Source organism: Stenotrophomonas sp. PA-6-5C, assembly GCF_021605635.1.
Lineage (GTDB): Bacteria > Pseudomonadota > Gammaproteobacteria > Xanthomonadales > Xanthomonadaceae > Stenotrophomonas > Stenotrophomonas lactitubi.
Genome location: NZ_WKEE01000003.1, coordinates 56,779 through 113,343 on the forward strand (window position 1 = coordinate 56,779; position 56,565 = coordinate 113,343).

The following is a 56,565-nucleotide window of genomic DNA, read 5'->3' on the forward strand; positions in this document are numbered from 1 at the left end:
TGGCTCGACTGAAAGTTTTGACGTTGGCGTGGTAGATGGCCATGCGGCTCCAAAGCAGTGGATGTGGCTTTGTTTATGCCGTGGTATTGGATTTTCGCAAGCGCTGAAAGCGATTGGGGTCCAAGGGGCGAAGCCCTTTGCGCACGCGTTCCCCAGGAACGCCTAGGTGCGCTCTTGCTCTTCTGCTTCTAGACAATTTTTTATGCCCCTCAGCGCTTTGAACGCGCAGTCGACCAAGCACGTCTGAAACCCTTGACGTCACCTATTTATTTGCTTCACTCAAAAATCCCACGTAAGGAGTTCGATGATGCGGACCAATCACTTCCATGACAGGATCCAGCGCGCTACGCAGCAGCTCGCACAGCTCCAAGCGCGCGAGCTGTTAGCAACCCAGCGCCGCGAATCAAAAGCCAAAGAACAAGCCAAACGCGATGAAGCCAGACGGCGCGCTCGCATCGGCGAGCTGGCGTTCCTGGCGAGGGCAGAAGCGCTTGAAGATGCAGAGCTGGTGGGGGCACTTCGGATGCATCTTCAGAATCGAAACAAACTCCGGGAACAAGCATCTGACTTGGGGGCAGCCTGGCTGCTAGCCATCTCATTGGGCACTGAAGCTTCCACTTGAGCCGGAGGGCCGCAGCGCTTCCGCTACCGGGGGTCAGCGCGTCCCACTACCTGAGAAGCTACAAGTGAACAGCCAGAAAATTCCGCCGCCATCCCCGAAGGACAACTGAGCGCTTTCGCCGCAAATCGATCGCCCACTTGCCCCTTGCTGTGATGGGGATCACTATTGAGCCATGGGGGACGGTCGCCTTCCTGGCCACCGTCAAGCACAGGGGATGTGATCGATGGCAAAGAGCAATTCATCAGTGCCCACAAGTTTGGAAAGCTGGCTGAACTCCCGCCCCAGCTGGTTACGCATGGCAGCAGATGGGCTGGTAAGTAATCGGCGTATGCCGACAGATCAAGAGATGGACGCCCTCGCCTCTCACTGTTTGAAGGAGGCAGCTAAAACATTGGAAACCCCGTACCCGGCGCTGGCGCCCGGCGTGATTTTGGGAACTCCAAGCGTAGGCGCGCTGCGCATCGACGCTTTGTCCGCCATCCGCGGTGTAAACGCCATCGGCACCAATGCCATCTTGGATCTATCCCAAGGGCACATGACCGTCGTTTACGGGGCCAACGGCTCGGGAAAGTCTGGCTATGCCCGTCTTATGAAACACATCTGCGGAGCCAGAGCAAAAGGAGCGATCCACGGCAACGTATTTGGGAACGCCACTGAAGCCGCTTCCGCGCAGGTGACGGTCACCACAACGAGTGCGACCGACGGAACGCTGGCAACGAACACCCTAGACTGGCACGCAGCATCTGGCCCACACCCAAAGCTTGCCGCCGTGCCAGTATTCGACTCAGCCACTGCACTGGAACTTGGAGATACGGCAAGCACCGCCACACATCTCCCCCGCGCCATGCGATTTGTCGGCGCGCTCATCACTATCTCCGATCGCGTCAGCGAACGCTTAGAGGCACGCGCTTCACAGCTTATCTCCCAACTTCCCGTAATTCCGGTGGAGTTGGTCCAGACTTCGGCTTCGGTTTTTTTTCAAAAACTGAAGCCCACGCTCAACGATGAGGCAATTGCAGAAGCTTGCGCCTTTCCGGACGCGTTGCTTCAGGAGCGGCTTGCGCTCGAAACAGCACTTGCCCAGGCCAATCCCGCCGTCGCACATGCGAAAGCAATCACCGATCTTGAGCGGCTAACCAAGCTGGAAGAAAGCGCGTCTCAACTGGCAGAAAGTTTGAGTGATGAGAAGTCAAAGGCCATTGTCTCCGCTCGAACGAACGCGACCCTCAAGCGACAAGCTGCTACCGCCTACGCGACTACCTTCATCAATGGCATGCCTTTGAAGGGGGTTGGAGGTCCGGTTTGGGAGACATTGTGGGAAGCAGCCAAGGCCTATTCAACGGGGGCGGCCTACCCCGACCACATCTACCCCCATGTGGAGGAGGGGGCACGCTGCGTCCTTTGCCAGCAATCGCTCAACTCCGATGGAAGGGAGCGGCTAGTCAGCTTTGAAGACTATCTCAATGCCACCTTACAGACCGAAGCAAAAGCTGCAGAGGACACACTCACCACGTTGATGGCTGCACTTCCCAAGGAGGTGGTGGAGACAAGCGCCGCCTGGCAATCCCAGTGCGCCGCAGCTGGACTCGACGGCGCACAAGCCGCGACGTTTGCCCAAGAGGTCAATGCCAGGCTTAGGGCGCTGGGTGTTGCCACTGACATGGCCAGCATCCCGTCGATCAAGTGGTCGATATGGACAGAGGCGCTGGACCATACAAAAGTCGCTACCACTGCCCAGCGCGATGCACTGGCCACTCTCCTGGATCCAAGCGGGCGTGCCCAGAAGGAGGCGCGCCTCCGAGAGCTCAAAGCCAAGGAATGGCTCTGCGGCCAAGTTGAAGCCGTGCGAGCGGAAGTGGTGCGTCTCAAAAAGTTGACAGTTGTTAAAGCCGCCATTCAGCTCACCCTTACCAGGTCACTCACCATAAAAAGCAATGAGATCGGTGAAGCAGAGCTAGCGAAGGGGTATTGCGATCGGTTCAACGCGGAGTTGCAGGCACTTGGCGGCAGCAACCTGCCGGTGCGCATGAACCACAAGGCCTCGGGAAAAGGCATCTACAGCTTCTACATCGAGTTGAAAGACGCCAAGTCCCACATAAAGAACCGAGAAATCCTGAGCGAAGGAGAGCAGAGGATCGTGGCACTTGCCGCATTCCTGGCCGATGCAACCGGTGCAGATAGAGGCCTTCCTGCAATATTCGATGATCCAATTTCATCGTTGGACCAACGTTACGAGGAGGCGGTTGCAAAGCGGTTGGTGGATCTAGCAGAACACCGCCAAGTCGTGGTTCTTACCCACCGACTATCGCTGATGGTGCTACTGAGGAGTGCCGCCGAACAACGACCCTCTTTTGGTCTTTCGCCTGTGGAAGCTCATGTAGCTTCAATTGGACGCGATGGCGCAGATACGGGCATGCCAGCAACGATCGACTCGTTTTCACTCAAACCCAAGTCAGGCTTCAACAAGATGGTCAGCGAAATAGGAGCTATCAAGAAATACGATAGCCAGATAAAGGCCATCGCGCTCAAAGCTGCTTGCAGCAACTTCCGCATCCTCGTTGAACGCTCAGTCGAGGACGATCTTTGCTCGGGCATCATCAACCGCTATCGCCGTGAGATTAAAACTCTCAATAAGCTCAAGCGATTAAACGCGATCACGCCCGAGGATTGCGCACTGATCGAGGCCATGATGACAAAATACTCTGCATTCGAACATTCCCAGCCAATCGAGACTCCCGCGTGGCTCCCTGATCCCGATGAACTGTTGAAGGACGTCCAAACCATGATCGAGTGGATCAAAGGTTTTGATGAGCGGGCACACAAGGCTGCAGCTGCGTGACTGCTTCAGTCTCAAGCTGACCGATCAAGCGGCCACGCACGATGGAAGGCTGATTTCATAGCCGGGCGCAGCTGCTCCACCTTCGATAACCTGAAGGACACCCCCGCAACATGACCGACGAACTGCCACCCTCGACCGTCCCTCAAAACACTAAGTTGGCCCTCATGAATTTTCCCGAGGACCAAGAGTTCATTCAGAGATTTAGCGACGAAATGAGCGGCGCCATCATCGCCTGTGGGCGCTTCCTCGACCTCGAACGCTTGGCGGGTGTCACGGTGGGATACGACTTCGACGCCGCCCTTTCCTCTGTTGACCTGGGCTATGAATCAGCGATCGCTAGGCAATACACGAACAATGGCGATGTTATTGCCGTAGCTAAAGCAATGAACGTGCGGCGGGATGGCAAAGTGATGTCGCACGTGGTCTACAACGCTAATACCATCGATGCATTGGTAGATCCGACCCACGAGCATCACCTGGATGCGCTCCACATTATTGCCCACGAGTTTGGCCATGTGGCCGAGCTGAAGTGGCGCGACGAGGCCATGCCGGGCTTGATGCTGACTAGGCCGAAGGGCGAATGGGTGGACTTTGCCCTCTTGCAGACCATCCTCACGGCCTGGGAAGAATACGCGGCCTGTCGGATGACGGGGATGATCGGTGACTCTGAAGCGTTAAAACATCGCTACGCCCAAGAATTCAACCGGGCGGCGGAATACTCATTGGCGCGTGCCCAAGAGCAGATAAAGCAATATCGCATCCACGGAGATGTTGACCGACTCCTGATCGAGGCGGGCGAGCCCATCGCCATGCCGCTCAAGATGGCCGGCTACCTGCTGGGGCACTTGGACGCCATTGAGGCAACGGACTCATTAGAAGAGCTGTGCCCCGCCTACGCCAAGTCCCACCTAGTCACTTTGATACCCGCCCTTAGAGCGGCACTGCGAACGGTTTGGGAAGAACGCGAGGCTGGCAAGGGCCTGGCGATCTTCGATCCGCTGAAGGCACTTATGATTCAAACCTACTCTGCGGCTGGAATCGAACTCAAATCCCTTGAGGAGGGTGAAGGCTACTACGTCCACGTGCCCTTCACTGCCGAGACCATGCCAAATGGGGAGGCCGACATGATCGTGGCCCGTCTCAGACAGCAACTTGGGTTCGACTAAGATCCGAACTTGACCTCGGCAGAACTGCGATTCATCCTTATTCTAGGAGCGATCTATGATCACACCGGCCTCCTCATTGAGCCCGTTTCAGGCCCACGTCGCCCAGGCCGAACTTGAGCGTGGACTCCTCGCCCAGAGCGCGACAAACAAGTGCCTGCTCATGGGCGAAGAAGTGGGAGGTCTGTTCAAGGCCATGCGGAAAAGTTCGAGAGTGTCACCTGCTTAGTAGCCGATCGTTCCCCAGCAAGACGTATCAATGGCTGTGGTGAAGCAAGCGCGCCAGAAGCGTTAGGCGGCACGCTCGTTAAGTAATACGTCCTTCTTTAGCTGCCTTTCTTGTGCTTGTGAGGCTTGAGAGAGGGTGTGTTGCCGGGTGTCTCCTTGTTATCCCGGCGCCGCTGATCAGGCTTCCCCGTGGACTTTGCAATCGGCTTCGGACCAGGCTTGATGGGCATACTTGAACTCCTAGTTAGAAATAATAAGAAGATTGACTTGCCGTGCCGCCTAACGTCTGCATCGGGCCACGCAGCAACAGCCGCATCGGCCCCAGATCCTTTTCTAACTTCCCCAAGCTGTCGCGCTATTCCCGACTTGGGAGGCCCCTCATTTGAGCTTAAAGCCCGCCTTCTTGAAGGCGTCCTTGAGCTGCTTCTCCACTGCGGCTTTTGCCTGGCTCCCGGCGGTACGCATGACGTCCCCATACCTTCCGGTAGCCCCGCACCTGGCACAGGAGATCGTGTCAGAAGGGCGCCGGGTGCTAGGAATACTGAACTTGTCGCTACCACAACGGCACTTGACGGAAATGGAGCTTGTGGTCATCGGATGCTCTCCAGACTAGATGGATGTTCCGAACGTCACGCTATAGCCCTCCCGTCGCAAATCCTGAGAATTAAAGGACTCCGATGATGGGCACGCGCCATAATTTATCTACCGTACAGATCCTTTCTAACTTAGTCGCGCAGCTCGTTAGCTTATTGCAGTTAAACAGCACATCATTCATCAAGCATTCATAAAGCAGAGAGGATCGCCGCGTCAATTTGTTAGTTAATATTCTGCAAACAGTACGGAATTGACTGCGATGAATCGAAGAGAATTTAGAGGGAAACCCTTATTTTAAAGGGTTTGGCACGGATAACGGATCCAATCATTTCCCTGAGCCAACCTCGTCAGCAACGCAACGCCTAGGGTGGTTACGCGGCGTGCAAATTTTTGTATCAACCCGGTTGACGAATTTGCGGCCTGTTTTATCCGTACTTCCATCCCCCAGATGGAAGTGAACCAATGACCGCTCTACCCTCCGCAGCACTCACCGACTACATCGCATCGCCCTTCGGCACCCTGCATTTGGAAGGCATCCACATCGGTCGCTTCCGCATCGACCGAGCCACCATCCAAGGCCGCGAGGCGGCTATCAATCTCCAGGAATGCATCTTGGCTGCCTTGGACGAGACCGGCCGCAGGAACACCCTAAAAAGCGGCACCCGCTATCCCCAGCAACTGCCGATGGGGACACCAGCGCGCCCCTTGGCCAAGGAGATCGATGATCACTTGGCGGACATGCGCCGCCGGCAGCTGGATCCCAAGACCGTGCTCGCCACCGAGCGCACCCTGAAGCTTCTCCTGCTGACCTGCGGCAACATTTCGGCCTGCCGCGTGGATTACAAGCACATCCAAGCACTGTGGCAGCTGTTGCGCTGGACCCCGAAGAACCTGCTGTCTGATCCCCGATTGAAGCGCCTCAGCTACAAGGACGCGATCGCCTTGGGCCAAGAGCAGGATGTGGCGCCCTTGGCCCCGGCCACCGAAGAGCGCCACCGCCGCTTCTTGGTCGCCTTCTTCAACCACCTGGTCAACGGGCAAGCCATCGCGTCCTCGCCCATGAAGGCCTTCCGCAAACCAAAAGAAGATCACGCCATCGATCCCGACAAGGCCATCCGCCTGTTCGAGGACGGAGACCTGCAGGCCATCTTCGACCCGGCAGCCTTCATCCCTTGGGCGAGAAAGCCGCAGCACTGGTGGGCACCGATGATTGGCCTCTACACGGGCGCTCGCGTCAACGAAGTGTGCCAGCTGAAGCTGACCGACATCCTCCAGGAGCGCGGCATCTGGTGCATCGCCTTCCAAAAGACCATCGATGAAGACCTCGCCGCGGATCCGAAGCGCCAACGGCGTAGCCGGCAAAGCATGAAGGGAGCCGGGTGCATGCGCATCGTCCCCATCGCCAAGCCCCTATTGGATGCCGGTTTCCTCGAGTTCGTCGAAGACATGAAGGCCACTGGCCACCCGCGGCTGTTCCCCCTCCTCTCTGCCGGCGTGAACCGGAAGACCGGAGAGACCAACGCCCGCTACAGCCAGCAATTCGTGGTGGATTTCGGCCGCTATTTGAAGAGCCTTGGGTTCGCCAAAGGGATCGGGTTCCATGCCTTCCGCCACACCCTGGCGACCGAGCTTGATGTGAACGATGTTCCGGAGAGGGAGATTGCACTGGTCACCGGCCACAGCACCGATCCACGGGATCGGGTCCAGGTGTTGCGCAAGCACTACCTCCACAAGAAACCGCAGGTGACCCGGAGCAAGCAGATCAGCGCCTTGGAGCTGTATCGGCCCAACGTGGAATTGCCACGTTACCAGCGTGAGCAGTTCGCGGAACAATTGGGTGATCCGAGCAAGTTCTATCCATGAGGCCTGAAGGTGTTGCCCAGGCCCCAACCAAGTTGTGAAGGCCGGCCTGGGCTCGTCAGGGAGCGTTCGCATCGAATTCCATTTGGAATTACGCTAAAGACCTCAACGCTCGGATCAAAAAAGATGACCATCGATGTCAGCGGCTTGTCGGCCAAAGAACTTAAGACCCTGATCGCTCAGGCAGAAAAGCAGCAAACCAAGGTGCTAACCCGACCCAAGGCTGCGGCTATGCGAGCCAAGATCAACCAATACGTCAAAGACCACGGTTACACGATTGAGGAGCTCTATGGAGCGGTTTCAACGGCCTCTTCCGATACCTCCAAGAAGCGGACCGGCCGCAAGCCCGCGAAGACGGCCGGCAGTAAGGTGGCTCCTAAATACCGCAATCCGGCCAACCCTAGCGAAACCTGGTCCGGCCGTGGCCGCCAACCGAGGTGGCTTGCTGCGCTGATCCAGAAGGGCAAGTCGCCCAGCGATTTTCTCATCGAATGAGCCCTTGCTCGATAGACTAGAGTTACGTGACCGCGCGAACCCGATTGAGCACCAGTGCCAGGGAAGGCGACGAGCTAGTGCTCAGGCATTCTCCGGAGCCCAGGGAGGCCATGCGCATTAGCGCTTATACCTATCAACTTTTTGAACGAAGGAGCGAAGGTAGGTCATCGCTTGCCTGAGTTCCGCATCAAGCAACGTCATTGGGCGCTTGGAGGGAACACCCCGCTCGATGCAGATCATGAGCTGCTGGGCGTAGTCCCTGTCCCCACCCACGTAATCAGGCGAATTGATGACACTGAGCCGCTTCCGGAGAGCTTTAGTCAAGCGGATGACAGCCGCTATGCCGCTTCCTCGAAGCTTTGCCAGGAAGTCCTCCGGTGGCGGCGCGGAACTGAACACAGGCGTGGTGTCTGTATCGGGCGCCACGCCTTTCCCGCTGAGAATCCAGGAAAGTGCACCTGTGCTCGCCACTTCCTTTGCATGTTGTCGGGCGACCTCTACGATCTCGTCACACTTAGCGATAACTTCCTTTTCTTCGGCATTGTAGTCGGCCGGCCAAACTTCATAACCATCGCAATCGATGAGGTCAGGTGCGTTCAGATAGTAATCCAGGCGCCGCAGCACCGCTCGGGTCCACTCTTCTTGCGTCTCGACGAACACCCCTTTGAAGCTGAGGAAATAGAGGCTTCGATAGATGCTGAAGATCCGAGACAGCTTGACCATCTGTCCATTCTGACCACCCGTTACCAGTTCGGCCTGGGCGCAACTGATGGCCGCCTGGACTTCTCCATCCGTAGCAGAGGCGTAGTCTCCGATGATCGCGAGGGGATCATAAGGCCGAACTTCCGGGAGCAGCCCAAACTGAGCTGCGAGAATTTGGTAGTCGACGGCCGCCGATCCACGCATGTGATCGATGAACTCTTGCGACGCTGGCCAACTGTGGACAGCCGCGCTTAGTCCAAGTTGCTCCAACGTGGATGAGAGGGAGGATGTCTCATCTTCTGCGGCCTGCCCCTTCTCCTTCATCACGTCGTGAAGGGCAAGCATGATGCCCACCTGATCGGTCGAGAAGACCTTCCGGACCAACTCGCGGTCATTGGCATCACGGGCGAGGGCAACCGTCCAGAAGAACACTGCGCTGGGCAGGGAACTCTTGAAAAATTGATCTAGTGCGTCCTGCGGAAGCGCTTCGGCCAATCTTTTCATCTCGCCGATTACTGTCCTGACTGTTCGCAAGTTGGTGACGCGAGCATTCCCGATGAGGCTAGTGATGTGCTCGACTCCGCCTCCAAGAACCTGACGCAACCTCCCCTCCGAATAGCCATTAATGGTCAGCTGACAGAACTCCGCCAGATCAGGCTCCATATGGATGGTGGCGCCAACAATTCGCTCCTTATATTTCCCGAAATCATCGAACCTCTCTCCGGCGCGAACTTCGTCAGCAATGAGGACACAATGAACACCGCTGCGGTCAATGAGATTGACGATAAAGCCGAAGATGATGCTGAAGGGACCTGCAAAACGTTCGATATCGTCGATGCAGACCACAGTCTTTTCACGGGTTAGCTCCGCGCGCCAAGTAATGTCTTTTGGCTCAATTTTTGCCACGCGAAGCAATGCTTTTCCTAGCACAGATCCCACTTCTGCAACGACACCGGGGACTGCCAGGTTGATTGATGCCTGAAGCAAAGTCCTCTCGAGATCCTCCAGCGTCTCGAGCCCCGCCGCAGAAATAGTGATCGGCGAACGGTCTGACAGTCGCAAGGCGTAGCGTTCCCATTGGTAGGACTTTCCAACCCCCCAGTCCCCGGAGATCAGGACAGCGTAGCCCGGCTGAGGCGCTCGCAGGTAGGTGTCCAGTTGCTGCATAAGAAAGTCCCTTTTATCGAAAAGTGCCCTAATGCAATGCTGCTGACCGACCAAGGCTTCTGGCAAGGCCAAAACTACAACCAGTGTTTCACCCCGGCGTCAGGCCCACTCTGTGAAATCCAACACGTTAGCCAAGCGAAGAACGGTGGCATTCTTGCCCAAGGACTTCCCCCAGAATAGCTCGCGCTCAGCCTGCTCCCCTGCACCCTGCCACTCAACAACGCGAATTCTTTCAGGGGAGCGCCGCTCAAGCAGTTCGTTGAGGTGAGTGTCCAGCCCTGAATAGCCGAACAAGATGACCTCCTCAGATTCAGCCAGGGCCAGCTCCAAGTGGTTCCAATAGCTCTGCAACAAGGGAGAGGCCGCAATCACGGTGGGTTTATGCTTGACGTGCGTAAGCACGATATGCGACCCCACAACATCCCCAGCCTCTCTCAACTCTGCCTGCGCCAGCTTTCGGGTAACGCCATCCTGGTCTACGAAAAGCGGCGAGCCGTGGAGATGAAGGTAGTATCCGAAGGTTCTCCCCTGCCTGCGCTCCAAGTTCTCACATGCGAAGCCAGCGGTCAGCATGCCATCCACCAACGCGCCGCCGTAGCCCTTCAATACGTAGGCTTCGATCATCCGCTGATACAGCAGGTTGTCGTAGTTGAGGGTGGCGACATGCGAGTGGGTATCGTGAAGGAAGGCGGCCAGCGGCTGCGCGAACTCCAATGGAAGAACGACTTCACGTTGATGGAACTGGAGGGCTGTCTGGTAAAGAAACTTACGCACAGCGGCAGGGAACTGCTGTCCGTGCAAACTAAGCCAATGCGCTCCGCCTTGGCTCATCCTATCCAGAAAATCACACGACGACACCACCAACTGAAGCGCGTCCAAGTCGTCCTCCCCATGGGGCCGCTCCGTGTCGCCATCGTCTACTAGACAACAGCGCACCAGCGCCCGGGTCTCCGGATCAAAGATGCCCTCACCTTCCCATGCCCGTCCAATCGCGCCATCAAGCGAGAACAGATTGGGATCGAGCGCCATTCCCAGCCCGTTTCCAAAAATCAGTGTCTTCCTCACGTCCTTGTCCTCGCGTAGCAGCAGGTCATGCCCCTATCGGCCTGGGAGTTGGGTTCTTAAGCCATGCGCCCACGCGGCACTGCCCAAAGTTGAAGAACAGCGCTGACTATCCCCCAGGCAGCCAAGGAGAATTCCTAAAACTGGCACGGACAAAATAGCGGGTAACCTCGCTCTATCCTTCTGGCCGGACAAGAAATACGCCTGAAAGATCAACCCCTGGCGCAGCGAACAGCTCAGGCGTCCGCGCTTCATTGATCCCCTCCAGCATGAGGGCCGCCTTGGCTTGGTTAAAGGCCATCGCTACAGAAAGCCCAAATCCTACTGCGGAATAGAACTGCGCGGCAAAGACACGAGCCGCCTGATCGCCGATGGCTGTGTTCATTCCAATCGCGCAGGGCACGTGCTCTACGATTGCGGCCGCTTGGCTGTGGGAAAAACAGGTATTGAAGAACACGAGCTGAATGTCGCCGGATGCAGCCATCATGGTCTGCACGATGGCTTCTTTACTAATCAGCTTCGTTCGGCCGGCGCTGTCTTGGAACAAAATTTCATCATCTTCAGACCCGTGACCACTGAAGTGCACAACACCCGGCTTGCATTCATTGATGGCCTGAAGCACATCCAGCGGTTGAACCGCCCACCTAGATTCCAGCCTCACCACGTCGCGGTGCTCAGACTTCCGCACCATCTCGTGGATGGACCTAGCCTCCTCGTCTAGCCGGAGCGGCTGTTGATCGATGGGATTGGAGGCAAGGAAAAGCACCGTAAGACGCTCGGGAAGCTCCTGCAAACGCCTTAACTTGTCCGCCGTGGTTCGATGGAGCTGGTCGTGCTGAGTTAGACGACCTTGAACTCGCGAGAGCTCTGCGACTTGGGACGCACGTTCACGCTTTTGCATAGCCGCCCGCCTTCTCTCGTCCTGCTGTAGCGCGGTCGTGAGCTGCTTATTAGCATCACTAAGCTTCACTTGTTCCCGCGCAAGTTTGGATTCTAGATCTGCGACTTTCTTTTCAAGGGCTACCGCGCTCGCCTCATAGCGCTGGGCGTCTTTAAGCTTAGCCATCTTCGTAGGCAACGACTTCGTCCGTGCCGCCGCTGCCGAGGCATCCAAAGCCTTCTTTCGCTCAGCCGCCGCTTTGCCTACTTCGCGCGACTTGTCAGTTTGTAGCCGCGCAATGATCTTCTGCACCGCCTCCACTGCGCGCCGCCGTTGATCGACCGACATCGCCTACTCCTGTTTGAATTGAGTCTAGAGACGGGTTGGGGTCTTCAAGCCATCGCCTGGGGCTGACTATGCCAGCCGCGTGTATCACGCCTTGAGACGAAGCCCGCCTGGACTATCTGTCGCTCGAATCGGCGATCTCACGCAGGCGCCTAAGAGCTTCCTTCTGCTTGGACACAGGTAGCTTTGATACCAACAGGATCACCTCAGCAAGAGTGTCGGAGGTGGCGTGAAAGTAGGCCACTGGAAGACCGAGCGCTTTCGCCAGAGCCTCTGAAGTGGCTGGGTCAGGATCGTGCTGTCCTGTTTCGTAGCGGCTCACCCTCGTCGCTCCCGAGACGGAGTCGACCATCCCGATGCGCTCGGCGAGCTGGGCTTGCGTCCAGCCCTTCGCGACCCGCGCACTGCGCAGGCGCTTGCCATAGACCGTCGCGGGCGTCTTGGGTTGGGGCATCCGGAATCTTGCACCACAGCTGAACTCCCTCCAAGTCTGACGGTTGGAACCGGATTGCACATCTGCGATTATCGTAAATGCCACCGCGTCGGTGGTCTACTGGGGCTTACCCATGCAGCACGCACGACAGGGAGCCGTCGCGCTCCTCGCACTGGCCGTCGCCAGCTTCCCCGCCCTTGCCCAAGAACTCGCTGAAACGAAGCCCGGCTTCTTCCGGCAGTTGGGGAAGAGCTTGAAGGACGCCGGCCAGCAAGCACTCGGGGCCAAGCCGGCGGCCGGAACCGCCACGGCCGCCGCTGGCCCCCTCTACACCCCGATCAGCGGTGCGGGCCGCATCAACGGGCTGTTCAAGAACGAGAACCACCAGGCCGCCCAGCAGGGCCGGCTGGACTGGCCGCGGGTCGCCCTGACCTTCCGCGAATGGGGCGCAAGCCTGCCCTGCTGGACGGTTGAAGCACGGATCTGGACTAGCGCTACGGCATCCACCACCGAGACCTTCCGAGCGTGCGCCGACGCCCCGTTGACCATCCGGGACGACCTGGGGGAAGAAGCGGAGCTCAACAGCAACGCTCGAGCCAAGGCAACCACCGACCTGATGGTGGGCCTGAGGGTTCGCGCCGGGAAGCCGAACACCGGCGACGACCGGACCACTGGCCCTACCCCGCCCCGCGAGCCCTTCAACGTGCGCACGACCCGCGACGGTGTGGCGTGGCAAGCCCGAAAAGTGGCCTTGAGCGCCGCTTGGGTGTCCGGCTTCTTGCGAGCTGATGACCTGTATCCCGGCCCCTCGGGAATGCTCACGCCCTTCCGCGATACCCGCATGTGGATTGCCGGCTTTGATCCGACCGGCAACCGCGACAAGTAAGACACCACCTCAACCAGGAAGAGAACTCGATGAACTCGATCAAGACCATCGCTTTCAGCTTGACCGCCGTTTTGGCGCTGGCGGCTTGCGGCAGCAAACCCTCCGACGAGCAGGCGCAAAAGGCTATCACCGCCGAGTTTGAGCGCGTGCTCGGCAGCCAGGTCTGGGTGAAGGAATACCGAGACTTCAGCCTGAGCGGCTGCAAGAAATCGGAAACGGCCGACGGGGTGATCTGCGACGTGGGCGGCTCTGTCGTCCTCGACATGGGCAGCGTCGTCCAAGCCCGGCCGTTCGTTCAGCCGGTTCGCTTTTCGAAAGCCTCCGGCGAGTGGACCGCCCACAAGCTCTGAGGCCACCATGACCACGCGTTCTTACGCTCATGTCGGTTGCGCGACGGTCCTGCTGGGAGGCGCCGGCCTGTTGTTCGTGGCCGGCGGCCTTGAGGCCCTGCAGCAGCGAGCCCCGCTGGGCTGGCTCGCTATCGCGGGCGGCTTGGTCACCTGGGCCGTGTTGGGGTTTCTCTACTGGATCAACGCCCGGGCCTACCGGCGCCAGGAAGAAACCGAGCGGCAATCGTACGCCCCCTCCGCGCACCAGCGCGGCGGGTTCTGGAAAGGGTTCTTCGTCACCTGGGCAATCGTGGTGGCCGCCCACCTGGCCGCTTTCCTCGGGATGGGCTTTGCTGACCTGCTGCCCCGTCCTGAGCAAAGCCGAGCAATCTTCAGCCTGCTCGTCCTGGCGCTTGTGCCGGCGCACGTGGTGGCTCCGGTGTTGGGCGGGGTTGTTTACAGCCTGGTCCGCTCAACGGAGTTGAGGTAGGCGCCTCTTGACCATCCTTTCAAGAGGCCCCGCTTCGGCGGGGCCTTTGCGTTGCGTCCGCTCATTAAATCTGGCACAACGATTCTAGGGCGTATATCAGCGAGGCAAGGGAATGGCGGACAGTGGAGCGGACGGGGAGCAGACGAAGAAGGAAGCCGGCTACGCCGGCGCCAAATCGCCCTCGCACATCGCTTCTGCGCTAACAACGATGGCGGGCGGCATCTTGGCCATGGCTACCCTGATCGGGTTCTTCCTCCATTTGTCCGGTGATGTCGCGCATTCGACCTACTTGACAGAGATGGGGGTTCCTGCGGCCCTCTTCCCCCAAGCCACCGATGCAAAAATCATCCACGGCTACTACGTGGTCATCATCCAAGGCATTCGGCTGATCAGCGATATTCCTTGGGGCATTGTGTTCACCATGATCGGAATGTCCACGCTATCCATTGTCATCGCGCGTGCGCCTGTCAAAGAGAACACAGCGATGCGAGGGTGGCTCGAACGGCGATCCTATTGGATCAGACAACCCATCGTCGCCCTTCTGGGATCAGCGGTGTTCCTCTCTGCCGCAGCGAGCGTCGGTTGCTTTGTCCTGTTACTGGCCATTGTGCCGGGCCTTGTAGGGGAGAAGTTTGGCAAGAGCAAAGCCGACGAAACAAAGGAGCTGTTTCTTACGGAAGCCTCGGCAAAGACCTCAGAACTCTGGAAGGATTCAGAGCGCCTCACTGAAGGCCGCATTGTCGAGACCAGTGACAACTGGATCGCGATCTACGACAGCGAGCTAAAGATGGTGCGAATTCTTAAGAATGATGGCGTTGAAATAAGAACTCACCTATCGACCGCAGAGGCGTCTGATAAGGCAGGTTCGTCCACACAGTCGCAGTAAATCCAACTAATCGAGTGAATGTTGTTCCAACATGCAGCTTCCCCAATACCACGCTGACGAGGATACGCGATCACTCGTAGAGGTATTTGGTCATTTCCGAGCATCAGCCCAATTAATTGCCAACTTTCCCCGAAATGAAGAAGGAACGACTTGGGCAGGCTAAGTAATAGCTATGGGGAATTCGTCGGCGCAAAGAGCAAAGCTGGTGAGCGGTGTGCAATAGCATCTACTATCGTGATGCCTCCCCGCGACCGCCCGTCCTCCTGATACCGGTAAGAAAGCGCTCGCATTTTTGAAAGGTAACGATCATAGATCAACTTATCCTCCACGCGGACATGCACGCTTGTAACATGGCCCGTGCAGTAAATATGCGTAGCCATAGGCGTCAACAGGCTTGAGGTGAGAAAATCTGTAATTTGGATGGGGACGTGATTTTCACTGTGCCCAAAAGTTGGCATTTCCAAGATCTTATCGTAAGCATCCCCATTCATCTTGAACTTTTGAGTGAAAATAGAGTGCGAAACGGTCGAATTCAAAGCAGCAGTACGACTGTCTGCGATGACCATACCTTGCCCTCCCTTATGGGAGAGGTAACTCTGAAAGCACGCGCAAATTTGCTGAATTGAAGACGTGTAAACAGCCTGCCCCTTGAAGTTCAGGCCTGGCTTCTTGATGTATATCCGCGACACGCACTTGGCTTCGCACTCATCAAGAAGCGCCAATGTCTTATCTAAAAACCTGAACACCGCGCGACGACGATTTCTGCCGCCGTTGCGGATGGATGAGCGCAAATCCGCGCCCTTGATTTCTTTGAGAGAGATGTCGAGCCAGTGACTTTGCGCAGGCGCAAGGCCAGGGTTGAACTGCCTCTTAAGTACGAGAAACTCCCTTGTAAGCTTCGCTAGCTTGTCATGAGGCACAAAAAGGCCTGCTATGACGAGAACGGGCTGGACTTGGGAATTGGGGCCAGGAAGCATGCCTGGGCACCCCGCCTCATCTACATAGCAGAAATGCATGAACTTTCCTTGTCACTCCCATGCACAACTAAGGCCGCTTGCGCGGCCTTAGGATTTGTCGCCAAGACCTAACCTACCAGTCTTGTTCGACACATAGATGCAAGCATCTGGGTTGAATTATACATAGATTACTGCCCTCGTCAAGCGTGGCGATAACAAAACTTGCCACGTTAGTCGATTCGCAGAGCCGGGACAGGAATCTCGTAAAATCACCTTTAAAATCAACTACTTAAAAAATCCTCTCACGCCTCGGACGAGGCAGCCACAGATCTCGGTTGCCAGAGATTAATTTTAATGATGAGTAGAACTTGCGTATTGCAGGCTGGCAATGACGGACGCAGGCCGTTACGATCATAGGCCACAACATAGGACACATGTCCGGTTTGCGATCTGTTGCAGGGTCAAGGGGTTAGGTTCGAGTCGATCCGATCCCCCTCTCTCCGCCAAGTTGCGAACTAAGCCCCTGATTTCAGGGGCTTTTTTCTTGGGTTCGTATGTGGCCCCATACCGCGACCCATACTTCGTCAATCCGTTGATTCCTGGCCTATCAGCAGCGCGCCCTGCGCGTTTGGACGGCACTCCAGATAGTCAGCAAGAGCGCTGCACTTGGAGAAGCGAGAGTGCACGCAAGCAGTTTCAGATGACCGACCTGCGTGCATCGCGAAGCACGCCGCTCCCTCGCCACCGCCTCTGACAGCCGTAACGAAATGAGGTGCCGCATGCGCAAGGTCCTGAGCGCGCGTAGCAGCATGAGCGCCCAGGCAGGCGACCAACACCAAGAGCTGCTGCGCGCTGCGCCTCAGCGGCCCGTAGAAGCGGTTGAGAGGCAGTGGAGCAGATGGGAGGGCGCAGGGGCCCAACGCCGTGCGTACCCCGGCGTGCGCACTCGTCTCCCCGCCACGCCTGCGCACTTCATAGGGTGCTTTTTCTGCACTACCTGCACACAGGCCAGGAATAGGCCCAGCAAGGCTGTAGGGGACACTGAGAGGTCATGCCAATACCTGCGAATCCCTGCATCAAAGGGGGTTTCTGGTGGGGCATTGAGCGGCCAGATGGACGCCAGACGTGCAATGGCCAGGTAGGGGAGAAAGGAAGGCATCCAATAGCGTCCAAGAAGAAAACACCCACTACTTACAGTGTTTCAGGAAGGCTATGAATTGAGGGTCTGAAACAGAACCTGCCATCTGATTGACACCCCCAATCCAGCAACAGTTTCCGACATTGATGTTTTTCGGTGTTGCAAGTGTGGCAGGTGTTACGGCAGTCAAATATGCAACTATAATCAAATGGTTACGCTATTCGCACCGAACGCGGCCACGGTGTAACACAGGTGTTACCGGTGTTACAGCCTACCCACCGCGACGCCAGCTCGAAGACTTGCCCGCCCGCCCCTGGCGCCGACTTCGGTCGTCACGCCGACGGGGACTGTGATATGAAGGCAATGCCTTGCTGGAAGGTTCTTTCAGGGATTGGAAGGATGGAATGGCTTGAGAGAATTGCGTGCCGCGCGTCGGCCCGCCGAAAGGGCATGAGAACGTATTTCGGCAAGCTGAGCGTCGTCGGCGCCTGGCTCTGCTGGCTGATGTTGGTTGGCTTGGCACTGCCGCTAATCGCAACTGCTCAGACGGTCACTTACATCCACACCGACGCCCTTGGCTCGGTCGTTGCCGAAACCGATGAAAGCGGCAACGTGATCAAACGGTACGACTATGAGCCCTACGGGGGTGTCGTGGACGGACCGGTTACGGATGGGCCTGGCTACACGGGGCACGTGAGCGATGCTGCCACGGGGCTGAGCTACATGCAGCAGCGCTACTACGATCCCCAACTAGGGCTCTTTCTCTCTGTAGATCCCGTCTCACCAAACGACAAACCGGGCTCCGCCTTCAACCGCTATCGATACGCTGCGGGCAATCCCTACAAATTCGTCGATCCTGATGGCCGCCAGGAACGGGCGGCGGAGAGACATGCCGACTCGGCAGCGAGCTCACCCTCTGCATATGATACGTTCGGCCCCGCAGCACTTGCGGTAACAACAGCGATTGTGCGCGCGACGCCAGTTGTTGGGCCTGCTGCTGCATCGGCAATGTCTGGCTCCATTAATTCGGCGCAACCACTGGCCCTGCCAGCACCAGCACCTGCACCTGCAGCGCCCTCTGCGCCAACTCCTGCCGCTGCCCCGGCGACACCTTCTGGCCCGAGCTATGTCGTCTCGTCGAACGGAACAGCATTTCCGGTACCCACAGGGGCGAGCGGACCAACTCCGGTCATCAACCCCGCAGGAAAACAGACCGGTGTCGCATTTACTGGGGGTGCCGGAGGCAGTAATGGGCAAGTCGCCACCATGCGGATGATGGACCCAACCCCTCCCAGGGGAAACAGTCCTGGATATCCAGCTGGCTATATCAAGTACGAGAATGCTGGAAAGCAAGGCGTAGATCCGCTCTCCGGGAAAACGCTACCTAATTCGAAGTCTCACTTCCCAGTCAGATAGGCCTGAACATGATCGAGCACCAGGCGGAAGCCCTCCGGCCATTGATCGGAAAAAATGTGACACTGGGGATTGAAGATGGCATGGCCACGATAGGTACGCACGATGGCTGGGAGCTGCATATCTACAACTCTTTCAGCCTCCTTAGCGATGGCATTGCGGAGAATCCTCCGCGCTCAACGCTGAGCTTGGTGCTGGAGGATTGCCGGTTCGATCACGAGACAATGGTTGCGCAGTTTTCTAGAGGGGTCACACTCACAGTCGACTTAAGTGAAGATGGCTACTCTGGCCCAGAGGCGATGCAGTTGAATAGTCCAGATGGAACTATCGTGATCTGGAACTAAGTTCGATGCAGCCGCCGCTACTCGCACTGGGATCCCCCCCCCAAGGGCGACAGGTATGGACCTTCTCCCTGTCGCCCCTGTTTCGAATGAAGCAGTAGCTTGACCTCGCCCCTGCAGGGGTAGGCATTTAGTTCGTTGAACGTTCTATTTCGAAGGGGGCAAAAGTGATGACCTCCTCACCGATCCATTCGTTGACCATGGCCATGCGCGATTGCAGGGGAGCCAGTTCCATCGACGCCCACACGGTGGCCGCATCCCGAATTGAGCCGAATCCGCCCGCATTCTGCGGGACGATACCCAGCAGCTGCGGGGGGATGCGCAGCGCGGCCAGGATGTCATCACGGGTCACACGCTTGATGCCGGTGAACTCATCCTTGGCCGCCACTTCGCTGATCGGGATCAGCTGCAACCCGTCCTTCTTGCCGTTGGGCGAATGCACGAACAAGTTGCGGAAATTGCCCGGCCCACGCGAGTGTCGCAGCGCCTGCCGCAGGGCGTCCACATCCATGCCCTCCGGCTGCGGATCGGTCATGTAGAGGATGAACCCGGCGTGCGAACCGTTGGTGTAGTATCTGCGGCGGAACAACGTGGCCGATTCGTTCAGCAGAGCCGACTGCTGCATGGTGTTTGGGCTTGCTGACCTTGCTTGGCTTGGGAAGCAGGCTCTCCAGGTGACCACGCCAACGGGCGGGATTTTCACCATCGCGCATGCCGTGCACCTTGGCCCAATCCAGGACTCGTTCGATGCGCCCACGCACACGGGTGGCCGTCACGGTCTTGGTCGTCCAGATGGGCGAGAGGCAGGCCATGACCGTGCTCGTGGTCACGGCTGAAACCGCCATCTCCCTGGCCGGGCCGTAGTCGCGCAGAGACTGATGCCATTGGTCTGCCTGAGCTTGGTTCTTCCAGCCCTTTCGGTGGGATTGAATGTAGGCGTCCACCGCTTCGCCAAACGTGGCACCAACTACGCGGGTGCAACGTCGCTCATCAATGGGGTCCTTTCCTTGGGCTAAGAGTTTCTGCTGCTCCAATGCAGCTGCACGAGCCTCCTGCAAGCCCAAAAGACGGACGGCCCCAAGACCCATCTCACGAAGTCGCCACTGTCGCCGATAGCGAAGAACCCAGGACTTGGTGCCCGAGTGCTTGACCAGCAAGTAAAGGCCACCACCATCGGCGTGATAGCCGGTAGTGGTGAGTGTTTGAACTGCCCGTGCGGTGAGTCGGTTTAGCGGGCGAGCCATCGAATATGTCCCATACTTTTTCCCATACAAATAAGTCCGATTGGACTGGATTTCATAGTACGGCATAGGACTGAAAAAATGTTCAATATCAATGAGATAGGAAAACATGGGACTTAATTGGATCGTAAAATTGCCCCCTCTCTCCGCCAGATAAATAAAAAAGGCTGCCCTTCGGGTGGCCTTTTTTATTTATCTGGCTGGGGACGCGAAGTGCGCTGCGCGCGCTTCGCCCCAGACGTTGCTGCGCAACGTCCGGGCCCCTCCCTTTGCCTGCCTCTCCCCGCCCCTGTCGGAGCAGCCCCTCAACAGAGGGGCTTGCTCCTCCAGATATGGCAGTAGATCCACGCCATGCGTGGATGCGTCGACCCGGTCGAGTCGACTACCCGCCCGCGGCCCAGCCTGTCGGCGCGCCGCCTTGGCGCCCTCACCTTTCGCTGAACAGCTGGTTCAAGGCCGCATACCCCGGTGCCCCCTCCGGCATCGCCATCGCGTCGCCGAGAAAATCCGTGGTCGCCGCAGCCATCGCCGTCCAGGCGTGCATGAACAACGCGGGACCTGCGCTCAGCCGCCGCACGCCGACCTGCGACAGCGCAGCAAACGACGCCATCCCCGGCAGCCACATCAGGTTGAGAGGCAGCGGCACGGCGCCGGCAAGCGCAGCAGCCTCGTCCAGCGCGCGCAGTCCCGGCACAAAGCCGCCGTCGGCACCGGCACGTGCATAGGCCCGCAGCCGATCGATGCTCATCCTGACTGCCTCATCACCTTCGGCCAGGCTGCGCAGATACACATCGGTGCGCGCATTGATGAACAGCGATCGCCCGCCAAGCGCCGAGCGGATGGCGGTGATCTTGGCCACCAGTGCCGCAGGGTTGCCTGCGCCGTCTTCGATGTTGATCCCGACCACACCGGCATCGGCCAGGCACAGCACCCTCGCGGCGACCACGTCGGGGGCATCGCTGTAGCCGTCCTCGATATCGACAGTGACCGGCAACGAGGTCACACCAACGATTTCGGAAACCCGCTGCAGCAGCGCGGTATCAGGCAGCGCACCGCCATCGGCATGACCGCAGGACCACGCCATCGCAGCACTCGAAGTTCCCACCGCGAGCGCCCCCTGCTGCTGGACCAGGCGGGCGCCACCGGCATCCCATACGTTGGGCAGCACGTAAAGATCGGCGCCTTGATGGAGTTTTACGAAACTGGCATGAGCATTCGACATGTAACCTCCTGATGACGGGGACCTGCAGTCTGCGCCCGAACCGGTTTCCGGGCTCGCCATGTTCGGACATCAATGATGCGGACGTCGCGCACAATGAGTGCGCCACCACGATGACGTTCCTTCATGACACCCCGCCCCTACGACTGCAGCGATATCACCGCCTGCCTGTCAATCTTCGACAGCAACGTGCCCACCTATTTCGCCTCCGAGGAGCGAGGTGACTTCGAGCGCTTCCTGCATGAACACGCCGCGCAGTGCGCATTCCAGGTGATCGAGGTCGAGGGCCAGGTGGTGGCCTGTGGCGGCCTCTGGAACTGTGGCGAAGGCAGCGCCAGCTTCTGCTGGGGCATGGTTGAAAGAGGTCGCCACAGACAGGGGCTGGGACGCGCGCTGGCAGTGGCCCGCCTGCACCAGGCTGCAGCAGACCCGTCGATCCGGCGCATCACGCTCAGCACCAGCCAGCACACGCAGGGCTTCTATGCCGGCCTCGGCTTCCAGGTGGTACGCGTGGTGGCCGACGGCCACGGCGCCGGGATCGACGCCGTGGAGATGGAGCGGGTGCTGTAGCCTCCCGCCGCAGCCATGCCCGGCCTCAGCTGCTGGAGAGTTTCATCAGCACCAGGCCGGCGACGATCAGTACCGCCGCGCCAATCCGCATCGGGCTGACCTGCTCGCCCAGGAACACGATGCCGACCACGAAGGCACCGACCGCGCCGATACCGGTCCAGATCGTATAGGCAGTGCCCAGCGGCAGACTGCGCATGGCGACGGCCAGCAGCCAGAAGCTGGCGATCATGCCGACGATGGTGATGACGGTGGGGGTGAGTTTGGTGAAGCCTTCAGACTGCTTCATCGACACGGCCCAGACGATTTCCAGCAGGCCGGCAAACAACAGATAGATCCAGGCCATGACAGCCCTCCTTTGGTAGGGCCAGGCCGTCCTGGTCATTGAATCCCGATGTGGGGGAGGTCGTTCCTCCTGCGGCCGGATTCTAGCAACGGCAGCAGCCCCGGGCCGATGCCGCAGGCAACGGGTTACATCGGATTCAGCGCGTGAAGCTGGCATCAGCACCCATGCCTGCGCTAGAATGCGCGTCTGCCATCGGTCAACTGATGCGCAGTCCGGCTGTGGTCTCCGGCGCACGACGCGCTGCTTCCCCTGATCCGTGAATCGGCCGCCTCCGGGCGGCCAACGTCTCTATGGTGGCCCCGTCGGCCCCTCGCGACGCTAGGTCGAAAACTCCGCCAGGGCCGGAAGGCAGCAACGGTATCGATCGACGCGGGCGCCGAGGTCAGCCGGCGGGGCCACCGCCTTTTCGGCGAAGCCCCGCTCCGGTAGATGCCAACCTTGGTTGGCGCCCTTCGCCGGGCATGCCCCGGCGCTACCGCGCCTCAGGCGTACCCTGATGGAACACCATCCGCCAACCCGTTGAATGCAGACGCCACAGCGAGCTGCGCAGCACCCAGCGCTGTGGTTGGCCATCGACGTGATAGCGACTGCGGTAACGCACCTGGGCCAGGCCCTCTGCCAGCATCCACACGGTGTACTGGTCCGACTCGATCACCACCTGCGCACGCTCCAGCGGGATCTCTTCCAACGCGGCCTCACGGCCGTAGCACTGGCCGGAGCTGCCGATTTCGCTGAAATCCTCATCCAGCAATGCCACCAGGCGCTGATGATCTGCGCGCACCTGCGGGCAATGCAGTGCACGTTCCAGCCGCTCCAGCTCGGCAGCCAACGCCGGCATTGCGGCGTGGCCAGCGCTGCTCACGGCGGATCCTGCGCCAGTACGTGCGGGGCAGTCGGCGTGGCCAGCACTACGCACTGGCCCGGCTGTGCCACCCGGTGCCCGCGTTCGGCCAAGGCCTGGCCATCGGCCACGCTGGCGTAGTGGTACAGCATCATCCGTGCCTGCACCTCGGCGCTGTACTCACGCTCCAGGTCATCCACCCCGGTATGCGAAGGATTGCCGTGCAACCCGCAGTCGTGGGCGATCAGCTCATTGTCGTTAGCAAAGCGCGCCAGCATTTCCGGAATCGGCCGGGTATCGCCGCTCCAGGTCAGCGCGCCCTGCAGGCGCAGGCCATAGGCCGTCTCCGGCCAGTGGTGGCGAACCGGGAACACTTCCAGGCGCACGCCCTCGTGCCAGAACGCATCGCCCACCACGATCAGCCGGAAGGCATCCCAGAAGTTGGCGCCGCCCTCGGCCAGCACGTTCGGGTAATCGCCGATGCGCTTGTGCAGCAGCGGCACCACCGTGGCCGGCACGTACAGGCGCACCTTGCCGCGCCGCTGCGCGCTGAAGAAGGTGTCCACGAACAGGCGCTCGAAACCGGCCACATGGTCCAGGTGCACATGGGTGACGAACAACGCCTGCGGCATATGCCCGTAGTGCGCCTTGAACGCGGTCAGGCCTTCACCACCACAGTCGATGGTCAGCCACGGCCGGCCATCGCGCTCGATCACCGACATCGGCGAACCCAGCTCGACCGCCGACGCATTGCCGACGCCGAGGAAACGCAACGACCAGTCCATCAGGTGCCCCGGTTCCAGGCCATGTCATAGGCGCGACGCAGGCGCGCGTAGTCTTTTTCCACGTCTTCCACGCTGCGCTCGCCGCGCAGCTTGATCAGCGAGCGCAGCAGGCGCTTGAGATTGCGCTCGCGCCAGGCCGTGGCCGGGATGCGGATCACCCCGCGATCGAAGTCGATCAGCCAGCCATGGCCGTTGCCGTCGAACAGGATGTTGTGCGCGTTGAGATCGGCATGGTCCAGGCCGGCACGGTGGAAGCGCGCGATCATCCGCCCGGTTTCCTCCCACGGCGCACCGCGCCCGGCCACCAGTGCGCGGTCGGCCAGCGAGCGCACCCCTTCGATCCGCTCCATCAGGATCGCGGCGCGGTAGCGCAGGCCCTCACGCATGTAGAAGGCGGCAATCGGCCTGGGCACCGGCAGCTTTTTCTCGCGCAGTGCGCGCATCAGCCGGAATTCGGCAAAACTGCGGGTCCGGTCCGCCCCCCGCCAGATGTACTGGTCGTGGCTGATCCGGGCCGCCAGCCCCCCGCGCAGGTAGTGCCGCAGCACGCTGGGACCGAACGGCGCATCCACGAACCAGGCGCTGCCGCGGCCGCCCTCACCCACCGGCCGGGCCTTGCCGGCCCAGTGCTGTGGCGAGAACAGACCGATGTCGGCTTGCCGCAGCCGCTCGCGGTCGAACAGAATGGCCCCGATGCCGCGACCCTCGCGGCATGGCGTCAGCGCTTCATTGGCGTCGAATGCGACCATTCCTTTGAGTCTAACAACACATGGCATCAGCGTCCTCCTCCTTGTGTCTTCTGCGCCTGTCCGCTCTTGGCGATGTGACCCACGTAGTGCCGCTGGTGCGCACCCTGCAGGCCGCGCGCCCGGACACGCCGATCCACTGGATCATCGACAAGGTCGGGCAGAAGCTGCTTGATGGCCTGCCGGGCGTCACCTTCCATGCCTACGACAAGAAGACCGGCATGGCCGGGGTGAAGGAACTGCGCAAGCAGCTGCCGCCCGGACGTTTCGAGGCGCTGTTGCAGATGCAGGTGGCGTTCCGCGCGAACGTGCTGTCGGCCTTCATTCCCGCCGAGCGCCGCATCGGTTACGACCGCAGCCGCTCCAAGGACCTGCACGGCCTCTTCATCAACGAACGCATCGCTGATCGCCCGGGCATCCATGTGCTCGATGCCATCGGCAGCTTCTGCGAGCCGCTGGGCCTGCGCCAGACCGACGTCAGCTGGGATCTGGCCGTGCCGCAGGCAGCGTATGACTGGGCCGCTGCGCAATGGCAGGACGATGGCCGGCCGGTGCTGATGATCTCGCCCTGCTCCAGCCACGTGCGCCGCAACTGGTACGCCGACCGCTATGCCGAGGTCGCCAACCATGCCGTCGCGCGCGGCTGGCGGATCGTGCTGTGCGGCGGCCGCAGCGAACTGGAGCGCAGCATGGCCGATGCCATCCTGGCCCAGCTGGATGTTCCGGCGCTGGACCTGGTCGGCAAGGACACGCTCAAGCAGTTGCCGGCATTGCTGGCCCGCGCCAACCTGGTGATGACGCCGGACTCGGGCCCGATGCACATCGCCAACGCGATGGGCACCAAAGTGCTGGGCCTGCATGCGGCCAGCAACCCGAACCGCAGCGGCCCGTACTCGGACCGCCGCTACTGCGCGGACCGCTACGACGACGCAGCGCGCAAGTACCTGGGCAAGCAGGCAGCCGACCTCAAGTGGGGCACCAAGATCGAATTCGACGACGTGATGGAACTGATCACCGTCGAGGACGGCATTGCCGCGTTCGAGCGCTACGTGGCCGACCATCTGGGGTAAGTGGCGGACCGAGCGGTTGAGCGGTGTCTGATGGGCGCGGACCTTGGTCCGCACCGTCCCGCATCCCGGTGGCTGCACCCACGCATGGCGTGGATCCATTGCATCGGGCTGCCTGGGATTACGCGCGCTGCGTGTAGTCCTGGTAGGACTTTTCTTCCACGTAGGCCGAGCCCAGCGCCAGGTTGATCGCCTTCTTGATCCGCGCGCGTTCGTCGTTGCGCAGGTACACGCTGCGGGCCAGGTCGATGAACCCTTGATCGAAGGCCTGCGCCTTGTCCTTCAGGCGGATGTCGTCCTCGATCTCCCACAGCTGCTCGTTGACCGTCTTCAGCTCAGCACGCAGCTTGGCGATGTCCTTCACTGCCGCCGGGTGTGCCATCCACGTGGTCTCCAGCGCGGACAGCTCCTTGCGTACGTTGGCCAGCTTGCCTTCGTCACTGATGCGTTCGGACTTGATCTGCAGGATCGAGATCTTGTCCAGCAGCTCGCCAAAGGAAACAGGCACAAGGATTTCAGCGGTCATGGGGGGCGTTCCAGCAAGTGATGGCACATGGTAACCCGCCGCATGCGAACGGCATCCACGCATGGCGTGGATCTACAGGAGCATCCGCGGGGAGAGGCCGGCAAAGGGAGGGGCCCATTCGTTGCGCAGCAACGTATGGGGCGAAGCGCGCGAAGCGCACTTCGCATCCCCGCGCCAGATAAAAAGAAAAAGGGCCGCCTTTCGGCAGCCCTTTTTCTTTTTATCTGGCGGAGAGGGGGGGATTGCGGGGTGCATCCATGCACCCCGCCCTTGCGCGCTGCGCGCTCCAGGGCCAGCCTGCGGCTGTCCGGTTCTGCTCCTGCAGAACCGTCGAACCCCGTCGGGGCTTCTCATCCCCCCGCAGGGTCGGCGCAGATCGTTGCTGCATGCGCGTGCACTGCTCGAACGCGGGCCATGAAAAAAGCCGCCCCATGGGACGGCTTTTTTCTTTATCTGGCGGAGAGGGGGGGATTGCGGGGTGCATCCATGCACCCCGCCCTTGCGCGCTGCGCGCTCCAGGGCCAGCCTGCGGCTGTCCGGTTCTGCTCCTGCAGAACCGTCGAACCCCGTCGGGGCTTCTCATCCCCCCGCAGGGTCGGCGCAGATCGTTGCTGCATGCGCGTGCACTGCTCGAACGCGGGCCATGAAAAAAGCCGCCCCATGGGACGGCTTTTTTCTTTATCTGGCGGAGAGGGGGACTGCCATAGATCCGTCCAAGGAAATCCAGTGGCATCGCAAATAACATATATTTGCCATTTAGTTTCAATGGCTTACAAGTGACATCATCCAGCACCGTCCAGCAACACCCATCACCACCCAACGCGAAATGGCATACCAGATGGCATACTGGATGGCATACCAGATGGCATACCAGACACCCATGGCACTGCTTACCGACATCAAAGCCAGAAGCACCACTCCCGGGAGCACAGCACTGCCACACGGCGGAGTCCCCGGCCTAAGCCTGCATCCTTCACGCACAAAGAAGGGGCAAGGTAAGTGGGTCCTACGCTACGTGAGCCCTACCACTGGCAAACGCCGCAATGCAGGCCTCGGCAGCTACCCGCATGTGAGCATCGCCCTTGCCGGCAAGCTGGCTCGCGAAATGCGCGAAGAGATTGCACTTGGGCAAGATCCCCTGGCGACCAAGGCGCCCGCAGTTGCTGCACCCGTGATGCCAACCTTCCAAGAGGCGGCAGAACAGGTACATGCCGAACTCAAGCCAGGGTGGAAGAATGCCAAGCACGCCCAGCAGTGGATCAACACGCTTACCGAGTACGCCTTCCCCAAGATCGGCTCCTTGCCGATGGACCAACTTCAGCCCCGCCATATGGCCGATGTCTTGCGCCCGATCTGGCTGGAAAAAGCGGAGACCGCTTCCCGGGTAAAGCAGCGTTTGCATGCCGTGATGGCCTGGGGCTGGGCGCACGGGTTCAACCAAGCCAACCCTGTGGATGTAGTCACCCATCTGCTACCGGTACAACCCAGCAAGACGGTCCGACAAGAGCACCAACCTGCCATGCCCTGGACTGACATCCCGGCGTTTGTCAAAACCAGACTGGTGGATACATACGAGCTAGATGTCACCAAACGTGCGCTGCTGTTTTTGATCTTGACCGCTGCGCGCTCTGGCGAAGTCAGGGGAATGACTTGGGATGAGGTCAATTTGCGCAACAAAGTCTGGATCATTCCTGCCGATCGCATGAAAGCCAGCCAGACCCATCGAGTCCCACTCTCTGAGCAAGCCATCACTTTGCTGCAGGTACAGGTAGGCAAGCACGATCATCTGGTCTTCCCATCGATCCATTCCCGAACAGTCCTCTCGGACATGACCCTAACTGCGCTATTGCGCCGCCTGAAGGCCCACAGCGATAGCGACAAGCGGATAGCCACCGCGCACGGCTTCCGGTCAAGCTTTCGCGACTGGTGCAGCGAGGAAGGCTATGCTCGGGATCTTGCTGAACGCGCGCTGGCCCACACTGTCCAAAACAAGGTCGAAGCTGCCTATCACCGCACCGATCTGCTGGAGCAACGACGCCCCATGATGCAGGCATGGGCTGATTTCATCCTCCCCAGACCTGCTCCGGACTGAACCGCCCCGACTTTCTTGGAGGCCATTTGGTTTGAGTCAGGCCGCTTTGGCCTGACCGGCTTGCTGCCGATAGTAAGCCGCTTCGGCTTCCGCTGGCGGGATGTTCCCGATCGGCCCCAGCAGTCATTGGTGGTTGTACCAGTACACCCAGTCCAGCGTGGCCAGTTCTACCTGCTGGCGGCTGCGCCACGTCTGCCGATGGATCACCTCGGCCTTGTACAGCCCGTTGATCGTCTCGGCCAGCGCGTTGTCATAGCTGTCGCCCACGCTTCCCACCGACGGTTCAACCCCAGCTTCGGCCAGTCGCTCGCTGTAGCGGATCGACACGTATTGCGACCCGCGGTCGGAGTGATGGATCAATTCGCCCTCCCGTTGCCGGGCCTGCAGTGCTTGCTCCAGTGCGTCCAGAACGAAGTCGGTCGTCATCGAACTGGACACCTTCCAGCCCACGATCCGACGTGCGTACACGTCGATCACGAACGCCACGTACACCATGCCCTGCCACGTCAAGACGTAGGTGAAGTCGCTCACCCATAGCGCATTGGGTCGATCGGCATGGAACTGCCGGTTCACCCGGTCCAGCGGGCACGGCTGCGCCTTGTCGCTGACCGTGGTCTTCACCACCTTGCCGCGGATCACACCACGCAGGCCCAGCCGACGCATCAGCCGTTCCACCGTGCACCGGGCCACCTGCCAGCCTTCCCGCAGCAACTGCCGCCACACCTTGCGCACCCCGTAGACCTGACGGTTCTCGTCCCAGACCCGGCGGACCTCCACCGCCAGTCCCTGGTCCTGCCACCAGCGGTTCGGATTGCGCTCCGGATCGGCCTGACGGACCGCATGGTTGTAGTACGTCGACGGAGCGATCTGAAGTACACGGCAGATCGGCTCGACTCCGTAGGCGTGGCGGTGTTCGGTCACGAACCTCGTCATGGCTTGAAGTGGCGGTCGAGCTCCGCCTGGGCAAAATATGCTGACGCCTTGCGCAGGATCTCGTTGGCCTGTCGCAGCTGGCGGTTCTCCCGCTCCAGCGCCTTCATCCGCGCCCGCTCATCCGTCGTCAGGCCCGGCCGCTTGCCCTGATCACGCTCGGCCCGCCGCACCCATAACCGCAGCGTCTCGGCAGTGCACCCGATCTTCCCGGCAATCGATGCGATCGCCGCCCACTGCGAACCGTGATCGTCCTGGTGCTCCAGCACCATCCGCACCGCCCGGTCCCGTACTTCCGCGGAATATTTCACTGGCTTGTTCATGACTCCATCCTCTCAAGAGTTGGAGCCTCCAGGAATCCCGGGGCGGTTCACTACGCAACGTCCCGGCTTTTTTACCCACCCAGACCAGCATCGCCGCCCGCAGCTGACGTGCCAGCCAGGCCATCACCCAGGCCAAGGCGGCGGCCAGTGCGGTGGCGACAAGGCTGTGCAGCACACCGCGAAGCACCCGTCCCGGCGCACGCTCGCGCTCGGCGGCGGCGACCGCCTCGCCAAGCCGGCTGCGCACCTCCTCGCGTACCTGGGCCAGACTCTGGCCCTGCGCGGTATCCACATCGGCAGGCGTGATGAGGGTGACGACTTCCCCGCCGAGCAGCAGGATCACACCGGCGGCGGTATCGTTGAAGGTGACGCCGGGCGTTCCCGGCTCGTCGACGATGCGCTTGATGTTGAATTCGGCAACCTGCGCCCGCTGCAAGGGCGAGCGCCCCATGAACGCACTGCGGAAGGTCAGGATGTCACGGTTGTAATAGCGCACCGTCGCTGGGGCATGCGCCTGGGCGGTGCTTTCTTCGGTCGCAGCCAGCAGCGGCGCAGGTGCAAGCAGCAGCGAGGCGCACAGCACAAGCAGCAGCGATGCCATCAAGGTGAACCCGCGTGCCAGTGGTGCTGTTTCGAGGCTGCTCCGGAACATCTTTCTGCTTCCCCGCAAGAAGAGATGACTTGCCGCTGGCGTGTTGCGTCGACCCGCCGCCAATCAGCCCCCACAGGCCGCAGGGTACGCCAGCTACGCCCGTGCTCCATCATCGCACCGCGGCAGGCGGATTGCCTGCCATCACGATCTGGCCACTATCGTCCAGGGTGCACCACACTCGCCCGCAGCAACGTAGCCCGGGTAAGCGCAGCGCACCCGGGAAGAGCGGTCCGGGCATCCGTATCCGCGCCAACCGCCCCGGGTGCGCTGCGCTTACCCGGGCTACGGCTTTGGTTAAATCTCGCGATGTGTGCTGTGGCTCGCTCCTGCGTGAGCGCCACGCCGACGGATCTGGGCGTCCCTCCCACTCCGCACCAACTGCCCCGGGTGCGCTGCGCTTACCCGGGCTACGGGCTTTCGTTCAATCTCGCGATGTGTGCTGTGGCTCACTCCTGTGCGAACGCCACGCCGACGGATCTGGGCGTCCCTCCCACTCCGCACCAACCGCCCCGGGTGCGCTGCGCTTACCCGGGCTACGGCCAGCCATTGATCTGGCGATGCTTGCCGCGGCTTTCTGCTGATGGCGCCGGCCTTGATATTGGTCAGTCCCGGCGGCGACGAAGGGGCGGATACTCGCTGCGTGGAAACTTTCACGACCCGCGTGCAGCTATTCAATGCGCCACACCGGCTGCTGTTCTTCATCGGTGTCTGCAATCTCGGCTTGGCGATGGCTTGGTGGGCGCTCTGGCTGGCCGGCTTGCAGCTGGGCAGCCCCCTGCCCGTGCCCGCCGTGCCGCCGGCCTGGCTGCATGGGCTGTGGATGCAGTACCTGGTGCTGCCCAGTTTCATCTTCGGCTTCCTGTTGACCGTATTCCCACGCTGGATGGGATTGCCGGCACTGCCGCGGTGGCAATACGCAGGCGTTGGTAGCGGACTGTTCGGCGCGCAGATCGCGCTGCTGACCGCCAGCAGCGGTTGGCAACCCGGGATGTGGTTGGCCCTGTTGCTGGCGGCGCTGGGATGGGCATTCGGGCTGGTCGTACTCGGCCGCCTGCTGTTGCAGGAGAAAGGCCGCACCTGGCATGCGTGGTCATGCTGGTCCGGCTTGCTGATGGGCTGGATCGGCCTGCTCGGTTTCGCCGCCGCTGCCACAGGTGCTGATATCCGCTGGCAGGCACTGAGCGTGTCGCTTGGCACCTTCGGGCTGTTGCTGCCGATCTACGCAAGCGTCGCCCACCGCATGTTTCCGTTCTTCGCCGGCAACGTGGTGCCGGGCTACCAGGCATGGCGGCCACCACAATGGTTGGCGATCCTGTGGGGACTGTGCCTGCTGCATCTGGCCGGGGAACAGCTGCAGCAGCCACTGGCGACGCTGCTGGCCGATGCGGGCCTGCTGCTGTTGTCGCTGTACTCGCTGTGGCGTTGGTGGCCGCGCGGACCCAAGCCGCCGCTGTTGAGCGTGCTTTTTTACGGACTGGCGTGGTGGCCGCTGGCGATGCTGCTGTATCTGCTGCAGGACATCGCTGCGCTTGCCGGCCATACCGGCTGGCTGGAACGCGCGCCACTACATGCCTTGGCGATCGGCCTGTTCGGCAGCCTGTTGGTGGCCATGGTCACGCGTGTGACCCAAGGCCATTCCGGGCGTGCACTGGTGATGCCGGTGGTCGCATGGGTCGCCCTGCTCGGCCTGCAACTGGTTGCAGTGCTGCGCATCCTGGCGCCGCTACTGGATGATCCCTGGCATTGGCATGCCGTCGCCGCCGCCGGCTGGCTGCTGGTGCTTGCACCGTGGTTGCTGCGGTTGGGGTGGATCTACTGGCGCCCACGTGCGGACGGCAAGCCGGACTAATCGTTACGCGGAGAATCAGGCCTGCACGCGGCCATCAGCCAGATGCGCCACCTGCTGGCCGAACATGTCCACGTCCTCCGGATCATGGCTGATCAGCAGCAGCGGGATGCCGGTCTGGTCCAGCACCGTTTCAAGCTCCTGGCGCAGATGCGCACGCAGGGCGTGGTCGAGTGCGGCGAACGGCTCATCCAGCAGCAGTGCCTGCGGCTTGGTCACCAGCGCCCGCGCCAAGGCGGTGCGCTGACGTTGGCCGCCGGAGATCTGCGACGGCAGCAGGTCACCGAGGTGATCGATGCGGAACGTCTGCAACCATTGCTCGACCGCATCGATACGACGGCTCCGCGGCGGATTCAACAGGCCTCGCTGCAGGCCAAAACCCACGTTCTGCCGCACCGTCAGGTGCGGGAACAAGGCGTAGTCCTGGAACACATAGCCGATGCGGCGCCGTTGTGGTGACAGATTGATGCCGGCAGCCGCATCGAACAGCGCTTGCCCGTGCATACGGATCACACCGGCGTCCGGCCGCAGCAATCCAGCCACCGCCTTCAAGGTCAAACTTTTTCCCGCACCAGACGGGCCGAACAACACCACATTGCGCTGTGTGCAACGCAAGGCCGCCTGCAGCTGGAAGTGCTGGCCTGCAGCCTGCAGCTTGCGTTGGATATCCAGCTCAAGCCACATTGCGCGCCCCCTCCTGCCGCCGCCCGACCAATCGCGCGGCAAGCAGCAGCACGCTGATGCAGACCAGCGAGGACAGCAGCACCAAGGCGTTGGCGCGACCGTCATTGCCGGCCTGCACCGCCTCGTAGATGGCGATGGACAAGGTCTGGGTGCGGCCGGGAATGCTGCCGGCGACCATGATGGTGGCGCCGAACTCGCCCATCGCGCGGGCGAACGCCAGCAGCAAGCCGGCAAGAATGCCGCGCCATGCCAGCGGCAAGGTCACCCGGAAGAACAGCGCCAGCTCGGATACACCCAAGGTGCGCGCGGCCTGTTCCAGCTGCCCATCCACATCCTCGAAGGCCGCACGCGCCGGCTTGAACACCAGCGGAAACGAGGCCACCGCAGCCGCGATCACCGCTGCCTGCCAGGTAAACACAAGATTGATGCCGAAACTGTCTTCCAGCCATGCACCAAGCGGGCCCTTGCTGCCGATCAGCACCAGCAGGTAATAGCCCAGCACCGTCGGCGGCAACACCATCGGCAGGGTGAATATCGTGTCCAGCAACTCACGGCCGGGGAAGCGCCGCCGCGCCAACAAGGCACCAAATCCGACACCGAGCACGAGGTTGATCGCGGTCGCCCAGCCGGCCACCTTCAACGACAACCACAGCGCGCTCCAGTCCAGATCCACCATCAAGGACTACCGAAGCCGTGCCTGTGCAGAATGGCCTGGCCCTGCGCCGAGCGCACGAAGGCGATGAAGCGCTTTGCTTCGGCGGCATTGCGGCTGGTCTTCACCATCGCCAACGGATACGCGATACCACCGGCAACCGGCACCTGAAAGGTGCGCTGCACGCGCTCGCTCATCGCCTGCGCGTCGGTGGCGTAAACGAAGCCTGCATCCACTTCACCCCGTGCCACATAGTCCAGTGACTGGCGCACGTTCTGGGTGCTGATCATCTTGGCCTGCACCACCGGCCACACACCGGCCTGCTGCAGCGCACCGCGTGCATAGCGCCCAACCGGTACGCTGTCGGGATTGCCGATGGCAACGCGCTTCACATCGGCCTTGGTCAGCGCCGCCAACGTGGTCGGCTTGTTGCTGGCCTGCGGCGGCACCACCACCCACAGGCTGTTCTGCGCGAATACGTGCTGGGTTGCCGGATCGATCAGGCCTTCGGTATTGGCCTGTGCCATCGTGGTCTGGTCGGCCGAGGCCAGCACGTCGACCGGCGCGCCGCGTGCGATCTGCTGCAGCAAGGTGCCGGAGGCGGCGAAGTTCAGGTCCACCTTCGTGCCCGGGTTGGCCGTCTCGTATGCGCTGGATATCTCGCGGAAACTCTCGGTCAGGCTGGAAGCCGCGGAGACCGTCAGATCAGCTGCGCTTGCCGGCAGCGTGACGGCCAGCAACAACAACGCCCACAGCTTGTTCATGCATGCATCCTTGGTTGGGCATCATTCGCTTGCGTCATCGGTGGCCGCCATCAACGCCAGACGTTCCGGTTGCAGCAGGATGATCTCGCGCTGCTTCACCGCGATGACTTCTTCGTCGCTCAAACGCCGCAACACCCGGCTGGCCGTTTCCGGCGCCATGCGCAGGTAGTTGGCGATCTCGGTGCGGGTCATGGTCAGGTTGAAGCGGTGTGCCGAGAAGCCACGCCGCGCGTAGCGGCTGGAGATATCCAGCAGGAACGCCGCCATGCGCTCCTCGGTACGGTAATTGGCCGCCAACAGCCCCGCCTTGCCGATCTCGGCACTGAGCAGGCTGAACAGCTTGGCCTGCAGGCCGGGCATGCGGCTGGCCAGCATGCTGATGCGCGGAAACGAGATACGGCACAGATGCACGGTATCCAACGCCACCGCATTGCAGGGATAACGCGATCCGTGGATGGCGTTCAGGCCGATAACTTCGCCAGGCAAGGCAAAGCCCAGCACCTGCTCGTTGCCAAGGCTGTCGTCGACGAAGGTCTTGACCATGCCGGCGCGCACCGCAGCGATTGCATCGAAGGGTTCACCCGCGCGGAAGATGTAGTCGCCCGCATGGTACGGCCCAACGTGGTCGACCATCACGTGCAGCTCGTTCAGCGCCGTCTTGTCATAGCCCTGCGAACTGCAGGCATCGGAGAACGCACAGGTCGTGCAGAAATGCAGCGCGTCACCGTCGCCGGCAGCGGCTGGATTCGGCGCCGCGGTTCCCAAGGGGCCGCGCGGTGGGGGTGTAGGTGACGTCATTCCGTTTTCAAGCAACAGCGGCCAAGGGGCGGAAGCACGCTGCGATCATACGCCACAGCAGCTCACCTTCGTTCTGGATCAACAGCATGTCGCCGTCACGGCGCAGCCAGCCGCGCTCGATGAACATGGCGACGCGGCTCCACGCGTGCTCGAAACAGGCGTCGAATGGCTGCGCGTTGCGCCATTCGAAGGCGCGCATGTCCAATGCGTGGTCGCAGGCCAGGCTCTGCACCACCTCATCGGTCATACGTTCATGCTCGGAAAGAATAAGCCCGGAGGATATTCCTGGCTGCCCAACCACCAGGCAGGCGCGCCAATGGCTCGGCTCAGGCTCGATGCGGCAGATGACATCGCCGATCTGGCTGAAGGCGCCCACACCAATGCCGAGCAGGTCATGGCGCTCGCGCCGCGGCACCCCGAGCAGGTCGCAATGACGCTGGCCATCGCCGTTGCGCAGCGGCATCGGCAGGTCCGGCCGCTGATAGTGATCGCCGCCAAGCGGCAGGTAGCCGCCTGCACGCAGCAGCCGCCATGCCTGCAGCCAGTCCGTTGGCAACGGGTACTCGGGCAGCAATGCAGGCGATGGCAGGATGATGCGTTCGGGCGCCAGCTCCAGCACCCGCTGCAGCCGCTGCAGGAACGACACATCGGCGTAGCACGGCACGCGCAGCTGGTAGTAACACGCGGTAAAGCCGGTCTGCTGGGCTTGGGCCAGCATCGCCGGGCCATTGACGCCGGCATGGTCGATCACCGTCATCCGCGTGCAGCCGACCTCGCGCAATGCAGCCGGTGCGACATCGCTGGCCGCATCCAGGCGCACCTCAACCTGCGGCCGGGCGATGGTGCACAGCTGCTCCGGCACCGCGTCCAACAGGCGGCCCAGCAGGGCGGGCGGCAGATGCTCGACGATACCCGGCTGCAGCACCATGGCCGCCACTTCGCGATCGCTGGCCAGCATGTTCGCATGCAGGCGCACGCACACCAGCAACGCGTCCAGCACGTTCTCGGCGCGCTCCAGCTCATGTGGGGGTGCGCAGAAACCCAGCGTCAACGCACGTGGAATCAGATGCTCGTTGCTGGCCTGCATGGCCGCACGCCAGCCCGCCTCGGCGAAGCCGGGGCTCAGCTCCGCCGGCGCCGGGAACAACACGTGCGCGGGTTGCTGCAGCAATGCAACATGCAATGTGGCGTCATCCATCCCGGCGGTCTCTACTGGCATGCAAGCATCCTCGCGCAGCGACCGCCGGGTTTCACTGATCTGGATCAAGCCCGGCGCTGTTTCTCCGCGGCGGCGGCGTCGATGGCTTCAGGCAGGTCGGTCTCACGATCCAGCTGCGGGAAGTTGCGACGCTCCATCCGACGGATGGCGAAGTGCATCCACGCCAGCGCGATGCTGACCAGTACGAACAGCAGCATGAAACAGCTGCTCCAGATGCCGAGCGCATCGTTCAAGGCGCCGAACACGATCGGCAGGATGAAGCCGCCGAGGCCACCGATCATGCCGACCACACCGCCGACCGAGCCCACATGCTGCGGGTAATAGACCGGGATGTGCTTGTACACCGCGGCCTTGCCCAGCGACATGAAGAAGCCGAGCACGAACACCAGCATGGTGAACAAGGTCACGCTGATTGCCAGATGGAAGCTGATCTCGCCATGGATGCCCTGCACGATGTAGCGGGTATCCGGATAGGCCAGGATGAAGGTGCAAATCGACGACACACCCAGCGTCCAGTACATCACCCTGCGCGCACCGATGCGGTCGGACATCCAACCGCCCACCACCCGGAACAGGCTGGCCGGGATCGAATAGCACGCGGCCAACACGCCCGCTGTAGCGACGTCCATGCCGTAGGCGCCGACCAGATAGTGCGGCAGCCACAGTGCCAGGGCGACGAAGCCGCCGAATACGAAGAAGTAGTACAGCGAGAAGCGCCACACCTGCAGGTTCTTCAGCGGCGCCATCTGCTGGGCGAAGGACATCGGCTTGACGCCGCTGCGACGGCGCTCTTCCAGCGACGGGTCTTCCTTGCTGAACAGATAGAACAGCACCGCGGTAACCGCCAGCCCAACCGCCCACAGCTTGGCCACCATCATCCAACCGGACGCCACCATCACCAGCGGTGCCAGCAGCTTGGTCACTGCCGAGCCGATATTGCCGGCCCCGAAGATGCCCAATGCGGTGCCCTGCTTCTCCGGCGGGAACCACTTGGAGACATAAGTGACGCCGACCGAGAAGTTGCCGCCGGCAATGCCGACAAACAACGCCGCCAGCAGGAACTGCGGATAGGTTTCAGCGTAGGTCAGCAGCCACGTTGCCACCGCGCCGCACAACATCACCAAGGTCATCACCTTGCGGCCGCCGAACTGGTCGGACCAGATGCCGAGGAAGACGCGGATCACAGAGCCGGTCAGCACCGGGGTTGCAATCAGCAGGCCGAACTGGGTGTCGTTCAGACCCAGCTGCTTGCTGATCTGGATGCCGATGATGGCGAAAATCATCCACACCGCGAAGCACATGGTGAAGGCGAACGTGCTCAACCACAGCGCACGTTGTTGTTCGCCGCTGCTGATGTTCTGTAGATTCTGGCTCATTGCCACTCCTGGGGGTTACGTTCTACTCAGCCTGTGCTTCGATGTCTTCAAGCCCGCGCACCGGGTAGCGCTCGCGCAGCTCAAGCAGGAACTGCTGCAGGTCGCGTTGGCGCACCTGTAGTTCCAGGTAGTCACTGATCTGCGCCCGCACCTGCTCGAAGGTAAGCGCCGTGCCGGCTTCCAGCGCATCGATGCTGACCACGTGGTAGCCCCAGCGCGATTCCACCGGGAACCCGGCCAAGCCTTGTCGCAGGCGGAATACCTGGCGATCGAACTCCGGCGTAGTCTGGCCGCGTTGCAGCCAGCCCAGATCGCCGCCTTCGCTGCTGGACGGGCATTGCGAGTGACGCGCGGCCAGATCGGCAAACAGATGCGGCTGTTCCAGCAGTTCGGCGATCAGCTTCTCGGCCAGGGTGCGGGCTTTCAGCCGGCCGGCGATATCGTCGGCCGGTGCCGCCAGCAGGATGTGGCGTACGCGGATGCGGTCCGGTGAGCGGAAACGCTCGGGGTTTTGCGCAAAGTAACGCTGGCAGTCGTCTTCGCTGGGCACGCGGTCTACCAGCGCCTGTTCGATCAGCTGCTGGATGCGTGCTTCCTCGCTGGTCTCCTGGCCGACGCCGGGGACATCGGCCAGGCCAAGCCGTTCGGCTTCCAGCCGCAGCAGTTCGCGCACCACCAGCGCACGCGCCGCATCGGCACGCGACTGCTCCGGGCGCATCGCCCGGTGGTACTGCATCTCGCGGGCGATATCGGCCTCGCTGATCGGCGTGTCCTGCACGTACAGGCTGCACGGTGCCGGTTGGCCGAGGCCACGGGTTCCCGCATCCTGTTCGTGATGGTGGCCGGCTTCGGCCGGCACCGACTTGTCCGAGTCGATCACCGTGATCGGAAGTATGCGTGGCAGGCTGCCCATGGCTTACTCCCGCGGACCGTAGCGCAGCGTGGCCTGACGACGACGCACCACCTGGTACGGCCGCCACAGGTAACTGATCGGCACGCTCCACACATGCACCAGACGGGTGAACGGTGCGATCAGCACCAGCGTCAGGCCGAGGAAGATGTGCGCTTTGTAGACCCAATGCACGCCTTCGACATAATCGGCCGCGCCGGCACGAAAGGTGACGATGTGCTGCGCCCACTCGGCCAGCATCACCATCACCCCGCCGTCCAGATGGCCGGCCGAGACCTTGATGCTGTACAGGCCAAGACAGAGCTGAGCGAACAGCAGCACCAGCACCAGCGTGTCGCCAAAGCTGCCGATGGCGCGGACCCGCGCATTGGTCAGCCGCCGCACCAGCAAAATGGTGATGCCGACGAAGCACAGCGCGCCGAAGAAGCCACCGACCACCATCGCCAGCAACTGTTTCTGCGAGGAGGTGATGAAGGGCTCATACAACGCATGCGGGGTCAGCAGGCCGACAAAGTGGCCACCAAGGATGGCGATGATGCCGATGTGGAAGCAGTTGCTGCCAATACGCATGCCACGGTCGGACAGCAACTGGGTGGAGCCGGTACGCCAGCTGTACATGGCCTTGTCATAACGCGCCCAGCTGCCGATCAACAGCACCGCCACCGCGATGTAGGGATAGAACTGGAAGGCGAACTGATTGACGTAATTCATGGCTGGATCTCCCGCGGCTGCGCGCGTGCCGGTGAACGATGGGGTGGGTCGCAATCCTGCGAAGGCGCATCGGTGCCGAAGCGCACCGCCTCTTCCTCCCACAGGCTGTCCATGGCTTCGACGGTGTCGTCGCGCACTTCCTCGCTTGCCCGTTGCCGCAGCACCGCCAAGTTGACCTTGCCTTCGCCGGCCTCGACCAGGATTTCCAGCAACACCGCATGCGGCAGCTGCCGCTCGGCCGCACGCGCGGCGAGCATGCCGGCGATGTGGCCGATGTGGTGCAGCCAGTCCTTGGCCTCGGCCTGCGGCCGGTGCGAGAGGTATTCCAGCAACAGCGGCAGATAATCCGGCAGTTCGCGCGCATCCAGCTCGAAACCGTTCTTGCGATAGGCGTCGATCAGGTCGACCATGGCCTGACCACGGTCGCGCGACTCGCCATGGATGTGTTCGAACACCAGCAGGCTCATCGAGCGGCCACGGTCGAAGGTGGACAACCAGCGGTCCTGCGCATCCAGCGGATCACTGGCCAGCAGCTCGCGTACGAAGGCCTGCAACTGCCCGCGACGGGCCGGCGACAGCGCCGGATCGTCGCAGGCCTCAAGCAGCTCCTCGCCATGCTGCCAAAGCTCGTCACGCGGGTAATCCAGCAATACACCAATCAGCTTGAGCACACTCATTTCGTCACCTCGTGCCGGTGCTGGCGGTTGGGATGCACCGCAAAGGTGGTGTTCTTGCGTTGGCTGAACAGATCGGCCGGGCTGTCACCGTTGCAGCCATTGCCGAAGGTGAAGCCGCAACCGCCACGTTCGCCGAAGGCGTCGTTGGCGTACTCGCGGTGCGCGCTGGGTATCACGAAGCGGTCCTCGTAGTTGGCGATGGCCAGGTAGCGGTACATCTCTTCGACCTGCGCCGGGGTCAAACCAACCTGCTCAAGCACGCGCATGTCTTCCACGCCATCGACGTTCTTGCCGCGCCGCCAGGCACGCATTGCCATCAAGCGTTCCAGCGCCCGCACAACCGGCGCTTCGTCACCCGCCGTCAGCAGGTTGGCTAGGTAACGCACCGGAATACGCAGCGAAGCGATATCCGGCAGCTCGCCGCTCATGCCGACGTGGCCACGCTCGGCCGCCGACTGGATCGGCGACAACGGCGGCACATACCAGACCATCGGCAAGGTGCGGTATTCCGGGTGCAACGGCAGTGCCAGCTTCCAGTCGATGGCCATCTTGTAGACCGGCGACTGCTTGGCCGATTCCAGCCAGCTGTCGGGGATGCCTTCGGCACGCGCGGCTTCGATCACCGCCGGGTCGAACGGATCCAGGAAGATGTCCAGGTGGGCCTGGTACAGGTCCTTCTCCGCCGCCACCGATGCGGCCTCGGCAATGCGGTCGGCGTCGTACAGCATCACCCCGAGGTAGCGGATGCGGCCCACGCAGGTTTCCGAACACACGGTGGGCTCGCCCATCTCGATGCGCGGGTAGCAGAAGATGCACTTCTCGGATTTGCCGCTTTTCCAGTTGTAATAGATCTTCTTGTACGGGCAGGCCGACACGCACATGCGCCAGCCACGGCACTTGTCCTGGTCGATCAGCACGATGCCGTCTTCCTCGCGCTTGTAGATCGCACCGGATGGGCAGGCTGACACGCAGGCCGGATTGAGGCAGTGCTCGCACAGGCGTGGCAGGTACATCATGAAGGTCTTCTCGAAGGCGCCGTAGATTTCCTTCTGCACCTTGTCGAAGTTGTAGTCACGCGAGCGCTTGGAGAACTCGGTACCGAGGATTTCCTCCCAGTTCGGGCCCCACTCGATCTTTTCCATGCGCTGCCCGGTCAGCAGCGAGCGCGGCCGTGCGGTCGGCTGATGCTTCAGCTCGGGCGCGTCGTGCAGGTGCTGGTAATCGAAATCGAACGGCTCATAGTAGTCGTCGATCTGCGGCAGGTCGGGGTTGGAGAAGATCTTGGCCAGCATGCGCCAGCGGCCGCCGGCGCGCGGCACCAGCTTGCCGGCGCTGGTGCGCACCCAGCCGCCGTTCCACTTGTCCTGGTTTTCCCATTCCTTGGGGTAGCCGATACCGGGCTTGGTTTCAACGTTGTTGAACCAGGCGTATTCCACGCCTTCGCGCGAGGTCCACACGTTCTTGCAGGTGATCGAGCAGGTGTGGCAGCCGATGCACTTGTCCAGGTTCAATACCATCGCAATCTGGGCACGTACTTTCATCACACCACCTCCCGTGCGGCGACAACGGACTCTTCACCATCCAGCCAATCGATCTTGTCCATCTTGCGCACGATCACGAACTCATCGCGGTTGGTACCGCAGGTACCGTAGTAGTTGAAGCCCCATGCCAGCTGCGCGTAGCCGCCGATCATGTGGGTGGGCTTGAGCACGATGCGGGTCACCGAGTTGTGGATGCCGCCACGGGTGCCGGAAATCTCCGAACCCGGCACGTTGATGATGCGTTCCTGGGCGTGGTACATCATCGCCATGCCCGACATCACCCGCTGACTGACTACCGCACGCGCGGCAATCGCACCGTTGACGTTGAACAGCTCGATCCAGTCGTTGTCCTCGATGCCGGCACTGCGCGCGTCGTCCTCGCTCAGCCAGACGATCGGACCACCACGCGACAGTGTCTGCATGATCAGGTTGTCGCTATAGGTGCTGTGGATGCCCCACTTCTGGTGCGGGGTGATCCAGTTCAGCACGATCTCCTTGTTGCCGTTGGAGCGCTTGTTGAGCAGCGGCTCCACCGTGCGGGTGTTGACCGGCGGCCGGTAGCTCATGAAGGCCTCACCGAAGTCGATCATCCACTCGTGGTCCTGGTAGAACTGCTGGCGACCGGTGATCGTGCGCCACGGAATCAGCTCGTGCACATTGGTATAGCCGGCGTTGTAGCTGACGTTGTCGTCTTCCAGCCCGGACCAGATGGGCGAGGAAATGATCTTGCGCGGCTGTGCCTGGATGTCACGGAAGCGGATTGCCTCATGTTCCTTGCCCAGCGCCAGATGGGCGTGCTCGCGGCCGGTGAAGGTGCTCAGCGATTCCCAGGCCTTGACCGCGACATGCCCGTTGGTTTCCGGGGCCAGATGCAGCACCACTTCGCAGGCATCAATCGCTGTGTCGATGGATGGCCGGCCCTTGCTGATGCCTTCTTCCAGCACGGTGTGGTTGAGCTTGCCGAGGAATTCAACCTCGTGCTTGGTATCCCAGCTCATGCCCTTGCCGCCATTGCCCAGCTTGTCAAGCAATGGACCGAGCGAGGTGAACTTGCGGTAGAGATTGGGGTAGTCGCGCTCGACCACGGTCATGCTCGGCATGGTCTTGCCGGGGATGGCCTCGCACTCGCCCTTCTTCCAGTCGGCCACGCCGAACGGCATGCCCAGCTCGTTGGGCGTGTCGTGCAGGGTCGGCACCAGCACCAGATCCTTTTCGACACCGAGCACGCCCGGTGCCATGTCGCTCAGCGTGCGTGCAACGCCCTTGAAGATGTCCCAATCGCTGCGCGATTCCCAGGCCGGGTCCACCGCCTTGGACAGCGGATGGATGAAGGGATGCATGTCGGAGGTGTTGAGGTCGTCCTTCTCGTACCAGGTGGCAGTCGGCAGCACGATGTCCGAATACAGCGCGGTGGTGCACATGCGGAAATCCAGCGTCACCAGCAGATCGAGCTTGCCTTCCGGCGCCTCGTCATGCCACTTCACGTCCTCGGGCTTGACCGCGCCCATCTCGCCCAGATCCTTGCCCTGCAGGCCGTGACGGGTGCCGAGCAGATGCCGCAGCATGTACTCGTGGCCCTTGCCGGAGGAACCGAGCAGATTGGAGCGCCAGATGAACATCATGCGCGGGTGGTTCTGCGCCGCATCGGGATCGGCGAAGGCGAAGTCCAGCGAGCCGTCCTTGAACTTGGACAGCGCGTAGTCGGCCGGTGCGATGCCGGCCTGTTCGGCCTCGCGCACCAGCTGCAGCGGGTTGCGGTCCAGCTGCGGTGCACTCGGCAACCAGCCCATGCGCACCGCGCGCAGGTTGAGGTCGGCCAGGCTGCCGCTGTACTTGGAGGCATCGGCCAGCGGCGACAGCAGTTCGTCCACCTGCAGCTTTTCGTAACGCCACTGCCCGGTGTTGAAGTAGAAGAACGAGGTGCCGTTCATCTGGCGCGGCGGACGGCTCCAATCCAGGCCAAACGCCAGCGGCTGCCAGCCGGTCTGCGGACGCAGTTTTTCCTGCCCCACGTAATGCGCCCAGCCACCGCCGGTCTGGCCCACGCAGCCGCACATGACCAGCATGTTGATCAGGCCACGGTAGTTCATGTCGTTGTGGAACCAGTGGTTCATGCCGGCGCCGACGATGATCATGCTGCGACCATGGGTTTTGTCGGCAGTGCGGGCGAACTCGCGGGCGATTTCTATCACCTCGGCGCGTGACACGCCGGTGATGCGTTCCTGCCAGGCCGGCGTACCCGGCACATTCTCGTCGAAGCTTTTGGCGACATTGGCGCCGCCAAAGCCGCGATCCACGCCGTACTGCGCGAGCAGCAGGTCGTACACCGTCGCCACCAGTGCTTCGCCACCATCGGCCAGCGGCAGGCGGCGCAGCGGGATGTTGCGATCAAGCACTTCTTCGGCCGGCGCAGCGGTCCAGCCGTCGCTCTCAATGCCACCGAAATACGGGAAGCTCACTGCTTCGATACCGTCGTGGATATCGGCAAGGCTCAGCCGCAGGCGGGTTTCATGGCCATCACTGGCTTTTTCCTCGATGTTCCACTTGCCCTTTTCACCCCAGCGGAAGCCGACCGAGCCGTTCGGCACGGTGACATCGCCGCTGTTCTCGTCGAACGCCAGCGTCTTCCATTCGGGGTTGTTGCTCTCGCCCAGCCCGCCCAGCTCACTTGCGCGCAGGAAGTGGCCCGGCACCAGGCGGCCGTCGGCGCGTCGCTCCACACGCACCAGCATCGGCATGTCCGAGTACTTGCGGCAGTAGTCCTGGAAGTACTGCGAGGGCGTATCGACGTGGAACTCGCGCAGGATCACGTGGCCGAAGGCGAACGCCAGCGCGGCGTCGGTGCCCTGCTTGGGGTGCAGCCAATGGTCGGTGAGCTTGGCCAGCTCGGAATAGTCGGGGCAGATCGACACCGTCTTGGTGCCGTTGTAGCGCGCCTCGGTGAAGAAGTGCGCGTCGGGCGTGCGCGTCTGCGGCACGTTCGAGCCCCAGGCGATGATGTAGCGGCTGTTGTACCAATCAGCCGATTCGGGCACGTCGGTCTGCTCGCCCCACACCTGCGGCGAGGCCGGCGGCAGATCGCAGTACCAATCGTAGAAGGAAAGACAGGCACCACCGAGCAGCGACAGGTAGCGCGCACCGGCCGCGTAGGACACCATCGACATCGCCGGAATCGGCGAGAAACCGACGATGCGGTCCGGGCCGAACTCCTTGGTGGTGTAAAGGTTGGAGGCAGCGATGATTTCGTTAGCCTCGTCCCAGTTCAATCGAACGAATCCGCCCATGCCACGCCGACGCTTGTACTCGCGCGACTTGGCCGGGTCCTGCACGATGCTGCCCCAGGCTTCGACCGGTGACATGGTCTTGCGGGCCTGCCGCCACATGCGCAGCAAGGTGCCGCGGATCAGCGGATATTTCAGCCGGTTGGCGCTGTACAGGTACCAGGAATAGCTGGCACCACGCGGGCAGCCGCGCGGTTCGTGATTGGGCAGGTCCGGGCGGGTGCGCGGGTAGTCGGTCTGCTGGGTTTCCCAGGTGACCAGGCCATTCTTGACGTAGATCTTCCAGCTGCACGAGCCGGTGCAGTTCACGCCGTGGGTGGAGCGCACGATCTTGTCGTACTGCCAACGGGCGCGATAACTGTTTTCCCAGTCCCGCCCTTCGCTCTTGCTGAACCCATGGCCATCGGCGAAGGGTTGTGGATCACGCTTGAAGAACTGCAAGCGATCAAGGAAATAGCTCATGGTGAATCTCCGTTCGCAAACTGCTGCATCGTGGCTGTGTGTGTCATCTGGCTGCGGTGCATTGCTTTCTCAGCAGGGGGTTTCGGCCCCGCGCCGGTAGTACCACCACCAGGTGACGACCAGGCAGGTGATGTAGAACGCAATGAAGCCGTACAGCGCCATATCCGGGCTGCCGGTCAAGGTGATCGATGAGCCGTAGCTCTTGGGAATGAAAAAGCCGCCGTAGGCACCGATGGCGCCGGAGAAGCCGACCACGGCGGCCGATTCAATGCTGGCCTGGTGGGCAGCGGCCTTCTTGCCTTCGGCGCCTTCATTGGCCGACAGGCGCTCATGCAGGGTGCGGAAGATCACCGGGATCATCCGGAACGTGGTGCCGTTGCCGATGCCGCTGAGCACGAACAAGGCCATGAACGAGAGCAGGAAACCGTAGAAGTTGCCGCCCTGGCCATTGCTTGGCAGGAAGTGCAGCACGCCGAACACCGCCGCGATCATCAGTGCGAACACCCAGAACGTCAGCCGCGCACCGCCCCAGCGGTCGGCCAGGCTGCCGCCCACCGAGCGCATCAACGCGCCCAGCAGCGGACCGATGAAGGCATAGGCCAGCGGGTTCACATCCGGGAACTGGCTCTTGACCAGCATCGGGAAACCGGCAGAAAAGCCGATGTAGGAACCAAAGGTGCCGATGTACAACCAGCACATCAGCCAGTTGTGCTTGCGGCGGAAGATCACCGCCTGCTCGGAGAACGAAGAGCGGGCGCTGGTCAGGTCGTTCATGCCGAACCAGGCCGCAATCGCGAACAAGGCGATGAAGGGCACCCAGATGAAGCCGGCGTTCTGCACGAACAATGGCGCGCCGCCATCAACCACCGCTTGCGGTGCACCGCCCAGCGCGCCAAATACGCCCACCGTGATCACCAGCGGCACTACCGCCTGCGACACCGATACGCCGACATTGCCCAGACCCGCGTTCAAGCCCAGCGCCATGCCCTGACGTTGCTTGGGATAGAAGAACGAGATGTTGGACATCGAGGAGGAGAAGTTGGCGCCACCAAAGCCGCACAGGATCGCGATCAACACGAACACCCAGTACGGCGTGGCCGGGTTCTGCACCGCGAAGCCCAGCCACAAGGTGGGCAGCAACAGCGAGGCGGTGGACAAGGCCGTCCAACGGCGGCCACCGAAGATCGGGATCACGAAGGAGTAGAAGATGCGCAGCGTCGCGCCGGAAAGACTGGGCAAGGCCACCAGCCAGAACAACTGATCGGTACTGAAGGCAAACCCGATTTTCGGCAGGCTGATGGTCACCGCCGAAAACAGCACCCACACCGAGAACGCCAGCAGCAGCGCGGGGATGGATATGACCAGGTTGCGGGTGGCAACGCGTTTACCGGTCTGCTCCCAGTAAACCGGATCTTCCGGCCGCCAATCGGTGATGACACCGCCGGGACCGGGCCTGCTGTTTTTTACGGCATCGCGACTGACACTCATGCAACGCTCCAAGGCTGTTTGATACGGCGCTGGTTCTGCTGTGCTGTTGCCTGCCCAGTCGCCACGGCGTCATTAAGCCCGGCGGCCCTGGGGCCGGTATTGATCTTGATCAACCAAAGGCGCCATAACGGCGCCTACCTGACAAATATCAATCTGCGGCGACGCTGACGTCGCTTGCACGGCGCTGCACGCCACGCTGGCGCACGCTGTCACGTACATCGACATCAAACTGAAGATGCAGCGGTTGCGGTTGCAGGGGGAGTTCGTAAGAGAGTCCATCACGGCACGGCAGGCGCTGCTGCAACGCTAGCACATCCTCCTGAGGCAGCGCGAACCGCAGCGCCGTGACGCTGCCATCCAGCCGCGCCTGTTCGCCTGCATGCAGCTGCAGCGCGCAGGAAAAGCCGCCCAGTGCCCCCAGGTCGGTCCGGCTGGTCACCCACTGCCCCGCCAACAACTCGGCCAGCTCGTTTTCGTCAATGCGCAGTCGTACGGACTGCGACTGGATCTGCACTTTCATGAGGCAGAGCCTCCCATTGGATGGGGGTATTGCAGTTCAGCAGACGGGCATCGCCATCGTCGGGCAGGCGCAGCTCGATGCTGCCCAGCTGTCGCTGCAGGCGGTACAACGAGCGCGGCCCGTTCACGTCCATCACCATCGACTGCAACAGGGTGCGACAGCTGCGGTCAATGTTCAACCGCATTGGCAGCGGTTGCCCGCGGAAATGCACGCAGCGAGCGTCACCTGCGTCACGCAACCGCCAAAGAAGTTGCCGGTCGAGCAGCGGCATGTCCACCGCCACCACCCAGACAGGGCCATCCGGCAGCGTCTTCACCACGCTGTAGAGCCCCCCCAACGGACCGCAGCGCGGCACCAGGTCGGGGACCGACTCGACCCCCGGCAGCACCGGGTAGCTGCCGCTGACCCGTAGCGTCTGCGCACCCGCGGCCTGCAGCAGCGCGCACATGTGCGCCAGCAGGGACCTGCCCTGCCAACGCAGCAAGGCCTTGTCCTGGCCCATGCGGCTGGACAGGCCACCGGCCAGCACGATGCCGGCCATGGCCGGCAGGTCAGTGGGCGTGATCGTGGACATGTCCGTCGTCGGCGTGCTCGGCGCTGGGTTGGCACAGGCTGCAGCCTTCGCTCCACTCGCTGTCGCCATCCTGGTAATGCTCCTGCTTCCAGATCGGCGAGCGGTGTTTGACCGCCTCGATCAGCTGCCGGCAGGCACGGAAAGCCTCGTCACGGTGGGGACTGCCGGCGGCAACAACCACCGCCACCTCACCCACCGCCAGGCGGCCCCTGGCGTGGGCCACGTACAGCTTGATGCGCGGGCCGAACTCGGACTCCACCTCGGCCACCAGGCGCTGGAACTCGTTGAGTACCAGCGGCTCGAACATGTCATAGGTGATGCCCTGCACCGCGCGCCCTTGGTTCAGGTCGCGCACCTTGCCGATGAATACATCGATGCCGCCAAAGCCGGGGTCGGACACAAAAGCGATGCCCTCGCCCGGATCAATCGCGGCGGCGCTGCGCTCGACCACTTTCCATAGATTTTCCGCGCTCATTTCAACCTCCGCTCACCGGTGGCAGGATGGCCACACGACCGTCCGCAGGCAGCGGCTCGCTGTCGCGCAGCACGCGCTTTTCATCGGCAAACACCGAATAGTCCACCAGCCCGGCACGGAACCGGGGGAACCGTTCCAGCAGCAACTCGCGCAATGCCCGGCGCAGGTCCACGATGTGTTCACCGTTCACCCGCACGCTTAGCTCGCGACGATGATCCAGCTCGGAAAACACACCAAACAACTGCACAACGACCTCTCTCATGCTTCCTCCTGCCGGGCCAGTTGCAGCGGCTCGCGATGCCCCCAACCCTGCACGCGAGCCAATGTGCCGGCCGGGGCCAACGCATCCTCACCTTCCAGAATCGCCCAGGCGTTGGCCTGCAGCATGGTCTTGAGCCGGAACGATTCCTGCCCGGACAACACCCGCACGCTCAGCCGCCCCCCCGCATCCAGTTCCACCCGTGCCCGTGCGTGCATGCGCAGCCCCGGTGGCTTGCGCACATCGCCCTGCAACGGCAACTGCAACTGCGCCTCTTCTTCCAAACCCAGCATGCGGCGCAACACCGGCTCCACGAAGAAGCGCAACCCCACTGCCGCGGATATCGGATTGCCCGGCAGGCCGAAGTACAGGCAACCATCGGCCAGGCGGGCGAACAGCAGCGGCTTGCCCGGGCGGATGGCGACCTTGTGGAACAGCACGGTGGCACCACGGGCACGCAGGGCATCAGGGATGAAGTCATAGCGGCCCTGCGACACCGCCCCCGTACTCAGCACCACGCGCGCGCCGGCGGCCAAGGCCGCGTCCAGCGCAGCATCAAAAGCAGCCACGTCATCGCCAACGACACCGTTCCAGACCACATCAGCACCCGCGGCGTGCAGGCGGCTGACCAGGAAGGGGCGGTTGCTGTCGCGTATCTGCCCGGACTGCAACGGCTGGGCCGCATCACTGATCAGCTCCTTGCCGGTGCTGATGACCGCCACCTGCGGCCGCTGCTGCACCTGCACCCGGGCTGTCCCGAGGGCATGCAGCAAGGTCATGGCGTTCACATCCAGCGACGTGCCAGCGGCAAGCACGGTTTCGCCCAACTCCACGTCCTGGCCGCGCAGCCGCACGTGTTGCCCGGGCGTGACCATCGCCTGCAGACGCACGCGCGCAGGACGACCCTCCACGGCATCCAGCACCTCCACCTGCTCGACCGGCACCACGCTGTCCAGGCCGGCCGGCATGCGCGCACCCGTCATGATTTCCCAGGCCTGTGCTGCCTCCCCCTGTGCTGCGGCATCGCCTGCGGCCTGCCAGCCGGCAACCTGCAATACGGCACCGGCAGGCAAGGGCTGGCCGTCCGCGCACAGGGCGAAGCCGTCCATCGCAGCATTGTCGAACGGTGGCAGGTGCTGGGCACTTACCACTGGCGCAGCCAGCACCCGGTCTGCTGCCTCGGCAACCACCACCTGCTCGGTCTTTGGCGCCGGCGCCTCGGCCAACAGGATCTGCAGGGCCTGCGCGTAAGTGATCATGCGTGGCTGGCCCCGTCGATCATCGCCAATGCATGGCCCAGCACCGGCGTGAGAATGCTCATGCACTGTGCCGCGGCACGCGGGCTACCCGGCAGGGCGATGACCAGCATGCCCCCCAGTTGCACCACCTCGGCACGGCTCAGCCATGCCAACGGCGTGTGCTGCGCGCTAAGGCCACGGAGCATCTGCGCCAGCCCGGGCACGCTGCGCCCACCCAGCGACTGCAACGCCTCTGGAGTGAGATCGCGCGGTCCCAGGCCCGTGCCGCCAGTGCACAGGCAGATGCGGATGCCGCTGGCGGCGAACGCGTGCAGACGCCCGGCCAGCGGCTCGATGCCATCGGCCAGTACTTCCGTGCTGACCACTTCGCCGCCCAGTGCACGCAGCCCCTCGGCCAGCACTGGCCCGGATTCATCCACATAGTCGCCCCGGCTGGCACGATCGCTGAGCGTGATCACCACACAGCTCGCACCTTGCAGCTGTCTTGGCGGACGCGGGCGGAAGCGCTCACGCTCCTCCGCATCCATACCCTGTGGGTGCAACCACACGCCGCTCTTGCCGCCTTCCTTGAACAGCAGCCGGACACCGCCGATCTCCAATGCGGGCTCGACCGGCTTGCTGAGGTCATACAAGGTCAGCAGGGCCGCGTTGACCCCTGCCAGCGCTTCCATCTCCACCCCGGTACGCGCTTCACTGGCGCATTCGCACCACACCCGGATGGCAAGCCGCTCCGGCGCCGGCGCGCAGTAAACCCTCACCAGTTCCAGTGGCAGCGGATGGCACAGCGGCATCAACGCCGAGGCCATTTTGGCCCCCTGCAGGCCAGCAATCTCGGCCATCACCAGTGCGTCCCCCTTGGGCAGACGTCGCTCGACGATCAGGGGATAGGCAACAGGCCCGGCGACAAGCTCACCCACCGCCACCGCGCGGCGACGGGTAATGCGCTTGTCACGTACATCGGCCATATGGAATGCCGCACTCATCTGCCCACTCATTGCTTGTCTCATCCTCCAATCGAGGCCAGATGCGGGGTCAACCCGGTCTGGCCGAAATGCAGTCCATGCCCGGCTGCCTTCAGCCCAAGCTGGGTGGTGATGCGCGCCAGCAGCGCGCCCTGGTCCTCATCTGACTGCAGCAGCGGCCGCAGTGCGATGCCGAAGTCACCGAACAGGCACAACCGCAGATCGCCGCGCGCGGTAACCCGCAGGCGGTTGCAACCTTTGCAGAAATCCTTTGAGTAAGGAGCGATGATGCCGATGCTGCCGCGATGGTCGGGATGACTGAACTCACGTGCGGGGCCCGCATCGGCAGCGCGTCTGCGCTCGCTCCAGCCAGCAGCCAGCAACTGCCCGACGATCACATCGGCGCACAGATGGTGACGTTCAAAGTAATCGCGGTTGTCACCGGTGCGCATCAGTTCGATGAAACGCACGCTCACTGGCCGGTCGCGCAGGAAGGCCATCCATTGCGGCAGTTCGTCGTCATTGAGGCCGCGCAGCAGCACGGCATTGAGCTTGACCGATTGCAGGCCCAACGCCTGGGCCAGGGCGATGCCTTCCATCACCTCGGGCAGGCGGTCATGTCCGGTGATGGCATGGAAACGCTCGCGACGCAGGCTGTCCATACTCACGTTGAGCGCAGTCAGGCCCGCACGATGCCAGCCTGGCAGGCGCCTGGGCAGCAGGCAGCCGTTGGTGGTGATGGCAACCTTGCGCACGCCCGGCACCTGCGCCACGGTGGCGATGATCTGGTCCAGGTCCTTGCGCAGGCTCGGCTCGCCACCGGTCAGGCGGATCTTGTGCATGCCCAGCGTGGCAAACGCCCGTACCAGCCTTGCGATTTCATCCACCGCAAGAAAGCGCGGCCGGCCGTCGGCCTGGTAGCCGTCGGGCAGGCAATAGCTGCAACGGAAGTTGCAGGCTTCGGTCAGCGACAGACGCAGGTATGGAAAGCTGCGCCCGAAGCCATCGGTGAGTTGGCTCATGGCTGTTTCACCTCCTGAGTGCACGTATCCACGCTCGCCCGGCATGCCGGGGTTCCCTCGCCTGTAGTGACTGACCGTCAGCCTACGTGGGGCTTTGAAGCGATGGCATGACTTAAATCAATCAAGGGCACCGCCATGCCTTGCGAAGCTATGGCAGCATACCCTTTACCAACGCCCTGTCCTGTGACCCCGATCATGATGCTGAACGATTTCAATGGCCTGCTGCAGGCAGCAGGACAGCAAACCGAGCCCCAACGCCTGTTGTTTGTGTTCGTCAAAGCCGACCTGCCCGAATCACCCACCGCCGATCAGCATGCCCGCCACAGCAACGGCGAAGGTGGCACGTTGAGCCCGGTGCTGTGTGTGGACAAGGCCCCGCAGGAAATCGCGTCCTTCCAGACCCTGGCCGCCGAATCCGCCCAGACCGGGCTGGTCTGGGACCTGGTGTTTGTTGCCTCACTGGATGGCCGTGGCGGCATTGCCCCGTCCAGCGATGAAGCAACGCAACCACTGCGCCTGATGGTCAACGCGGTCAACGACGGCCAGATCAGCCGTTTTGCCGCCTTCGATCGCGATGGCACACCGGTGCAGTTCTACTGAGCCAGCAGCTGCAGCATCAGGAAGAACACCACCAGCACCGTATTCAAGCCCCAGGCCACGGTCAGGCCGCGCGCGGCAACACCGTAATTGGGATTTTGCGCGCTCGGCGCCGCCCGCCATACCGCCGGGATGATCCAGCCCGTATACAGCAGCAGCGCCGCGAACAACGCCAGCAACAACGGGGTGCGCCCCTGCGCCAACGCCCAGAGGGCGGCGGCCCATAACAGGTTGCTGGGGATCACCCCCTGCAGCCAGAACACGCGCCAAAGTCGGGAGGGCGGCAGCTTGTCACCTTGGGCGTGGAGGGAACTGACAGCGGTCATGGCTGCAACTCCTAGTCAGCGAGGCATGGGTACACTTTGCGCCGCCGAGGCGGGCGGGTCAAATCCCTGCCCGGTGTCGGCGCGCGCGGACAGAGCCCAACGCCCAGGCGAGCCGCCCGAACGGCCCGCACCATACTCACCCCAGCATGTCCGGCCGGAACAACGAACGGCGGCTGATCATCCTGCCTGCCGTCATGAACACTCCATCGCCGGTGTAATGCAGCGTACGCGGATGCCTGGGCGACACTGCCACATGCGCCTTCACCACCTCGAAGACGAAGAAGTTGTAGCGCTCCACCAGCGCATCTTCGTGCAGACGGCATTCGAGGTTGGCATGACACCGCCCCAGCAGCGGCGCACGCACCCGGGATGCCCGCACCGGCGCAAGATCGAACAGCGCGTACTTGTCCACCGACACGCCACTGCAGTTGCCGATGCGCACCACCGTATCCGCCAACGCGACCGTCGGCAGGTTGATCACACACTCCCCACTACGGCGGATCAGATCGAAACTGTGGGTGGCGCGGGAGATCATCAGACCGACCAGCGACGGTGAGAACTCCAGCACGGTGTGCCAGCCCAGCGTCATGATGTTCCGCTGCTGCTGCCATTGCGACGTCACCAGCACGATGGGGCCGGGCTAAAGGTACTGACGCACTTTTTCCACGGGGAAATCCTGCTTGCGTAATGGCGAACGCATCCTGGGCTCCTTGTTTCATGTGTGATTAGCGCTGAATAGCACCACGCTCCGCACAACAGCACACCACCTGCAGGGGAAGCATTACGTGAGAGTCCCGCCTGCAGCGCATTGTCCCGGCCTCCGCCGGCATTAACACATGCAGCCATGAATCTGTGTCCGGATTGAGCAGACCTACATGGTCGCCGGCTTCTCCTAACCTGCCGGCTTGTATCCCCGTACGCAACCACTGTGCCCAGGACAGACACATGCGACCTCGGAGGGGGTTCTACCCCGAAATCACGGACTGTTTGGAAAGGGTTGAAAACTTCTGGTCCTGCTTGACCCGGCGCCGTCGCATCCTGGGGTTGTGGCGGCGCTCGATGTATTCGAACACATCGGACCGGGCGGCATCGAGTGTTGGATACGTTGTGCGATAGATCCGCTCGCGTTTGAGCAGACCAAAGAACCCCTCGCAGGCGGCATTGTCGCCACAATGCCCCACCGCACTCATCGAGCAGAGCAGGCCATTGGCGGCCAGGTAATCCTGGTAATCCCCGCTACGAAATTGACTGCCGCGGTCGGAGTGCAGGATCAGCGGATGCCGCTCCTGCCGTTGCCAAACCGTCATCTGCACCGCTCTGATCACCATCTGCCGGTCCTGCCGATGATGCATTGACCAGCCCACAATGCGCTGATCAAACAGATCCAGCACGACACACAGATACAGTTTGGCCTGCTGGGTCTTGATCTCGGTAATGTCAGTCACCCACTTGGTTTCCGGCTCCAGGGCGCTGAAATCACGCTCCAGCAGGTTGCGCACGCACGGCGGCGTCAGTGCCGGTTGAGCGCGCTTACCTCGCCGTTTCGGGCGCGGCCAGCCTTGAAGGCCTGCCAACGCCATCAGCCGGGCAACCCGGTTCCGACTGGCCGTCAGCCCTTCCTCGACCAGATCTTCCTGCATGCGGCCGGCACCCAACGTGCCCCGGCTGTCCTGATGCAGCGCGTGGATACGGCCCAGCAAGCGCTCATTGTCGCGCTGTCGGGCACTGGGCAGGCGCTTGCTCCAGTCGTAGTAGCCACTGGTCGATACCCGCAGGCAGCGGCACATCAGGCGAATCGGAAACTCATCGCGGCAACGTTCGATCACCTGATACCTCAGGATGATCCCTTGGCAAAGAACGTCGCCGCTTCGCGCAAAAAATCCCGCTCCTTGGTGATCCTGGCCAACTCGCGCTTGAGCCGGGCAACCTCCTCGTCACGCGGGCTCCCGGTACCCGCAAAGGCGGCTTTCCCCACCGTCTCCGCCTCCCGCTTCCAGCGGGTCAGCAGACTGTCGCGGATGCCCAGCTCACGGGCCACCGGGGCGCAGCTGACACCGGGCCGACTGGCTTGTTCCACTGCACCACGCTTGAACTCGGCACTGAACTTGCGACGCTTTGACATGAACACTCCTCATGGCCTCAATCGGCCTTCTTGTAAGTGTCCGTGAAATCGGGGGACCCATCCGAATCAAATTACCGGGGTAAGTCATTGAATGTCAATGAACTCTTCACATAAACGAGGCAGAAACACCCCTTTTTGTACCCCCAAAAGCAATGGATGCCCATGTACATACACGGACAGTTTCATACACAACTCAGGGTAAGTCGATGATACGTAATGATTAGAGCCCATGGGTTCCTCTCGCCGCCCGGCTGAAAAAGGAGCATCAGTGCGGAGTTGGGAGCCGCCCTACCAGCCAGGTCGAGGCCACTTTGCTCCTCAATTGCTTGCCTCAAATGACTTGTTAGTAATATAACTAACAAGCCTACATCTAGCTCCAACTCACGACTATGGAGCGCCATACCAATGATGACTCTGCCTGCGATAGCTCTACCTGTCCGGGACGGCTTGCCATCCCTACACCTACCTGTTCTAGCCTCGACTGCAGCCTGCGGCTTTCCTAGCCCTGCCGAAGACTTCTTCCGGGAAGAGGACCGCTTGGATCTCAATGCCAAGCTGGTGCCTAACCCGCCAGCTACGTTCCTTGTGCAGGCCGACTGCGGCGGCTCGATGGCCGATTTCGGTATCCACGACGGCGATCTCTTGGTTGTCGATCGCTCGATCAGTCCACGACCTGGGCACACAGTCGTGGCTCTGTGGGAAGGTGGCTTCGTCTGCAAGAAGCTCTACATGCGTAACAACTGCATGGTCCTGGCCAGCGGTAGCGGATATCCCTCCATCATCGTGCCAGAGGATGTCGAGCTGGAAATCTGGGGGGTGGTGCGCAGTTCCATCACCCAGCACCTCTGATCTCAGCTCCTGATACATGAGCCCCGTACCGTGCCCGCATGCGCTACGGACTTATCGACGGCAACACCTTCTATGTCTCATGCGAGCGGGTCTTCGACCCCAAGCTGCGAGGCAAACCCACTGTTGTGCTTGGCAATGGCGATGGATGCTGTATAGCCCTGTCGCCAGAGGCGAAGGCCTTGGGATTGAAGATGGGTATGCCCATCTTCCAGGTCCCCAAGGACATCAGAAAGCAGGTCTTCGTCAGGTCAGCCAACTTCGCGCTGTACGGGGATCTGTCAGCCAGGATTGTGACGATTCTTCAGGATCTCTTCCCCAGGGTGGAGATCTATTCGATCGATGAAAATTTCGTCGACCTGGAAGGCCTCAAAGACCCTCTTGCGGCCTGCCTGGAAGCACGCCAACGCATCCTGCAATGGGTGGGCATTCCCTGCTGCGCTGGCCTGGGTGCCACACGCACCCTGGCCAAGGCAGGCAACAAGCTCGCCAAGGACCAGTCCAAGCGTGCCGTCCATGCGGGCTCCTTAGCCGTCTTCCATGCCACCGCACAGAACGTCAACGCTCTGGCCGTCGAGGATGTGTGGGGAGTGGGCAGGCGCTACGCCGAACGCCTGGCAGGCGAAGGGGTAAGAACTGCTGCAGATTTGGCCGCACTCCCCACCGACCATGTTCGTGCGCACTATGGGGTAGTTCTGGCCCGCACCCAAATGGAGCTGCGGGGAATTCCCTGCAGCGATCTGGAACTAGAAGAACCCGAACGCAAGCAACTGGTGGTCAGCCGTACATTTGGTCGTGAAGTGACCGACCCGATGGAGGCCCTGGCCACGTTCTGCAGCGTGGCCTGCGAGAAGTTACGCAAGCGAGGCCAAGCGGCAGGTGCACTGTGGGTCTGGCTGGACGGCAACCCCTTCAAGGGCGATTCGTTCCATGCCAGCAGAGCCGCACCCTTCCCCTTTCCTACGCAGGACACAGGGGAAGTCCTACGGACAGTGCGACGCCTGGCCAAGTCGATCATGGATCAGGCAGA

The 56,565-nt window shown here is 61.8% G+C and carries 52 protein-coding genes, 1 other RNA gene, 3 pseudogenes and 1 other annotated feature (2 of these 57 cut by a window edge); of the genes and pseudogenes, 19 read left to right on the forward strand and 37 right to left on the reverse strand.

All coding sequences use genetic code 11. The features are described 5' to 3' along the window. Positions 1–43, reverse strand: the start of a protein-coding gene (mobQ, locus tag GIW57_RS01735; RefSeq protein WP_236509002.1) for a MobQ family relaxase. It extends 1,541 nt beyond the left edge of the window; only the first 43 of its 1,584 coding nucleotides appear in the window; its start codon is at positions 41–43; the stop codon falls past the left edge of the window. Positions 44–304: 261 nt separating this feature from the next. Between mobQ and GIW57_RS01740 the strand changes: the two genes are divergently transcribed. The 5 genes from GIW57_RS01740 (at position 305) to GIW57_RS01760 (ending at position 7,801) form a co-directional block, all read left to right on the forward strand. Continuing rightward, positions 305–622 carry a hypothetical protein gene (locus GIW57_RS01740; RefSeq protein ID WP_236509003.1) on the forward strand — a complete coding sequence of 106 codons (318 nt, stop codon included), beginning with the start codon at positions 305–307 and terminating at the stop codon, positions 620–622. Between the two features lie 223 nt (positions 623–845). Continuing rightward, positions 846–3,461: an AAA family ATPase gene (locus tag GIW57_RS01745; RefSeq protein ID WP_236509004.1), complete on the forward strand. Its 2,616-nt coding sequence runs from the start codon at positions 846–848 to the stop codon at positions 3,459–3,461. A 110-nt stretch (positions 3,462–3,571) separates the two neighbouring features. Then, on the forward strand, positions 3,572–4,627 hold the full coding sequence (locus GIW57_RS01750; RefSeq protein ID WP_236509005.1) for a hypothetical protein: 1,056 nt from the start codon (positions 3,572–3,574) through the stop codon (positions 4,625–4,627). A gap of 1,281 nt (positions 4,628–5,908) precedes the next feature. Then, positions 5,909–7,309 (forward strand): site-specific integrase, encoded by a 1,401-nt coding sequence (locus GIW57_RS01755; RefSeq protein WP_236509006.1) that lies wholly within the window; start codon positions 5,909–5,911, stop codon positions 7,307–7,309. 123 nt (positions 7,310–7,432) lie between these two features. After that, positions 7,433–7,801, forward strand: coding sequence for an H-NS histone family protein (locus GIW57_RS01760; protein ID WP_099486571.1), 369 nt, complete (start codon positions 7,433–7,435; stop codon positions 7,799–7,801). A gap of 117 nt (positions 7,802–7,918) precedes the next feature. Here the strand turns inward: GIW57_RS01760 and GIW57_RS01765 are convergent, their stop codons facing one another. The 4 genes from GIW57_RS01765 to GIW57_RS01780 all read right to left on the reverse strand — a co-directional run bounded on the left by GIW57_RS01765 (position 7,919) and on the right by GIW57_RS01780 (position 12,411). Continuing rightward, complete coding sequence (locus GIW57_RS01765) at positions 7,919–9,670, reverse strand: hypothetical protein (RefSeq protein WP_236509007.1); 1,752 nt, start codon at positions 9,668–9,670, stop codon at positions 7,919–7,921. A 99-nt stretch (positions 9,671–9,769) separates the two neighbouring features. Then, positions 9,770–10,735 (reverse strand): hypothetical protein, encoded by a 966-nt coding sequence (locus GIW57_RS01770; RefSeq protein ID WP_236509008.1) that lies wholly within the window; start codon positions 10,733–10,735, stop codon positions 9,770–9,772. Positions 10,736–10,907: 172 nt separating this feature from the next. Next, a complete protein-coding gene (locus tag GIW57_RS01775; RefSeq protein WP_099486578.1) occupies positions 10,908–11,960 on the reverse strand; it encodes a CHAT domain-containing protein in 1,053 nt (350 codons plus the stop codon). 112 nt (positions 11,961–12,072) lie between these two features. Further along, positions 12,073–12,411, reverse strand: a complete 339-nt coding sequence (locus tag GIW57_RS01780; protein WP_046982822.1) for a helix-turn-helix transcriptional regulator — start codon at positions 12,409–12,411, stop codon at positions 12,073–12,075. Between the two features lie 112 nt (positions 12,412–12,523). On the opposite strand from GIW57_RS01780, the gene GIW57_RS01785 reads away from it, so the two are divergent. The 4 genes from GIW57_RS01785 to GIW57_RS01800 all read left to right on the forward strand — a co-directional run bounded on the left by GIW57_RS01785 (position 12,524) and on the right by GIW57_RS01800 (position 14,981). Beyond that, complete coding sequence (locus GIW57_RS01785; protein ID WP_236509009.1) at positions 12,524–13,276, forward strand: hypothetical protein; 753 nt, start codon at positions 12,524–12,526, stop codon at positions 13,274–13,276. A gap of 29 nt (positions 13,277–13,305) precedes the next feature. Continuing rightward, the gene (locus GIW57_RS01790; protein ID WP_236509010.1) at positions 13,306–13,626 is read left to right on the forward strand and encodes a hypothetical protein; all 321 of its coding nucleotides are present in this window, start codon (positions 13,306–13,308) and stop codon (positions 13,624–13,626) included. Between the two features lie 7 nt (positions 13,627–13,633). Continuing rightward, positions 13,634–14,095 carry a hypothetical protein gene (locus GIW57_RS01795; protein ID WP_236509011.1) on the forward strand — a complete coding sequence of 154 codons (462 nt, stop codon included), beginning with the start codon at positions 13,634–13,636 and terminating at the stop codon, positions 14,093–14,095. A 112-nt stretch (positions 14,096–14,207) separates the two neighbouring features. Further along, entirely contained in the window at positions 14,208–14,981 is a 774-nt protein-coding gene (locus tag GIW57_RS01800; RefSeq protein WP_236509012.1) for a hypothetical protein, read from the forward strand. Positions 14,982–15,151: 170 nt separating this feature from the next. Here the strand turns inward: GIW57_RS01800 and GIW57_RS01805 are convergent, their stop codons facing one another. Further along, entirely contained in the window at positions 15,152–15,997 is an 846-nt protein-coding gene (locus GIW57_RS01805) for a DUF3800 domain-containing protein (RefSeq protein WP_236509013.1), read from the reverse strand. Between the two features lie 1,477 nt (positions 15,998–17,474). Between GIW57_RS01805 and GIW57_RS01810 the strand changes: the two genes are divergently transcribed. Continuing rightward, on the forward strand, positions 17,475–18,491 hold the full coding sequence (locus tag GIW57_RS01810; protein WP_236509014.1) for an RHS repeat-associated core domain-containing protein: 1,017 nt from the start codon (positions 17,475–17,477) through the stop codon (positions 18,489–18,491). 8 nt (positions 18,492–18,499) lie between these two features. Continuing rightward, a complete protein-coding gene (locus tag GIW57_RS01815) occupies positions 18,500–18,832 on the forward strand; it encodes a hypothetical protein (protein ID WP_019659511.1) in 333 nt (110 codons plus the stop codon). A gap of 127 nt (positions 18,833–18,959) precedes the next feature. Here the strand turns inward: GIW57_RS01815 and GIW57_RS01820 are convergent. Next, positions 18,960–19,448, reverse strand: a pseudogene (locus GIW57_RS01820) (phage portal protein); the annotation flags it as partial. A 1,049-nt stretch (positions 19,449–20,497) separates the two neighbouring features. Then, positions 20,498–21,292 (reverse strand): isocitrate lyase/phosphoenolpyruvate mutase family protein, encoded by a 795-nt coding sequence (locus GIW57_RS01825; RefSeq protein ID WP_236509015.1) that lies wholly within the window; start codon positions 21,290–21,292, stop codon positions 20,498–20,500. A 123-nt stretch (positions 21,293–21,415) separates the two neighbouring features. On the opposite strand from GIW57_RS01825, the gene GIW57_RS01830 reads away from it, so the two are divergent. Continuing rightward, positions 21,416–21,859 carry a GNAT family N-acetyltransferase gene (locus tag GIW57_RS01830; RefSeq protein ID WP_236509016.1) on the forward strand — a complete coding sequence of 148 codons (444 nt, stop codon included), beginning with the start codon at positions 21,416–21,418 and terminating at the stop codon, positions 21,857–21,859. A gap of 25 nt (positions 21,860–21,884) precedes the next feature. On the opposite strand, the gene sugE is transcribed toward GIW57_RS01830, so the two are convergent. Further along, positions 21,885–22,202 (reverse strand): quaternary ammonium compound efflux SMR transporter SugE, encoded by a 318-nt coding sequence (sugE, locus tag GIW57_RS01835; RefSeq protein ID WP_032977375.1) that lies wholly within the window; start codon positions 22,200–22,202, stop codon positions 21,885–21,887. A 299-nt stretch (positions 22,203–22,501) separates the two neighbouring features. On the opposite strand from sugE, the gene ffs reads away from it, so the two are divergent. Continuing rightward, positions 22,502–22,598: signal recognition particle sRNA small type (gene ffs / locus GIW57_RS01840), an RNA gene on the forward strand. A 76-nt stretch (positions 22,599–22,674) separates the two neighbouring features. Here the strand turns inward: ffs and GIW57_RS01845 are convergent. From GIW57_RS01845 to GIW57_RS01855, 3 genes are read right to left on the reverse strand one after another with little or no spacing between them, the layout of a single operon-like run. Then, on the reverse strand, positions 22,675–23,064 hold the full coding sequence (locus GIW57_RS01845) for a DUF4440 domain-containing protein (protein WP_236509017.1): 390 nt from the start codon (positions 23,062–23,064) through the stop codon (positions 22,675–22,677). Further along, on the reverse strand, positions 23,061–23,828 hold the full coding sequence (locus tag GIW57_RS01850) for an MBL fold metallo-hydrolase (RefSeq protein ID WP_236509018.1): 768 nt from the start codon (positions 23,826–23,828) through the stop codon (positions 23,061–23,063). Before GIW57_RS01850 ends, GIW57_RS01845 begins: the two co-directional genes overlap by 4 nt. Continuing rightward, a complete protein-coding gene (locus GIW57_RS01855) occupies positions 23,828–24,577 on the reverse strand; it encodes a 3-deoxy-D-manno-octulosonic acid kinase (RefSeq protein ID WP_089239126.1) in 750 nt (249 codons plus the stop codon). Before GIW57_RS01855 ends, GIW57_RS01850 begins: the two co-directional genes overlap by 1 nt. A 20-nt stretch (positions 24,578–24,597) precedes the next feature. On the opposite strand from GIW57_RS01855, the gene GIW57_RS01860 reads away from it, so the two are divergent. Beyond that, positions 24,598–25,644: a glycosyltransferase family 9 protein gene (locus GIW57_RS01860; protein ID WP_089239124.1), complete on the forward strand. Its 1,047-nt coding sequence runs from the start codon at positions 24,598–24,600 to the stop codon at positions 25,642–25,644. A 118-nt stretch (positions 25,645–25,762) separates the two neighbouring features. Here the strand turns inward: GIW57_RS01860 and GIW57_RS01865 are convergent, their stop codons facing one another. Continuing rightward, complete coding sequence (locus GIW57_RS01865) at positions 25,763–26,167, reverse strand: DUF6165 family protein (protein WP_049468383.1); 405 nt, start codon at positions 26,165–26,167, stop codon at positions 25,763–25,765. Between the two features lie 880 nt (positions 26,168–27,047). Between GIW57_RS01865 and GIW57_RS01870 the strand changes: the two genes are divergently transcribed. Further along, on the forward strand, positions 27,048–28,259 hold the full coding sequence (locus GIW57_RS01870; protein ID WP_057636639.1) for a site-specific integrase: 1,212 nt from the start codon (positions 27,048–27,050) through the stop codon (positions 28,257–28,259). A gap of 36 nt (positions 28,260–28,295) precedes the next feature. On the opposite strand, the pseudogene GIW57_RS01875 reads toward GIW57_RS01870, so the two are convergent. Together GIW57_RS01875 and GIW57_RS01880 are read right to left on the reverse strand one after the other, a co-directional pair. Then, positions 28,296–29,461 (reverse strand): annotated as a pseudogene (locus GIW57_RS01875) (IS3 family transposase). Further along, positions 29,118–29,234 (reverse strand) — a sequence feature (AL1L pseudoknot). It overlaps the preceding pseudogene by 117 nt. Beyond that, entirely contained in the window at positions 29,343–30,113 is a 771-nt protein-coding gene (locus tag GIW57_RS01880) for a hypothetical protein (protein ID WP_236509019.1), read from the reverse strand. Before GIW57_RS01880 ends, GIW57_RS01875 begins: the two are co-directional and overlap by 119 nt. 691 nt (positions 30,114–30,804) lie before the next feature. Here GIW57_RS01880 and GIW57_RS01885 point away from each other — a divergent pair. Continuing rightward, entirely contained in the window at positions 30,805–32,013 is a 1,209-nt protein-coding gene (locus tag GIW57_RS01885) for an NnrS family protein (RefSeq protein WP_236509020.1), read from the forward strand. Between the two features lie 15 nt (positions 32,014–32,028). Here the strand turns inward: GIW57_RS01885 and GIW57_RS01890 are convergent, their stop codons facing one another. From GIW57_RS01890 to moaA, 19 genes are all read right to left on the reverse strand, one after another. Then, positions 32,029–32,694 carry an ATP-binding cassette domain-containing protein gene (locus tag GIW57_RS01890; protein WP_236509021.1) on the reverse strand — a complete coding sequence of 222 codons (666 nt, stop codon included), beginning with the start codon at positions 32,692–32,694 and terminating at the stop codon, positions 32,029–32,031. Beyond that, positions 32,684–33,367, reverse strand: coding sequence for a molybdate ABC transporter permease subunit (gene modB, locus GIW57_RS01895; protein WP_099475691.1), 684 nt, complete (start codon positions 33,365–33,367; stop codon positions 32,684–32,686). Before modB ends, GIW57_RS01890 begins: the two co-directional genes overlap by 11 nt. Positions 33,368–33,369: 2 nt before the next feature. Beyond that, entirely contained in the window at positions 33,370–34,110 is a 741-nt protein-coding gene (gene modA, locus GIW57_RS01900) for a molybdate ABC transporter substrate-binding protein (RefSeq protein ID WP_236509022.1), read from the reverse strand. 21 nt (positions 34,111–34,131) lie between these two features. Beyond that, positions 34,132–34,908, reverse strand: a complete 777-nt coding sequence (locus GIW57_RS01905) for a helix-turn-helix domain-containing protein (RefSeq protein WP_236509023.1) — start codon at positions 34,906–34,908, stop codon at positions 34,132–34,134. 7 nt (positions 34,909–34,915) lie between these two features. After that, positions 34,916–36,127 carry a coproporphyrinogen III oxidase gene (locus GIW57_RS01910; protein WP_099589920.1) on the reverse strand — a complete coding sequence of 404 codons (1,212 nt, stop codon included), beginning with the start codon at positions 36,125–36,127 and terminating at the stop codon, positions 34,916–34,918. A gap of 44 nt (positions 36,128–36,171) precedes the next feature. Beyond that, on the reverse strand, positions 36,172–37,503 hold the full coding sequence (locus tag GIW57_RS01915) for a nitrate/nitrite transporter (protein ID WP_236509024.1): 1,332 nt from the start codon (positions 37,501–37,503) through the stop codon (positions 36,172–36,174). A gap of 22 nt (positions 37,504–37,525) precedes the next feature. Next, on the reverse strand, positions 37,526–38,416 hold the full coding sequence (locus GIW57_RS01920; RefSeq protein WP_236509025.1) for a peptidylprolyl isomerase: 891 nt from the start codon (positions 38,414–38,416) through the stop codon (positions 37,526–37,528). Between the two features lie 3 nt (positions 38,417–38,419). Then, positions 38,420–39,124 (reverse strand): respiratory nitrate reductase subunit gamma, encoded by a 705-nt coding sequence (gene narI / locus GIW57_RS01925; RefSeq protein ID WP_099589917.1) that lies wholly within the window; start codon positions 39,122–39,124, stop codon positions 38,420–38,422. Further along, positions 39,121–39,801 (reverse strand): nitrate reductase molybdenum cofactor assembly chaperone, encoded by a 681-nt coding sequence (narJ, locus tag GIW57_RS01930; protein WP_057627037.1) that lies wholly within the window; start codon positions 39,799–39,801, stop codon positions 39,121–39,123. The genes narI and narJ overlap by 4 nt, the downstream gene beginning before the upstream one ends. Further along, positions 39,798–41,342 carry a nitrate reductase subunit beta gene (gene narH, locus GIW57_RS01935; protein ID WP_099589916.1) on the reverse strand — a complete coding sequence of 515 codons (1,545 nt, stop codon included), beginning with the start codon at positions 41,340–41,342 and terminating at the stop codon, positions 39,798–39,800. The genes narJ and narH overlap by 4 nt, the downstream gene beginning before the upstream one ends. Further along, positions 41,342–45,085, reverse strand: coding sequence for a nitrate reductase subunit alpha (locus GIW57_RS01940; protein WP_100449530.1), 3,744 nt, complete (start codon positions 45,083–45,085; stop codon positions 41,342–41,344). The genes narH and GIW57_RS01940 overlap by 1 nt, the downstream gene beginning before the upstream one ends. 69 nt (positions 45,086–45,154) lie before the next feature. Next, positions 45,155–46,573, reverse strand: a complete 1,419-nt coding sequence (locus GIW57_RS01945; RefSeq protein WP_099589914.1) for a NarK family nitrate/nitrite MFS transporter — start codon at positions 46,571–46,573, stop codon at positions 45,155–45,157. Positions 46,574–46,721: 148 nt separating this feature from the next. Beyond that, positions 46,722–47,093 (reverse strand): hypothetical protein, encoded by a 372-nt coding sequence (locus GIW57_RS01950; RefSeq protein ID WP_099475678.1) that lies wholly within the window; start codon positions 47,091–47,093, stop codon positions 46,722–46,724. Continuing rightward, entirely contained in the window at positions 47,050–47,667 is a 618-nt protein-coding gene (locus GIW57_RS01955; RefSeq protein WP_049450912.1) for a molybdenum cofactor guanylyltransferase, read from the reverse strand. Before GIW57_RS01955 ends, GIW57_RS01950 begins: the two co-directional genes overlap by 44 nt. Next, positions 47,645–48,142 carry a molybdenum cofactor biosynthesis protein MoaE gene (locus GIW57_RS01960; protein ID WP_100449529.1) on the reverse strand — a complete coding sequence of 166 codons (498 nt, stop codon included), beginning with the start codon at positions 48,140–48,142 and terminating at the stop codon, positions 47,645–47,647. Before GIW57_RS01960 ends, GIW57_RS01955 begins: the two co-directional genes overlap by 23 nt. A 1-nt stretch (position 48,143) precedes the next feature. Then, complete coding sequence (locus GIW57_RS01965) at positions 48,144–48,404, reverse strand: molybdopterin converting factor subunit 1 (protein ID WP_004146493.1); 261 nt, start codon at positions 48,402–48,404, stop codon at positions 48,144–48,146. Then, entirely contained in the window at positions 48,401–49,660 is a 1,260-nt protein-coding gene (gene glp / locus GIW57_RS01970; RefSeq protein WP_099589912.1) for a gephyrin-like molybdotransferase Glp, read from the reverse strand. The genes GIW57_RS01965 and glp overlap by 4 nt, the downstream gene beginning before the upstream one ends. Then, positions 49,657–50,655: a bifunctional molybdenum cofactor biosynthesis protein MoaC/MoaB gene (moaCB, locus tag GIW57_RS01975; protein ID WP_099589911.1), complete on the reverse strand. Its 999-nt coding sequence runs from the start codon at positions 50,653–50,655 to the stop codon at positions 49,657–49,659. The genes glp and moaCB overlap by 4 nt, the downstream gene beginning before the upstream one ends. A gap of 8 nt (positions 50,656–50,663) precedes the next feature. Then, entirely contained in the window at positions 50,664–51,644 is a 981-nt protein-coding gene (moaA, locus tag GIW57_RS01980; protein ID WP_032968965.1) for a GTP 3',8-cyclase MoaA, read from the reverse strand. Positions 51,645–51,839: 195 nt separating this feature from the next. On the opposite strand from moaA, the gene GIW57_RS01985 reads away from it, so the two are divergent. Then, entirely contained in the window at positions 51,840–52,244 is a 405-nt protein-coding gene (locus tag GIW57_RS01985) for a hypothetical protein (protein WP_004146485.1), read from the forward strand. Here the strand turns inward: GIW57_RS01985 and GIW57_RS01990 are convergent. From GIW57_RS01990 to GIW57_RS02000, 3 genes and pseudogenes are all read right to left on the reverse strand, one after another. Next, on the reverse strand, positions 52,238–52,567 hold the full coding sequence (locus GIW57_RS01990; RefSeq protein ID WP_004146483.1) for a hypothetical protein: 330 nt from the start codon (positions 52,565–52,567) through the stop codon (positions 52,238–52,240). The genes GIW57_RS01985 and GIW57_RS01990 overlap by 7 nt on opposite strands. 136 nt (positions 52,568–52,703) lie before the next feature. Next, a pseudogene (locus GIW57_RS01995) lies at positions 52,704–53,267 on the reverse strand (flavin reductase family protein). 265 nt (positions 53,268–53,532) lie between these two features. Further along, a protein-coding gene (locus GIW57_RS02000; RefSeq protein ID WP_236509026.1) for an IS3 family transposase occupies positions 53,533–54,689 on the reverse strand; the annotation gives its coding sequence in 2 pieces (ribosomal slippage) (positions 53,533–54,449 and positions 54,449–54,689; 1,158 coding nt in all). A gap of 408 nt (positions 54,690–55,097) precedes the next feature. Between GIW57_RS02000 and umuD the strand changes: the two genes are divergently transcribed. Beyond that, positions 55,098–55,538 (forward strand): translesion error-prone DNA polymerase V autoproteolytic subunit, encoded by a 441-nt coding sequence (umuD, locus tag GIW57_RS02005; protein WP_135965905.1) that lies wholly within the window; start codon positions 55,098–55,100, stop codon positions 55,536–55,538. Between the two features lie 38 nt (positions 55,539–55,576). After that, positions 55,577–56,565, forward strand: the 5' portion of a protein-coding gene (locus GIW57_RS02010) for a Y-family DNA polymerase (protein WP_236509027.1). The gene runs 313 nt beyond the window's last position; only the first 989 of its 1,302 coding nucleotides appear in the window; its start codon is at positions 55,577–55,579; the stop codon falls past the right edge of the window.

Bases quoted from the DNA above. Each gene is read 5' to 3' on its own strand.
- GIW57_RS01740 (WP_236509003.1), top strand. From the start codon at position 305: ATGATGCGGACCAATCACTTCCATGACAGGATCCAGCGCGCTACGCAG.
- GIW57_RS01745 (WP_236509004.1), top strand. From the start codon at position 846: ATGGCAAAGAGCAATTCATCAGTGCCCACAAGTTTGGAAAGCTGGCTG.
- GIW57_RS01750 (WP_236509005.1), top strand. From the start codon at position 3,572: ATGACCGACGAACTGCCACCCTCGACCGTCCCTCAAAACACTAAGTTG.
- GIW57_RS01755 (WP_236509006.1), top strand. From the start codon at position 5,909: ATGACCGCTCTACCCTCCGCAGCACTCACCGACTACATCGCATCGCCC.
- GIW57_RS01760 (WP_099486571.1), top strand. From the start codon at position 7,433: ATGACCATCGATGTCAGCGGCTTGTCGGCCAAAGAACTTAAGACCCTG.
- GIW57_RS01765 (WP_236509007.1), bottom strand. From the start codon at position 9,670: ATGCAGCAACTGGACACCTACCTGCGAGCGCCTCAGCCGGGCTACGCT.
- GIW57_RS01775 (WP_099486578.1), bottom strand. From the start codon at position 11,960: ATGTCGGTCGATCAACGGCGGCGCGCAGTGGAGGCGGTGCAGAAGATC.
- GIW57_RS01780 (WP_046982822.1), bottom strand. From the start codon at position 12,411: ATGCCCCAACCCAAGACGCCCGCGACGGTCTATGGCAAGCGCCTGCGC.
- GIW57_RS01785 (WP_236509009.1), top strand. From the start codon at position 12,524: ATGCAGCACGCACGACAGGGAGCCGTCGCGCTCCTCGCACTGGCCGTC.
- GIW57_RS01790 (WP_236509010.1), top strand. From the start codon at position 13,306: ATGAACTCGATCAAGACCATCGCTTTCAGCTTGACCGCCGTTTTGGCG.
- GIW57_RS01795 (WP_236509011.1), top strand. From the start codon at position 13,634: ATGACCACGCGTTCTTACGCTCATGTCGGTTGCGCGACGGTCCTGCTG.
- GIW57_RS01800 (WP_236509012.1), top strand. From the start codon at position 14,208: ATGGCGGACAGTGGAGCGGACGGGGAGCAGACGAAGAAGGAAGCCGGC.
- GIW57_RS01805 (WP_236509013.1), bottom strand. From the start codon at position 15,997: ATGCATTTCTGCTATGTAGATGAGGCGGGGTGCCCAGGCATGCTTCCT.
- GIW57_RS01810 (WP_236509014.1), top strand. From the start codon at position 17,475: ATGGAATGGCTTGAGAGAATTGCGTGCCGCGCGTCGGCCCGCCGAAAG.
- GIW57_RS01815 (WP_019659511.1), top strand. From the start codon at position 18,500: ATGATCGAGCACCAGGCGGAAGCCCTCCGGCCATTGATCGGAAAAAAT.
- GIW57_RS01825 (WP_236509015.1), bottom strand. From the start codon at position 21,292: ATGTCGAATGCTCATGCCAGTTTCGTAAAACTCCATCAAGGCGCCGAT.
- GIW57_RS01830 (WP_236509016.1), top strand. From the start codon at position 21,416: ATGACACCCCGCCCCTACGACTGCAGCGATATCACCGCCTGCCTGTCA.
- sugE (WP_032977375.1), bottom strand. From the start codon at position 22,202: ATGGCCTGGATCTATCTGTTGTTTGCCGGCCTGCTGGAAATCGTCTGG.
- GIW57_RS01850 (WP_236509018.1), bottom strand. From the start codon at position 23,828: ATGGACTGGTCGTTGCGTTTCCTCGGCGTCGGCAATGCGTCGGCGGTC.
- GIW57_RS01855 (WP_089239126.1), bottom strand. From the start codon at position 24,577: ATGGTCGCATTCGACGCCAATGAAGCGCTGACGCCATGCCGCGAGGGT.
- GIW57_RS01860 (WP_089239124.1), top strand. From the start codon at position 24,598: ATGGCATCAGCGTCCTCCTCCTTGTGTCTTCTGCGCCTGTCCGCTCTT.
- GIW57_RS01865 (WP_049468383.1), bottom strand. From the start codon at position 26,167: ATGACCGCTGAAATCCTTGTGCCTGTTTCCTTTGGCGAGCTGCTGGAC.
- GIW57_RS01870 (WP_057636639.1), top strand. From the start codon at position 27,048: ATGGCACTGCTTACCGACATCAAAGCCAGAAGCACCACTCCCGGGAGC.
- GIW57_RS01880 (WP_236509019.1), bottom strand. From the start codon at position 30,113: ATGGCATCGCTGCTGCTTGTGCTGTGCGCCTCGCTGCTGCTTGCACCT.
- GIW57_RS01890 (WP_236509021.1), bottom strand. From the start codon at position 32,694: ATGTGGCTTGAGCTGGATATCCAACGCAAGCTGCAGGCTGCAGGCCAG.
- modA (WP_236509022.1), bottom strand. From the start codon at position 34,110: ATGAACAAGCTGTGGGCGTTGTTGTTGCTGGCCGTCACGCTGCCGGCA.
- GIW57_RS01905 (WP_236509023.1), bottom strand. From the start codon at position 34,908: ATGACGTCACCTACACCCCCACCGCGCGGCCCCTTGGGAACCGCGGCG.
- GIW57_RS01910 (WP_099589920.1), bottom strand. From the start codon at position 36,127: ATGCCAGTAGAGACCGCCGGGATGGATGACGCCACATTGCATGTTGCA.
- GIW57_RS01915 (WP_236509024.1), bottom strand. From the start codon at position 37,503: ATGAGCCAGAATCTACAGAACATCAGCAGCGGCGAACAACAACGTGCG.
- GIW57_RS01920 (WP_236509025.1), bottom strand. From the start codon at position 38,416: ATGGGCAGCCTGCCACGCATACTTCCGATCACGGTGATCGACTCGGAC.
- narI (WP_099589917.1), bottom strand. From the start codon at position 39,124: ATGAATTACGTCAATCAGTTCGCCTTCCAGTTCTATCCCTACATCGCG.
- narJ (WP_057627037.1), bottom strand. From the start codon at position 39,801: ATGAGTGTGCTCAAGCTGATTGGTGTATTGCTGGATTACCCGCGTGAC.
- narH (WP_099589916.1), bottom strand. From the start codon at position 41,342: ATGAAAGTACGTGCCCAGATTGCGATGGTATTGAACCTGGACAAGTGC.
- GIW57_RS01940 (WP_100449530.1), bottom strand. From the start codon at position 45,085: ATGAGCTATTTCCTTGATCGCTTGCAGTTCTTCAAGCGTGATCCACAA.
- GIW57_RS01945 (WP_099589914.1), bottom strand. From the start codon at position 46,573: ATGAGTGTCAGTCGCGATGCCGTAAAAAACAGCAGGCCCGGTCCCGGC.
- GIW57_RS01950 (WP_099475678.1), bottom strand. From the start codon at position 47,093: ATGAAAGTGCAGATCCAGTCGCAGTCCGTACGACTGCGCATTGACGAA.
- GIW57_RS01955 (WP_049450912.1), bottom strand. From the start codon at position 47,667: ATGTCCACGATCACGCCCACTGACCTGCCGGCCATGGCCGGCATCGTG.
- GIW57_RS01960 (WP_100449529.1), bottom strand. From the start codon at position 48,142: ATGAGCGCGGAAAATCTATGGAAAGTGGTCGAGCGCAGCGCCGCCGCG.
- GIW57_RS01965 (WP_004146493.1), bottom strand. From the start codon at position 48,404: ATGAGAGAGGTCGTTGTGCAGTTGTTTGGTGTGTTTTCCGAGCTGGAT.
- glp (WP_099589912.1), bottom strand. From the start codon at position 49,660: ATGATCACTTACGCGCAGGCCCTGCAGATCCTGTTGGCCGAGGCGCCG.
- moaCB (WP_099589911.1), bottom strand. From the start codon at position 50,655: ATGAGTGGGCAGATGAGTGCGGCATTCCATATGGCCGATGTACGTGAC.
- moaA (WP_032968965.1), bottom strand. From the start codon at position 51,644: ATGAGCCAACTCACCGATGGCTTCGGGCGCAGCTTTCCATACCTGCGT.
- GIW57_RS01985 (WP_004146485.1), top strand. From the start codon at position 51,840: ATGATGCTGAACGATTTCAATGGCCTGCTGCAGGCAGCAGGACAGCAA.
- GIW57_RS01990 (WP_004146483.1), bottom strand. From the start codon at position 52,567: ATGACCGCTGTCAGTTCCCTCCACGCCCAAGGTGACAAGCTGCCGCCC.
- umuD (WP_135965905.1), top strand. From the start codon at position 55,098: ATGACTCTGCCTGCGATAGCTCTACCTGTCCGGGACGGCTTGCCATCC.